General features: G+C 37.2%; 43 protein-coding genes, 1 tRNA gene and 3 riboswitches. Of the genes, 15 read left to right on the top strand and 29 right to left on the bottom strand.

The window, feature by feature from the left end:
- Positions 1–368: 368 nt before the first annotated feature.
- Complete coding sequence (locus OM074_RS16225; protein WP_301201343.1) at positions 369–509, bottom strand: hypothetical protein; 141 nt, start codon at positions 507–509, stop codon at positions 369–371.
- A gap of 653 nt (positions 510–1,162) precedes the next feature.
- Here OM074_RS16225 and OM074_RS16220 point away from each other — a divergent pair.
- Genes OM074_RS16220 through OM074_RS16210 form a run of 3 tightly spaced genes read left to right on the top strand, consistent with a single transcriptional unit; the run spans position 1,163 to position 4,912 of the window.
- Positions 1,163–1,879, top strand: a complete 717-nt coding sequence (locus tag OM074_RS16220; protein WP_301201341.1) for a hypothetical protein — start codon at positions 1,163–1,165, stop codon at positions 1,877–1,879.
- The gene (locus tag OM074_RS16215) at positions 1,879–3,870 is read left to right on the top strand and encodes a glycoside hydrolase family 19 protein (RefSeq protein WP_301201339.1); all 1,992 of its coding nucleotides are present in this window, start codon (positions 1,879–1,881) and stop codon (positions 3,868–3,870) included. Before OM074_RS16220 ends, OM074_RS16215 begins: the two co-directional genes overlap by 1 nt.
- The gene (locus OM074_RS16210; protein ID WP_301201337.1) at positions 3,860–4,912 is read left to right on the top strand and encodes a tetratricopeptide repeat protein; all 1,053 of its coding nucleotides are present in this window, start codon (positions 3,860–3,862) and stop codon (positions 4,910–4,912) included. The genes OM074_RS16215 and OM074_RS16210 overlap by 11 nt, the downstream gene beginning before the upstream one ends.
- A gap of 242 nt (positions 4,913–5,154) precedes the next feature.
- On the opposite strand, the gene cobK is transcribed toward OM074_RS16210, so the two are convergent.
- The 17 genes from cobK to OM074_RS16125 all read right to left on the bottom strand — a co-directional run bounded on the left by cobK (position 5,155) and on the right by OM074_RS16125 (position 25,014).
- Positions 5,155–5,883 carry a precorrin-6A reductase gene (cobK, locus tag OM074_RS16205; protein WP_301201335.1) on the bottom strand — a complete coding sequence of 243 codons (729 nt, stop codon included), beginning with the start codon at positions 5,881–5,883 and terminating at the stop codon, positions 5,155–5,157.
- Positions 5,884–6,031: 148 nt separating this feature from the next.
- Complete coding sequence (gene cobJ / locus OM074_RS16200) at positions 6,032–6,766, bottom strand: precorrin-3B C(17)-methyltransferase (RefSeq protein ID WP_301201333.1); 735 nt, start codon at positions 6,764–6,766, stop codon at positions 6,032–6,034.
- Positions 6,767–6,977: 211 nt separating this feature from the next.
- Complete coding sequence (gene cbiG / locus OM074_RS16195) at positions 6,978–7,991, bottom strand: cobalt-precorrin 5A hydrolase (RefSeq protein ID WP_301201331.1); 1,014 nt, start codon at positions 7,989–7,991, stop codon at positions 6,978–6,980.
- Positions 7,992–8,097: 106 nt separating this feature from the next.
- On the bottom strand, positions 8,098–8,847 hold the full coding sequence (gene cobM, locus OM074_RS16190; RefSeq protein WP_301201329.1) for a precorrin-4 C(11)-methyltransferase: 750 nt from the start codon (positions 8,845–8,847) through the stop codon (positions 8,098–8,100).
- Between the two features lie 142 nt (positions 8,848–8,989).
- On the bottom strand, positions 8,990–9,688 hold the full coding sequence (gene cobI, locus OM074_RS16185) for a precorrin-2 C(20)-methyltransferase (RefSeq protein WP_301201327.1): 699 nt from the start codon (positions 9,686–9,688) through the stop codon (positions 8,990–8,992).
- 91 nt (positions 9,689–9,779) lie between these two features.
- Positions 9,780–10,337 (bottom strand): precorrin-6Y C5,15-methyltransferase (decarboxylating) subunit CbiT, encoded by a 558-nt coding sequence (gene cbiT / locus OM074_RS16180; RefSeq protein WP_301201325.1) that lies wholly within the window; start codon positions 10,335–10,337, stop codon positions 9,780–9,782.
- Between the two features lie 41 nt (positions 10,338–10,378).
- Positions 10,379–11,020, bottom strand: a complete 642-nt coding sequence (cbiE, locus tag OM074_RS16175; RefSeq protein WP_301201323.1) for a precorrin-6y C5,15-methyltransferase (decarboxylating) subunit CbiE — start codon at positions 11,018–11,020, stop codon at positions 10,379–10,381.
- The gene (gene cbiD, locus OM074_RS16170) at positions 11,007–12,113 is read right to left on the bottom strand and encodes a cobalt-precorrin-5B (C(1))-methyltransferase CbiD (protein ID WP_301201322.1); all 1,107 of its coding nucleotides are present in this window, start codon (positions 12,111–12,113) and stop codon (positions 11,007–11,009) included. Before cbiD ends, cbiE begins: the two co-directional genes overlap by 14 nt.
- A 102-nt stretch (positions 12,114–12,215) precedes the next feature.
- Entirely contained in the window at positions 12,216–12,854 is a 639-nt protein-coding gene (locus tag OM074_RS16165) for a precorrin-8X methylmutase (RefSeq protein WP_301201321.1), read from the bottom strand.
- Positions 12,833–14,179, bottom strand: a complete 1,347-nt coding sequence (locus tag OM074_RS16160) for a cobyrinic acid a,c-diamide synthase CobB (RefSeq protein ID WP_301201319.1) — start codon at positions 14,177–14,179, stop codon at positions 12,833–12,835. The genes OM074_RS16165 and OM074_RS16160 overlap by 22 nt, the downstream gene beginning before the upstream one ends.
- A gap of 95 nt (positions 14,180–14,274) precedes the next feature.
- The gene (locus tag OM074_RS16155; RefSeq protein WP_301201317.1) at positions 14,275–15,291 is read right to left on the bottom strand and encodes an ABC transporter ATP-binding protein; all 1,017 of its coding nucleotides are present in this window, start codon (positions 15,289–15,291) and stop codon (positions 14,275–14,277) included.
- A 47-nt stretch (positions 15,292–15,338) separates the two neighbouring features.
- Positions 15,339–16,376, bottom strand: a complete 1,038-nt coding sequence (locus OM074_RS16150) for a FecCD family ABC transporter permease (RefSeq protein ID WP_301201315.1) — start codon at positions 16,374–16,376, stop codon at positions 15,339–15,341.
- Positions 16,377–16,427: 51 nt separating this feature from the next.
- Positions 16,428–17,549 (bottom strand): ABC transporter substrate-binding protein, encoded by a 1,122-nt coding sequence (locus tag OM074_RS16145; RefSeq protein ID WP_301201313.1) that lies wholly within the window; start codon positions 17,547–17,549, stop codon positions 16,428–16,430.
- Positions 17,533–18,405 (bottom strand): sirohydrochlorin cobaltochelatase, encoded by an 873-nt coding sequence (locus tag OM074_RS16140; RefSeq protein ID WP_301201311.1) that lies wholly within the window; start codon positions 18,403–18,405, stop codon positions 17,533–17,535. Before OM074_RS16140 ends, OM074_RS16145 begins: the two co-directional genes overlap by 17 nt.
- Positions 18,406–18,481: 76 nt before the next feature.
- A complete protein-coding gene (locus OM074_RS16135; RefSeq protein ID WP_301201309.1) occupies positions 18,482–20,665 on the bottom strand; it encodes a TonB-dependent receptor in 2,184 nt (727 codons plus the stop codon).
- A 140-nt stretch (positions 20,666–20,805) separates the two neighbouring features.
- Positions 20,806–21,093, bottom strand: a riboswitch (cobalamin riboswitch).
- A gap of 953 nt (positions 21,094–22,046) precedes the next feature.
- The gene (locus OM074_RS16130; RefSeq protein ID WP_301201307.1) at positions 22,047–22,724 is read right to left on the bottom strand and encodes an anaerobic ribonucleoside-triphosphate reductase activating protein; all 678 of its coding nucleotides are present in this window, start codon (positions 22,722–22,724) and stop codon (positions 22,047–22,049) included.
- A 139-nt stretch (positions 22,725–22,863) separates the two neighbouring features.
- Positions 22,864–25,014: a ribonucleoside triphosphate reductase gene (locus OM074_RS16125; protein WP_301201305.1), complete on the bottom strand. Its 2,151-nt coding sequence runs from the start codon at positions 25,012–25,014 to the stop codon at positions 22,864–22,866.
- Between the two features lie 147 nt (positions 25,015–25,161).
- A riboswitch (cobalamin riboswitch) is annotated at positions 25,162–25,352 on the bottom strand.
- 326 nt (positions 25,353–25,678) lie between these two features.
- On the opposite strand from OM074_RS16125, the gene OM074_RS16120 reads away from it, so the two are divergent.
- A complete protein-coding gene (locus OM074_RS16120) occupies positions 25,679–25,888 on the top strand; it encodes an addiction module protein (protein ID WP_301201303.1) in 210 nt (69 codons plus the stop codon).
- Between the two features lie 4 nt (positions 25,889–25,892).
- The gene (locus tag OM074_RS16115; protein WP_301201301.1) at positions 25,893–26,183 is read left to right on the top strand and encodes a type II toxin-antitoxin system RelE/ParE family toxin; all 291 of its coding nucleotides are present in this window, start codon (positions 25,893–25,895) and stop codon (positions 26,181–26,183) included.
- A gap of 663 nt (positions 26,184–26,846) precedes the next feature.
- Here the strand turns inward: OM074_RS16115 and OM074_RS16110 are convergent.
- The 3 genes from OM074_RS16110 to OM074_RS16100 form a co-directional block, all read right to left on the bottom strand.
- Positions 26,847–27,770, bottom strand: a complete 924-nt coding sequence (locus tag OM074_RS16110; protein ID WP_301201299.1) for a sirohydrochlorin cobaltochelatase — start codon at positions 27,768–27,770, stop codon at positions 26,847–26,849.
- Positions 27,771–27,829: 59 nt separating this feature from the next.
- Positions 27,830–30,112 (bottom strand): TonB-dependent receptor, encoded by a 2,283-nt coding sequence (locus tag OM074_RS16105; protein ID WP_301201297.1) that lies wholly within the window; start codon positions 30,110–30,112, stop codon positions 27,830–27,832.
- Positions 30,113–30,178: 66 nt separating this feature from the next.
- Positions 30,179–30,467: riboswitch (cobalamin riboswitch) on the bottom strand.
- 102 nt (positions 30,468–30,569) lie between these two features.
- Positions 30,570–31,334: a sulfite exporter TauE/SafE family protein gene (locus OM074_RS16100; RefSeq protein WP_301201295.1), complete on the bottom strand. Its 765-nt coding sequence runs from the start codon at positions 31,332–31,334 to the stop codon at positions 30,570–30,572.
- 754 nt (positions 31,335–32,088) lie between these two features.
- Between OM074_RS16100 and OM074_RS16095 the strand changes: the two genes are divergently transcribed.
- Both OM074_RS16095 and OM074_RS16090 read left to right on the top strand, forming a co-directional pair.
- Positions 32,089–32,748, top strand: coding sequence for a DUF6266 family protein (locus OM074_RS16095; protein ID WP_301201293.1), 660 nt, complete (start codon positions 32,089–32,091; stop codon positions 32,746–32,748).
- Between the two features lie 284 nt (positions 32,749–33,032).
- Positions 33,033–33,104 (top strand) — tRNA-Arg (locus tag OM074_RS16090).
- Between the two features lie 115 nt (positions 33,105–33,219).
- Here OM074_RS16090 and OM074_RS16085 read toward each other — a convergent pair.
- Positions 33,220–33,411 carry a cold-shock protein gene (locus OM074_RS16085; RefSeq protein WP_301201291.1) on the bottom strand — a complete coding sequence of 64 codons (192 nt, stop codon included), beginning with the start codon at positions 33,409–33,411 and terminating at the stop codon, positions 33,220–33,222.
- A gap of 441 nt (positions 33,412–33,852) precedes the next feature.
- On the opposite strand from OM074_RS16085, the gene OM074_RS16080 reads away from it, so the two are divergent.
- Positions 33,853–34,095, top strand: a complete 243-nt coding sequence (locus OM074_RS16080; protein ID WP_301201289.1) for a Nif11-like leader peptide family natural product precursor — start codon at positions 33,853–33,855, stop codon at positions 34,093–34,095.
- A 26-nt stretch (positions 34,096–34,121) separates the two neighbouring features.
- Complete coding sequence (locus OM074_RS16075) at positions 34,122–34,436, top strand: hypothetical protein (protein WP_301201287.1); 315 nt, start codon at positions 34,122–34,124, stop codon at positions 34,434–34,436.
- A gap of 746 nt (positions 34,437–35,182) precedes the next feature.
- Here the strand turns inward: OM074_RS16075 and dgt are convergent.
- The gene (gene dgt / locus OM074_RS16070) at positions 35,183–36,517 is read right to left on the bottom strand and encodes a dGTP triphosphohydrolase (RefSeq protein ID WP_301201285.1); all 1,335 of its coding nucleotides are present in this window, start codon (positions 36,515–36,517) and stop codon (positions 35,183–35,185) included.
- A gap of 2 nt (positions 36,518–36,519) precedes the next feature.
- On the bottom strand, positions 36,520–37,236 hold the full coding sequence (locus OM074_RS16065; protein WP_301201283.1) for a M48 family metallopeptidase: 717 nt from the start codon (positions 37,234–37,236) through the stop codon (positions 36,520–36,522).
- A gap of 156 nt (positions 37,237–37,392) precedes the next feature.
- On the opposite strand from OM074_RS16065, the gene OM074_RS16060 reads away from it, so the two are divergent.
- Complete coding sequence (locus OM074_RS16060; protein WP_301201281.1) at positions 37,393–39,846, top strand: FAD-dependent oxidoreductase; 2,454 nt, start codon at positions 37,393–37,395, stop codon at positions 39,844–39,846.
- Positions 39,847–40,261: 415 nt separating this feature from the next.
- On the opposite strand, the gene OM074_RS16055 is transcribed toward OM074_RS16060, so the two are convergent.
- The 3 genes from OM074_RS16055 to OM074_RS16045 form a co-directional block, all read right to left on the bottom strand.
- Complete coding sequence (locus OM074_RS16055) at positions 40,262–41,143, bottom strand: NAD kinase (protein WP_301201279.1); 882 nt, start codon at positions 41,141–41,143, stop codon at positions 40,262–40,264.
- 164 nt (positions 41,144–41,307) lie between these two features.
- A complete protein-coding gene (locus OM074_RS16050) occupies positions 41,308–42,708 on the bottom strand; it encodes a POTRA domain-containing protein (RefSeq protein WP_301201277.1) in 1,401 nt (466 codons plus the stop codon).
- A 157-nt stretch (positions 42,709–42,865) separates the two neighbouring features.
- A complete protein-coding gene (locus OM074_RS16045) occupies positions 42,866–43,531 on the bottom strand; it encodes a CBS domain-containing protein (RefSeq protein WP_301201275.1) in 666 nt (221 codons plus the stop codon).
- Positions 43,532–43,708: 177 nt separating this feature from the next.
- Between OM074_RS16045 and OM074_RS16040 the strand changes: the two genes are divergently transcribed.
- Together OM074_RS16040 and OM074_RS16035 are read left to right on the top strand one after the other, a co-directional pair.
- The gene (locus OM074_RS16040; RefSeq protein WP_301201273.1) at positions 43,709–44,425 is read left to right on the top strand and encodes a pyridoxine 5'-phosphate synthase; all 717 of its coding nucleotides are present in this window, start codon (positions 43,709–43,711) and stop codon (positions 44,423–44,425) included.
- Positions 44,426–44,490: 65 nt separating this feature from the next.
- A complete protein-coding gene (locus tag OM074_RS16035) occupies positions 44,491–45,291 on the top strand; it encodes an alpha/beta fold hydrolase (protein WP_301201271.1) in 801 nt (266 codons plus the stop codon).
- A gap of 27 nt (positions 45,292–45,318) precedes the next feature.
- Here the strand turns inward: OM074_RS16035 and OM074_RS16030 are convergent, their stop codons facing one another.
- Together OM074_RS16030 and udk are read right to left on the bottom strand one after the other, a co-directional pair.
- Complete coding sequence (locus tag OM074_RS16030) at positions 45,319–46,044, bottom strand: 3'-5' exonuclease (RefSeq protein WP_301201269.1); 726 nt, start codon at positions 46,042–46,044, stop codon at positions 45,319–45,321.
- 4 nt (positions 46,045–46,048) lie between these two features.
- The gene (udk, locus tag OM074_RS16025; protein WP_301201267.1) at positions 46,049–46,672 is read right to left on the bottom strand and encodes a uridine kinase; all 624 of its coding nucleotides are present in this window, start codon (positions 46,670–46,672) and stop codon (positions 46,049–46,051) included.
- A gap of 68 nt (positions 46,673–46,740) precedes the next feature.
- Here udk and OM074_RS16020 point away from each other — a divergent pair, with 68 nt between their 5' ends.
- The 3 genes from OM074_RS16020 to OM074_RS16010 all read left to right on the top strand — a co-directional run bounded on the left by OM074_RS16020 (position 46,741) and on the right by OM074_RS16010 (position 49,696).
- Positions 46,741–47,040, top strand: coding sequence for a Dabb family protein (locus OM074_RS16020; protein WP_301201265.1), 300 nt, complete (start codon positions 46,741–46,743; stop codon positions 47,038–47,040).
- 272 nt (positions 47,041–47,312) lie between these two features.
- The gene (locus OM074_RS16015) at positions 47,313–49,334 is read left to right on the top strand and encodes a glycoside hydrolase family 97 protein (RefSeq protein ID WP_301201263.1); all 2,022 of its coding nucleotides are present in this window, start codon (positions 47,313–47,315) and stop codon (positions 49,332–49,334) included.
- A gap of 209 nt (positions 49,335–49,543) precedes the next feature.
- Positions 49,544–49,696: a hypothetical protein gene (locus OM074_RS16010; RefSeq protein ID WP_301201261.1), complete on the top strand. Its 153-nt coding sequence runs from the start codon at positions 49,544–49,546 to the stop codon at positions 49,694–49,696.
- The last annotated feature ends 142 nt before the right edge of the window (positions 49,697–49,838 follow it).

Here is a 49,838-nt window from a genome sequence, read left to right as displayed (position 1 = left end):
TGCTGAAAGCACAGCTTATCCTAGCCCCATGCAACGCATGGGGTTATGTAAGGAGGTAATCAACGTCCTGTAGGGACAGCTCATTCATTTTTGAAAACTTGAGGATTTCACACTAAGATTATGATAGTTCTCATCTCGCTTTGGTGCAACATGTATTGAGCTTATTTCTCTACAATAGGCATTATACGTTCTTAGCCTGACGGCTATGTTCTTATATCTTACTATCCTTCCGGTTTATCGGTATCCATAAAAAAGGCTCCTGAAGGAGCCTTAAAGAAAAAGATAGATACCCGTCAAGCGTATCTAAAAAAAACTATGATAGAGAAATTAATTTGTTTCTGTGCCTTTGCTGTTATTCAACCTTGATTTTACCCTTTGGTTGTTTTGCTTAATAATTTCGTTAAATAGATATCGCTGCTGAAATCGTGATTTTTTGCTGTTTGAAGAATTGAGGCTATGGTTCCGTTGATTTCTTCGTTTTTACTTTTGTATGAAATTGTGTTTCCCATGTTTGATTATTTTGATTTTTTGTGAACACAAATATAGAAACATATTTTAAAAAACAAAATTTCTAATTAACAAAATATGTCGGCAGTGTATGATATGTTTGTTGCGGTTATAAATAAAATGCCGAAAACGTTTTTAATGAAATTTTTTAGCTTTCGGCGATGCCGAAAAGGTCTCAAGTTCGTAAAATTGTCTTTCGGCAGTTGCAGATTCTCAATTTGTATAGAAAAATTACACAATTTGCCTATTGAAAAGAAAAATATGTCCAGGGACATGTTTTTTTGCTGTTTTGGATTTATTTCTACCGTATTTATTAGAGTTTCGATATGTTTTGATTTAAAAATCTTAAAGTATATTGTTCTTATATGTATTAGTAAAAAAAATATATGGTTAAATAGAGAGTTTGTGAAAATATTTTTTTAGGATTCTGTCCTTACTTTTTTTGAAGTAAGATTATTTTTTGGTCTTTTTTTTCGATGTAAGAAACTATAATAAAGTATTGGAAATACCGATAAACATTGATGTTTAACAATAAATCAAGTTGCAGATCAAAAAAATATTGAAATAAAACTTGACATTTAAAATTTTCCCTTTTAAATTCGCTAGCCGAAACAACACAACAGATTAATCAAAAAATTAGTCAAACTTAACTCAGATGATCAAAGGAAAACTTATTGACGATTGCTACGAGTACCGCATTTTGCGCATGAACATTGAGGTGAACCAAAAATTGGGCATGAACAACATCCCGGTTTGCGAACCCGACCACATTAAATATCACCTTGAGGTAGAGAGCGACCGGCATCCCCATTTTTTATACTGCATATCACAAACTGTTCGCCGCGATTTAATCCAGCTTAAATTTGAATCGCCGCGCCTGGGTGAAAAAGGCCGGGTATTTAACCTGTACGATTGCATAGTGCCCAAGTTTGAAGAAGAATATAGTCACAACACCGGTGAGCCCCTTAAAATGAAGCTCACCCTGGTGGCCGGCATGAGCTACCTCAACGGCGAGTTTATGGAACGCCTGATCTGGTGCCGTTTCAACAGGGATTTGATAGATAAGAACCCTATGGTTTTTACCCGCGAAAGGGCCCTGGAGGTAATGGGAGAGGGGGAAGGAAAAATTAGGGATTGCTATTTTGAAGATGAAGAAGGGAAACGTATAAACAAACCGAAGAAAAACCAGTTGGTAAATTTGGTTATACACACAACAAATATGGCAGGAAAGCTTCTTTCTGTTGACTTATCGGATGATAAAACAGACTACGAATACGATGGCACATATCTTGAAAATGATTTGCTTGAGAACATTAAGGTTGTCACCGATACCATGAGAATTGAACTAAAAACCCTTAAACAAAGAAAATAATGCCACGAGTATTTGAACCCGGAAACGAAGACAATAGTTTTTATATAGAACCATTAACCATGGCCGATGAGTTTTTGCCCTTTATTGCTTTAAATACAGATAAGCTACAAGAGGACAATCCAGATTTGGACATGCCCGAATTTACAGAAGGTACAGAGCTTTCGCCAATACTTGATAATATCCCCGTACAAGAAAATGGTATTTTTACTATTACTAACTATCAAGAAGAAATTACCCTCACCTTCAACGTAAAAAGAGGTACAAACGAAGTCATCATGGACGATGATGGGATAATTGAACTTTGTGTTGACAAAGAGATAGAAGGCATTACCTTTTCGCAAACTCAGTTTGAAACAGAATTTGGTCAGGAAATTTCAGTAACCATTACCAAACAAGATTTGTTATTGGAAGGTGAACTGGAACTTAGGTTTGTAGCCAGCGATAATGTTAAAGCCTTTGTTTTTGATGGTGAGTTTGATAGTGTTTTTTGTGGTGTGGTGCGGATTGCGTTCCAAAAAACAATAGCCTACGAAACCTTAAAAATTAAAATAAACAACCAGGCCAACAACGAACCACTAGCCCATGCTATGATTGATTGCTTTGAAATAGAAGGCGCATTTAATTATAAGCAGATATTTAAACACGGGCAAAAACTCCCATCCACCCAAAACGAGATAATGATAAAGCAATCCTGCTTAAAAAGTTTGGGGTATTATAATGGTAGAAATAGCGAAATTGACGGAAAAGAAGGTAAAGGTACTACTAATGGCTATAATAACTTCTGGAAATTCAGGGGTTTTGATAATATCAGCCACAGTCACAAACCTCCTGAAAACGCCTTGCAAATAGAACAAAGTAACCGCTTTACCGATAAAGATGGTGTTGTAGAACTTAAAATTTTAAAAACAGCTTTGATTAATGCCGATGTTAAAATAAAAATAGGCTTAAAAGGCATTAAAATCTCCTTATCTACTTCTGTTTACAATAAAACAGTAGAGTTAAATATTAAAAAAAGTACAGCTACATTTGAATCCTTTGATGGGGATAATATTAATGAAGATGGCGAGGTAAAGCTATACGTAGATGCGAAGTGCTGCTGCAATCGGGGCATGACAAAAACTGACTTACAAAATTTAGCACCAAATGCTACGGCTGCCAACCGGGATAAATATAGAGATGGTATAAATATAACTTGTAACGAATTTGGTATACATACCTGTTTGGAAAAGGCTCATTTTCTAGCGCAAATGTTAGTGGAATCAGCTAATCTATCCGCCGTTGAAGAAGGAAATGTAAACAGTACTGATTATGGAGGATTTCCGGGTAGAGGCTTAATGCAACTAACATACAAAAATACTTACGAAGAATATGGTGAATTTGTGGATGAAGATTTTACATCATCGCAAACAGCCAAACAAAAAATTGAAAAAGAGCCTCATGCATCTGCTTCAGGAGGATGGTTTTTTACTCTTTTTAAAGCTAATGGACCAGTTAATGCCTCAAAACAAGATGACTTTTTAGAAGTTTCTGCCATTGTAAACGGAGGTTTTAATGGGTTAAATTTGAGAAAATCCAATTTAGATACTTGTAAATCTTACTTAAAAACATTATGCTCTGAAGTTAAATTAAACAATAACATCTATAATTTTAGCGACAGTAATATTAGCTCCAATAGCACATATAGTTTTGGATGGGCAATCTGGCACGACTCCAAATTCCCATCAAAAGAAGGTGTTGAAAAATCAGATACAGAAGCTTTAGCAGGTTATAATAAGGTGATTGATTTAAATTCCAACAGAAAAAACACCTATGGTTTATTAAGCCTATCTACTTTTAACGAATATAGAACCAAAGAAACCATTAATGGCAAAGAAGTAGAAAACGTTTATTTTACTACAGTTGCAAACAAACGAAAAGCAGACTTTGAAGAAGAGGAAGAAAATGAAAATACTGATGAATCAAATCCAACAACAACTCCAAATGAAAGATAAAATAATGATTACAAGGATATCTGTAATAATGTTACTCTTTTGTATTGTGGGCAAAAGTAATGCACAAGAGGGTATTGACTGGTCAAAAGTTTATGCAGATAAATATTACTTCTCGTATAAATATTTAGATAAGTTAGTTATCTTGAAAGCTCGCAAAGATTCAATGATAAGTTTTTGGATAAATGGGGTTAAGGATACTATGAAATTTGATAGGTATCATATCAATTCATTTGAATGTGGAGATAGCTATGTTGGGATATATATTGATTGCGACGAAAACTATGAATTATATATAGATACAAGAACTGGAATATATGATGGTAATGATTTTCAAAATGAACCCAATGTAGAACCTAATACATTTGGTGGCTCACCATTTTATGATTGTACCAATTTTAAAAAAAATATCTATTGGGATGAGTTGGAAGAATTGCAAGTCCTTAAACTCAACAATTCAGCTTATTACTTGGATAAAATAGGTTGTAGTGATTGCGCCATTGAAATACTTGAAGAACTTTTGAAAGTACGACCCAACAGAACCGTAGCCTACCTAAACCTGGGCGATGCGTACTGGAACAAAGGGGAAAAGGAAAAAGCCAAAGAATCTTATAAGCAGTATATATTGTTGTTAAAAAAGGATGGCAAACAAAATAAAATACCGGACACTCTAAATGAAAAGTTGGGAACTGATACCGTAAATGCCATTTTAAGTAGCCCAACAGAATCAACTTTGGAGCAAAGTACCGAGAGTACCAAGCCAAAGGTAATGAAGGGAAGGATCTTAAACTGCTATTATACCAACCTAAAAGGTGATAAAATTGAGAAAGTGTATGCAGGTCAAAGTGTTTATTTTATCGTTACTTCAGTTGGTATGATAGGAAAAACCATAAACCTTGATTTTTCAGATGAAGATATAGTCTACGAGTTTGCAGGAAAGGAACTCGAAAACCAGATGATAAAAAACTTTCCTGTTGTTGCTGATAAAATGACTTTAAAGCTAAAGGCATTGAGAAAGGTATCAAAAGATATCAATAATGAATAGAGAAAGAATAATACCAGAAAAGGTTAAATAAGAATCTTTTTTCTTTCTGTAAAACCTACTGACATACTGTTGTCACTACCCTCTGTTTTCTTTGTGTTAAAATAATGCCAATGGCATTTCTAATTCCAAAGGATCAGATCTCTATATGCTTATTGTAAATGAGATCTGTTCCATAGAAAAATACTCCTTTTAATTCACCATAGGTACGTATTATTGCATTCTGCTTTGGGGAGATGTTTGGATCAGATCTGAGCCAGAATATCCGGGTAACAATGAAATACATTGGGATATGTAACCGATGGTCTTTTTAAAAGGTGTACCTGAATTCCCAGCCTTTGTGCTGCCTCAACTTTTTCCTTTAATCCACCGGCTTCTCCTGAATCCTTAGAAACAAGATGCTGGATATTGTACTCTTTAAATAATGCCATATTTGTATCCATATTCACGAGCCCTTTCATGGCTAAAACCTGATGGGCCTTTAATCCGGCTTGCTCACACTGTTCAATGCTTTTAATTACAGGCAAAACCCGGGCAACAATTCTTTGAGATAATTCATTGAAAAGAGGTACGTTTTTAGAGCCAATAGTAAGCATGATGTTTCCGTGGGTCTCTTTTAATGATTGAATCACTTCATTATAGGTATGGTAATAATTTACATGATCAAATTTTAAAGGTGCTCTTTCGTACCGAAGGTATAAGGTGCCCTCTTCGTTACTGGCTTTAATGGCATTTTCAGAAACTTCTGCCGCAAAGGGGTGACTGGCATCGATAACTGTTTTAATTCGATAATTGCTGATTAGCTTTTGCATATCATCACAATTTAATTGTTGCTGTATGATATGAATATTTTCTTTTTGAGCCAGATGGGTGCCATAACTTGTTGTTGTACTCAAAAGTAATTGGTGCCCTTTGTTCAGTAGTAAATCAGCAATTTTATTGGCATCACTAGTGCCACCTATAATCCAGATCATATAGTGTTTTTATGTGTGTTTTATCTCAGAGGTTGTTAGGCTATTAGTAATATTTTAAACCTGACAGGTTTTAAAGACCTGTTAGGTTTATATCTTGTTAACGTAGCTCATTCTATGTGATTTACGTCTCGTGCCCCGTAGTAAAATATTAAATTTTATACCCTCTGATGGTTACCATTTTACCACCCACCATTTCAGTTCTTGAGTTTCCAATAATAACTGTTGTAAACATATCAATATCGCAGTTTTTAAGTTCCCCCAAAGTGGTGTAATGAACTTCCTGTTTTTCGCGCATGGCATGTTTTACAAATCCAACGGGAGTCTCGGGTTTTTGATATTGCAACAGGGTTTCTATGGCAACATCCAGGTTTTTGATGCGTGTTTTACTGCGGGGGTTATAAAGGGCTATCACAAAGTCGCCACTCCCTGCAGCATGAAGCCTTTTTACAATCAGTTCCCAGGGTGTGAGCAAGTCGCTCAGACTTAATGTTACAAAGTCGTTCATCAAAGGGGCTCCCAGTAATGATGCAGCCGATGTGGCAGCGCTAATCCCGGGGATTACCTCCACATCAATGTTTGAGTTGTGGGCATTAACAACTTCAATCATAATGCCGGCCATTCCATAAATACCAGCATCTCCACTGCTAATTAGGCTAACGGTTTTACCTTCTTTAGCAAGCTGCATCACTTCCTCACATCGTTCTACCTCTTTTTTCATACCTGATGAGGCATATTCTTTTTCGGGAAGGATCGGTTTTATTAAATCGATATAGGTTTTGTACCCGGCTATGATGTCGCTGGTTTGCATCACTTCCATAGCTTTAGGACTAATATGTTCCTGCCCGCCCGGGCCCATTCCAACTACAAATATTTTTCCAGTCATTAATTGCTCTTTTATTTTACTTACGATATTCTAAGTTTTTCTTAGTATTTAGTCTCTGCAAGAAAACCCCTGTTTTATAGTGAATCCCACCGCTCAACCCAGGTTCTCCCGAATACAATTTCGGGACAGGCTCTAAAGGGGAAGCCTCTCGCACTGTGCGGGTAGGGATAAAATCGATTTTCTTGCAAACATATCTTCGTGCCGCTGTGGTTTAATTTATCGTTGTTTCAAAAATTGATAGGGTCATCCCATCTTTTTTAGCTTTCCTGATTAAGAATTTACCTTTTTCATTTCCTGCCAGATATGCCGATGTAGTACTAACAGAAGCTACACCCACTGTAGATTTCACAAAATCAGATCCTTCAAAAAGATGATCAACCTCCTGGAGTTGTTTTTGGTTGTAAAAACAATTTGTGCATTGTAAATATTCAGCTGCATCAATAATGGCTTTTTCTTCGGCCTTTATATCAATGGATGCAATGGTTTTAACGCTTCTTAAATCAAGGTTGAGGGCATAAAGGTTTTCTTTTATGAATTCCCAAAGCTGGTGAGAACCGGTGTTTTTTTTGCACCCGACTCCAAGAACAATGTTTTCGGGAATTAAACGGACAAATGGTACCGGTTCATCAAACCCAAATTTGTTAGAAACAATCAGTCTGCCACATATTTCCCCATCTGTGTCTGGAAGAATATCTTTTTCAAAAACCCCATGTTCATCAACCAATTCAACCTTCTGATTATTGATAATCATTGATGTAATGATTTTTGCATCGTTCATTGAATCAATTATTAAATCTTTTTCCTGAGCAAGCGTGTCTACAGCAGGAAGATTATTAACATCGGAAGATGTTGTAATGACAGGTTGTGCATTAATAAGCATCGCTACTTCCTCAGTTAGGTTGTTTGCACCGCCAATATGACCACTTAAAAGGCTGATAACATGTTGTCCTTTGTCATCGATAACAACTACAGCAGGATCAGAAGTCTTATCCTTTATCCATGGTGCAATGCTACGAACCACAATGCCAGTAGCCATTATAAAAATCAAGGCCTCGTATTCCTGAAAAAGAAACTTACAGAAATGTCTGATTCTTCCTTTAATAGGTTGAAAACCTTCTAAATCGTATTTAGCTAAAGTGTAGCAGATGGCTTCTTCATTTATCTTTTCCGATAACAGGGAAGCCAATGCGTTACCTTGCTTGCTAACAGATATGATTGCTATCATAATCCAATTTTTTAATCAACAAACTCTCCTGAACTCCTGGGCAGTACATGCATAAATTACCACTTGCCTTTTCATCATTGAGATTTTGTTTATTCGTGGTTAAAGACTATTTTCCCTTTCTGTATTCATGAGTAAAATGAGAGGCATATAATAGAGAATTTTCAAAATTATCTCCCAAAAAATCACCCACTAAAATCATGGCCGTTTTGGTAATATCAGCCTCCTTAATTTTGGCTGCTATATCATTTAAACATCCGGTTACAATCTTTTGGTCGGGCCAGCTGGCTCTTTGTACTACTGCAATAGGAGTAGTAACCGGATAATGGATAGTTAGTTTTTCAACGAGTTTATCAATCATCCCAATGGTTAAGAATATGGCCATTGATGTTTTGTGCGAAGCCAATAGTTCAATCTTCTCTAGTTCAGGGACCGGCGTTCTGCCTTCCATTCGGGTACAAATAACTGTTTGCGAAATCCCGGGGACTGTGAATTCGCGTTGTAAAGCTGCTGCAGAAGCTACAAATGAACTTACACCAGGGATTACCGTGTGAGGGATTTTCAATTTGTCGAGTTCCTCAATTTGCTCACGGATAGAGCCATATATAGATGGATCGCCCGTATGCACACGGGCAACGTTTTTTCCTTGCTCATGGGCCGTTTTCATTACTGAGATGATTTCTTCCAGATCCATTGTGGCACTGTTATATACTTCAGCCCCTGGTTTGCGGTCTTCAATTACCGCTACGGGCACCAATGAGCCGGCGTAAATTATGACATCTGCATTACGGACAGCTTTTTGTCCTTTTACCGTAATTAATTCCGGATCTCCCGGACCCGCTCCAATAAATGTTATCATATTTTAATTAGATGATTAGATTATAGATAATAGACAAAAGACTGATTTGTAAATATCCTAAATCCACTATGTTTATAACTAATAATGTTTTGCCATTTTATTATTCATCAATCCTTAGCACTAAGCCCTATGCTCTTAGCACTTAGTACTTCACCCTCTTCAAAATTGCCGTTGAAAAGTAGGAGATATCACCTTTAAGCACCTCAATGTTTGTGAATACTTGTTGTCCTTCTTTCCCGGCTTCCGAAATCATATAGAAATCAAATCCTTCATTAGCTTTTAGAAAATCATATAATTCGTTTTTATACCTGCATATTTTCATGCAAACAATGCTTTCTGAAAGAGGCAACATATTTTTTGCACTTTCATCGAATGAACAGATTACAGATAACTTATCATGATCCTTGACTAATGGTACAGATAACAGACTGCTAATGGCCGAAAATGAGTATATCCCGGGAATGGTTTCTATCTCAACACTTTTATCTAAATATTCAAGAATATAGCCGTATGTACTATAAAGCATGGGATCGCCAAGTGTTAAAAAAGCAACCGTTTTGTTATTTCTGAGATGCTTTTGAATAATTTCAGCATTCTTCTTTCGGGCTTCAATCCTGACATTCCTGTCTTTCGACATGGGGAATTCCATGTGTTCAATAGTTACATCATCATCCAAATACCCGGAAACAATAGAAAGAGCTGTACTGGCTTGTTCTTTTGATTTAGGTACACATATGATGTCGGCTTTACCCAGTGCCTTTACTGCTTTTATCGTTAGCAATTCTGCATCACCGGGGCCTATGCCAATTCCGTATAGTTTGTTTTTGTTGTATGTTGTCATTATATGTTTATTCAATAAGCTGTAAATCAATTCTCCTCCTTATGAAGGAGGAGAGCTGATTCCCGAGGTGTATAGTTTAAAGATCATCATACTACTTAACCTTTCCGGTTAAAATAAATATTGGGTTTTGGGCAGTGAGCATAGCCACTTTTTTTGTTGTATCTATCTTGTTTACCCCAACCTGTATCAACTCAAAATCGTAATTGTTATCCTTAAAAAAATGATACACTTCAATCATGGTATCTAAAACAATAGCAGTTACCACAACAATACTTTTTTGAGGAGCCTTGTTTTTTATTAATTCCAGAATATCATTGAGGTTTCCTCCACTTCCGCCAATAAAAAACTTATTGTATTCAGCAATGTTCTCCATTCCATCAGGGGCTTTGGCCATAACCACTTCAAGGTTGTTTGTGTGGTGTTTTTCCTTGTTTTCAAGGATGAGGTCTACTGCTTCTTTTTTGTGTTCTATGGCCAAAACATTTCCTTTGGTAAGTTGCAAGGCAGCTTCAATGGAAACAGAGCCTGTGCCTGCACCGATATCCATTAGTGAATCATGTGTGCTGAGCTCCAGTTTACTCAAAGCAATGGTGCGTATTTCTTCTTTGGTCATGGGAACATCGCCCCGTATAAATTCTGAGTCTTTCATTTTTTTAGTATCAAGATTAAGATGTAAGTATCAAGATTTATTTACATCATACACTTTTCAAAAATCACTGAGCATAGCTCAAAATCATGGTTCATCTTGCTTGCATCAAGTGCCGTAGTACTAATAATCTTTTCGTTAGGGTAGGAGAGGTTATTGCCTATGTGAAACTTCGATTTCCCCATCCCGTTTTTAACCAGGTTCAGAGCTATTACTTTCCAGGTATTTTTTTTATCTGTTAACAGAAATACAGAATCATAGGATTGGATCTGTTTAATGTAATCCACCTCTTTTCCATGTAAAGAGCCTTTAAATGCATTTTCGTATCCTAAACCAAGTTTTGCATATAAATATTGAAAAGAACTAATGCCAGGAATAACTTCAATGTGAAATTCGGGAAATGAATTGACAATGAATTTCCGAAGCGAATAAAAACCGGTATCGCCCGAAACAACAATGGTAATATTTTTTGATTTATTGTTTTCTATAGCTTGCTTTAGGTCATCAAGCTTTCCATTAAACAGGATGTTTTTTTTATTCTCAATGTCAAAAATATCCAGATGCCTTTTCCCTCCAATCACAATATCAGCCAGTTTTACCTTTTTAAAAACAATAGGACAGATGTAATCGGGATTACCGGGGCCAATTCCACAGATGTTTATTTGGGGTTGATTATTTTTCATCATTCATACTTTTAATCAGGTTAAATGCTCCTGTTGTAGCTGAAAGTATTCCTGCTTTTTGAGATAGTAATATCACTTCAATGCCAAGCTCTTGATGAATATATTTTTCTGCACGCGTTTTTATCCGGGTAGCAAAATAATCCCAAAAGGCTTTATCTCTAATAAAATCAATGGCTTCTTCGGTGGTGTTTGAATGCATAATTTTCTTAAAAGCGCTAATGTCTTCGCTATACATCATATAGTGTGAAGCCAATATTTCGTTTCGTGCATCGGCAACCCTGCTGTGCGTTTGAAAAACTCCACCTGCTATTTTTACAAGTTTACCTAAATGGCCGATCAAGACTATCTTTTTTATATGGCATTTTACGGCCTCTTCGAGCATAAAACCAATGTAATTGGAGGTTAGAACAACTTTGTTTTCGTTTATATTCAGGTTTTCTTTTGAAAAGGAAGTACTGTAATTTCCGGGAGTAAAAATGATTTGCTGGTTTCCTCCCGAAGCCCGATGTTTGAGCTCCACCACCATGGAGGCTTTTAAAGCCTCTTCCGACATGGGTTTAACAATGCCAGTAGTACCCAATACTGATAGTCCACCTTCAATGCCCAATCTCGGATTAAAAGTTTTTTTTGCGAGCTCTTGTCCTTCAGGGATGCTGATCACAACTTCCACACCTTTGTTTTTGGGAAGAACTGCGGCAATACTATCCTTGATCATTTTTAAAGGTACCGGGTTAATGGCGGGTTTTCCAACCTTAACAGCCAAACCTGGTTTGGTGACTGTCCCTATGCCTTTGCCCCCAATAATTGTTGCTTTGTTTGTTTCATTAAATGTAGCATGGGCAACTATTTCCGCCCCATTGGTAATATCCGGATCATCACCCGCATCTTTGATGGTGCTGCATTGGGCTTTGTTTTGGGTTAGTTTACAATTTTCCAATTCTAAAATCACTTCTTTACCAGCAGGAAGCGTTACTGAAACATGCTCAATAATTTCCTGAGAAATGAGCATATAAACAGAAGCCTTGGCAACTGCAGCTGCACAAGTTCCGGTTGTTAAGCCGTTACGAAGTTCTTTATGTTTTGAATTCTTATACATATCTTAAACCACAAAGGTCACAAAGGATTTTCACAAAGAAACACGAAGAAAACTTTTGTGAACTTTGTGAAAATTCCTTAGTGTTCTTTGTGGTTAATTTTTTTATCGTTTTACAATATCATAAAGTATCGCATTCAAAATAGCCACACCAACCGTGCTTCCTCCTTTTCGTCCACGTATGATCATATATGGCAGGCCGGATTCTTTAAGCATTTGTTTTGACTCGGAAGCACCAACAAAACCAACCGGAACACCAATTACCAAATCCGGATTGATTTTTCCTTCTTTATATAGCTCGCAGATGCGCACCAGGGCAGTAGGAGCATTTCCAATTACAAATATTTGATAACTGGCATCTTTTGCGGCTTTGTTGATTCCACAAATTGAGCGTGTAATGCCTTGTGCTTTTGCTTCTTCAATAACATCAGGTTTATGAACAAAGCAATTCAATTCGTTCCCTAGCTTTGCCATAGATGGTTTGCTTACCCCGGCAGTAATCATGGTTGTGTCTGCATAAATTTTACAACCCGCCAGCAATGCCTTTTTAGCATTTTGTACTGCATCAGGATGTGCTTCGAACAAATGGGCATATTCAAAATCTGCGGTTGTATGGATCACGCGTTTTACAATGGCATCCAGTTCTTCCGGGATATTTAAATGCGACAGTTCGTCAGAGATGATCTGCATACTGTCGTTCTCTATTCCCATGGGGTTGAGGTTTATATAGTTGCTCTTTTCCATAAGTCTATTATGTTTTCAAAAAAATTAAAACCGGCATAAAAATGTACATGTGCATATGCTGCTAAACAGTTCTTATAGCTTAGCCCGCATTGCCAATGTTTTTGTTTTTGGGGTTTTGTAAGATGATATGTAAGTGTATAATTTGTATTGTCGTGTTCTATTATTTCAGATCGATGGAACTCATGGCATCGGGTTTCTGCATTATTGTATTCGGCAGTAGCATAGCCAAAACGCTGTAACCTTTGAGTCATTTGTACCGATGCATTATAAATTCCGCACATAGGATATCTTTTTCCTTCCAGGTCAATAATGTTTTCAGCTAAATACATTAATCCTCCACATTCTGCATAAACAGGAAACCCTTCTTCAACTTTGCTGTTAATCTGCTTTCGGAGCAAAATATTTTCAGATAATTCTGAGGCAAACAGCTCCGGGTATCCTCCACCAAGGTATAAGCAGTTGATTCCCTTTGGTAATGATGTGTCTTTAAGTGGACTAAAATAATGGAGTGTTGCGCCTAATTCTTCCAGTAATTCCAAATTATCTTTATAATAAAACCGAAAGGCCTTATCGTAAGATACACCAATATGCATACCCGACAAGTCAAGGTCTGGAAGATTGAAGTTGTCTTCTGTAAGCGGTTTATGCTTGCTTATGTCAAGGAGCTTTGCAATGTCGATTGTGTGCTCTAAGGTATCCTTTAAAATACCAACCTTATCATTTAGCTGGTCTACTTCCTCAGCCTGTATCAATCCTAAATGGCGACTCTCGAGTGATATATCCTTGTTTGTAGGGACATATCCAAGGCAGGAAATATTGCTTTCCCTTTCGATTACTGATTTAACAAACTGGTAATATTCGTTATTGGGTACATGGTTTAGGATGACCCCTTTGACATTGGAGTTTTGTTTTAAAGAACAGAAACCTTTAACAATGGCTGCAACAGATTGATACAAGCCCTTGCAACTTACCACCAAAACAACAGGAAGTCCCAGAATTTTGCTTAACTCATAGGTACTTCCTGTTGATTGATGTCCCATGCCATCGTACATTCCCATAACACCTTCAATAATTGACAGGTCGTTGGATCTTGAATGCTTTTTGTACAGATATTTTATGGCAGATTCTGAAAGCATAAAGCTATCGAGATTATACGATGGTTTACCAAGTACTTTGCTATGGAATAATGGGTCTATATAATCGGGCCCGGTTTTAAATGGGGCCACCTTAATTTCCAAAGATTTCAGCAAGGCCATTAAACCTATGGTTATTGTTGTTTTACCGCAACCGCTATTTGTTCCCGCTATGATGAATCCTTTTTGCATTATTCTTTAGATAAGAGATAATAGAAGAAATCTTTATTCAAAATTTGATTTATATATTAAGATTCTATTTTTCTACTTTTCACTTTCAACTTATTTCAGTTTATATGGTTTAATGTATGTTCAACAATTCTCTCTACTGATTCTTCTGAGGCGATCATTTCTCCTTTTTTATGAAGAAGGAAGTTCTTATTGCCTCCATTGGAAATTTCTAACCACATCTCATTTTTTTCTTCGTGCTGTTTGAGTTTGATGCCTTTTCGGGCAAATGCTCTTCGTAAAAGAACATATTCAAATCCATGTCCTTTAATGGCCAGCTCTTTATTGTGGTTGTATTTTACTTTGAACAACCCCGTTTTATTGTCAAACTCCACACCTCGGTCAACAAAAAGCCTTTTAAAAGAATCTTGTAATAACAAATCTTCCGGACTTCCTGTAATTAAAGGCCCTCCTTTAGGAAGTAGCCATAGTTTATCGGCCATTTGAATGGCCAGATCCAGATCATGTGTCGACATCAGGATGGATTTTGATGAAGTTATGGCAATGTTTCTCAACAACTGAATAATTTCAACCCGGGCAGGCAAATCCAGAAAAGCTGTTGGTTCGTCTAAAATGATGAGGGGGGTGTCCTGGGCCAAAGCTTTGGCTATGGATACTTTTTGCTTTTCTCCATCACTCAAGTTACTCAACTGTTCTTTTGCTTTATGTTGTATACCGCATTTATTAATGGATTCAGCAATAATATGTTTATCTTCTTTTGTCAGTTTCCCCATCATGTTAGTGTATGGGCTTCTTCCCAAACTTACCATTTCCTCTACGGTTGCGTTGGGCACATCTATCCGGTCGGTTAATACAACAGCTGCCAGTAAGGCTATTTCTCTTTCTTTTAAAGAGAAAAGGTTTTTACCCATAATTGATCCCGATCCGTCCAATGCTGGTTGAAACCCACTGATGGTTCTGATAAGCGTACTTTTTCCGGAACCATTTTCGCCCAAAAGGCAAACCATCTCTCCTGGATTTATCTGCGCATTGAGCTTGTCGCAAACCACCAGGTTTCCTTGTTTTCGTTTATAACCTATGGTGAGGTTTCTGATATATAGTGTTTGTTTTTGCATTTACATATTTGATAAAAGACTATAGACAACAGATTTCCTTACAAGCATTATCCATTTTGTTTTCTTCGTTTCCATATAACCCAAATTACTACAGGAGCACCAATAAATGCGGTGACAGAGTTTATGGGCAGTTCGTTTTCTACTCCGGGCATACGTGCCATGAGGTTGCATAATAAAGTTGTAGCCCCTCCGATAAGGCATGTATTTATAATTAGTACCAAATGGTTAGAGGTGCGTGATATCAGTTTGGCCAGATGAGGTACTGCCACTCCAATAAATATGATGGGGCCGCAGAATGAGGTAACAATAGCTGTTAACATTCCCGACCAGCCTATAATTACAAAGCGGGCCAGTTTTATTCTTAATCCCAGGTTTGCTGCATACCTGTCGCCCAAAGCCAGCATATTTAAAGGTTTGTTTAAAAATATGGCTGCAAATGATAATATTGTGGTTGCCAGGCCAAATGTATATGCCCCGGTTGGAGCCAAACGACTAAAACTACCCAGCCCCCATATCACATAATTATGCACGTCTTCTTCGGGACTGTAATATTTGAGCAGGCTAACCAAAGAACTGGATAAGTAACCAATCATTACTCCAATAATCAATACGCTTAAAGTGCCCCCAATATGATGCGATATAAAAAGGATAAGGAACATAACAGCCGCAGCTCCCAGTAAAGAAGCTATCACAGCACCAAAATCGCCCCATACTCCAAGGCTCGACAATGAAAATCCAAATATTTTTCCTGAGAATAGCATTACCATGGCTACACCCAGGCTGGAACCGGATGAGATCCCTAAAACAGATGGGCCTGCCAAAGGATTTCGAAATAAAGTTTGCATTAACAAACCTGCCATTCCCAATGCCATACCTGCCCCCAAAGAAACAATGGTTTGAGGTAAACGTGTTTTAAATACTATGTTTGAGTAAACCTTGTTAACGGTTTCCGAACCCAGAAAAATAGCCTTTAGATCATTGATGGGTATGTTGATAGAACCCAAGGTAAGATTGAGAACTACAAACAAAACCAATAGTGATATGGTGATTATGAGTGTTAATGATATGCGTTTATTGTCGGTCATTTTTTAAGTTATTAGCTATAAGCTTCATCTCTGTTCCTTTCTCCCTTTTCTCTATTCAATTTTTTCATAAAAACAGGGTGTATGTTCGGGTAATAATTCAGGATGAAAGAAATGAATATAGTCAGCCAAAATCACATCTGGTTTTACAGCAGCTTGTTCGTAGTAGGGTTTTTGCCGGATATTACATAAAAGCACATTTTTGTTTGTAAAAGCTTTAAAATCCTGATACCTGCTATCCTGTTCTGCTAAATCTTTAAGAGTTAATCCTTTTTTTTCAGGGTGCACTATGCGCCAGAAGTCGCACTCACTGGCTTTTTTGTACATAGTTTCAAAATCTACCGGGTAAGCACCCTGATGGTTATCCTTGATAATATAATCGGCACCGGCATCTTTAAAATAGTGCGAGTAAAAGCTTTTCCCTCCGGGTACATACCAACTTCCTGAACGCATCTTCCCGGAAAAAACCGTGGGGCGTTTTTTAATATTTGAAGTAAGTTCTTTCAGGTGGGTATATTTTGAATCAATAGCATTGAATAAGGAATCGGCCTTGTGCTCATTGTTGCAGAACAGGGCAATCATTTTAATCCATTCTGCTCTTCCCAAAGGCGTTTTTTCATTATAGGCAGCCATTGGCACCAAAGGAATGCCCAGGTTGCGCAAGGCATCAAAACCGCCACGTTTAAATGGAGAAACAAATATAACATCCGGGTTTATGGCCGCAATAACCTCAAGGTTAAAATTACCTTCTTTGCCAATCTGTTTTACTTCTCCGGTTTCAACTTTTGTTCTCATTTCTTCATGATACAGAAACCTGCTGTTATTAATAGCCGAGATGTTTTCTATATTGTCCAGGGCAAAAAAGTATGCCAGTTGTGTTGATGAGAGGCAAATGATTTTTTTGCAGGGTACTTTAATGCAGTTCTCCAAATGAGTAGTTGCTCCGTAAGTAGAAACAAGGTTGAAAGATTCTTTTTGAGAACGGTCTTTGCTGCTCGTGTTTATGGTAAGGCGGGTAAGGGATGAGTCTTTTTGTATTTTAAACTCTTTAGCATATTTAAGTTTTACTTCGGCTAATTCAAGTGTGTTTTGTGCTTTGTTTTTGGGCGCACGACCACATGATGCTAAACTATGCAATAACGCAATAATGGCAAATGTTCTAGTTATCCAGCTCATCCCAGGCTTCTTTTAAATGGTTTATCCATATTTTTACAACATCGTCATATTCGGCAATTCCTTTTAGTATAATGCGGACTTTAAAACCGTGGCTTTCTAATATTGATTTCCAGCTTTCCGGTTTATCGCCTGCCATGTCGTTTTGCACATGATCGCCGCATACTGTCATAAAAGGACTTAATAACAGTTTATTGATATGGTTCTTCTTTAATTTTAAAATAACATCGTTCAACTCAGGGTATCCTTCAACCGTTCCCATATAGCAATGGTTGTTATGCTGTTGCAGGTAATATTCAAAGCCCGGGTAATAAATATTGGCAATATGTGATGTACCGTGCCCCATGTATACCAATGCCTCGTTTTTTTGAGGTGTAAGCTCTTTGTTAAAAGCAAGTGCCTGTGCCAGTTGTACGTTGTCGTTGTGTTTATGCAATAGTGGTCCGCCAAGCGATATTTTACTTGCCCCTTCCGGGATGTTGGCAAAGGCTTCGACTGTTTTCTTCAGGTCGTCATATTCCTTGCCCGGGATTACGTGCAGCGACTGAACCGCAATATGGGTATATCCTTCTGCACTCATATGTGCCAGAGCTTGCGAAGGAGAATAAACAGTTTTGCCGTTTTTGGCCAGTTTCCTTCTGATAAACTTTGAAGTATAGGCCCAGTAAACAGGGGTATTTGGAAATGTTTCGTGGGTTAGCTTTTCAATATTGTCGAAAGCGGCTTGTGCTTCCGGGTATGAGCTTCCGAATGTGACTAACAGAATTCCTTTTTTCTCCATCTTTTCAGCATTTAAATCATTGTCTATAGCTATAGGCAACAACAAGAGTAAAAATGTAATCGTATAAATGAATTTCATTAGTTTAAGTATTTTAACCGATAAATTGTTTAAACCATTTTTTAGGGTTAGGCTGGCAATGATTATAACAAACAGTTTATTTAGAAAAATTAATTAGCAATCCGGCAAAATAGGTTCGTCCCGGGGATAGTGTTGCATAATGCGATCCGTAAGGACTATCATCTACATAATCAAAAATATTGTCGATGCCGGCAGTAAGCTCAAAAACAAAATTCTTTACCCAGGTAAACTTGTGTTTCGTTGTAAAATTGACCAACTCATAGGCTTTGGCGTTTCCTCGGCTGTCGTTGTAGTATTTCTCATCCTGGAATCGACCTGTTAACGAAGCTACCAGGTTGTATTTACTCCAAGAGTGGTTGTAATCCAGATGGATGTTTCCATAGTTTTCTGCAACTCCGGGCAATCGGTCATCATTTGTTAAATCTTTAGCGTTTACGTAGCTGTATCCACCGCCCAAATTAAAACCTGCACCCAGGCGTGTATTAAACAGCAGGTCGATACCTTGCGAACGTGTTTCTTCAAAATTAAAGTGTTGTTTCTTTATGCTTATACCGTTGGCAATATCTTCATCGGTTAATTCAACTTCTTTGTAGTCAATTAAGTCATCAACATTGTTTCGGTATGCTGTTAAACTAATTGATGTTCGTTGTGTGTTATATTCAATCCCAAGCGAAAGGTACTCCGATTTTTGAGGATCAAGATCTGTATTTCCTAAGTATAGCTTACTTCCTTTTTCGTACGTGTAATAAAGCTCCTTTAGCGTTGGGGCTTTATACCCCAAACCATAAGTACCACGTAAATTAATGTTGCTGATACGGTATAAGGCCGATACTTTAGGTGTAAATGTAGATCCAAATTCCTCGTGTTTTACCATCCGGGCTCCGGCAACAATATCCAGCTTATCAAAGAATTTTAGTTCTTCCTGGGCGTAAAGAGCATAAGTGGTCACATCAGCCTTGCCATTTAATACCCTGTCCGAAATGTACTCCTCGTTTATATAGTCTGCGCCAAGTGTCAGTTGATTGTTTTTAGAGATGTGATTTACATACTTCAGATTGATATTGCTCAGGCGTTGATCATTGTTAATAGATTTGTCACCGGGCAAATAGTCTTTGTACTCCTGGTTGTATCTATAATAATATTTGTAGCGGTCGTTATGGAAATCAATCGAAATAAAATCTTTATTATTCAACAAATATTTAGCTCCACTGCCATAGGTTTTATCTTCAAAATAGTATCCGTATTTACCAACAGATTGGGGGCGGTACATATCTTTTTCGTAATAGGACCCTTCGGCATAAACAGATAATTTTTTAGTGATGTTATACCCGAACCGTTGGTTTAAGGTATAATCTTCGTATTCTATCTGAGCCTGCGCTTCGGTTTCAACCAGCTGATCACCGTCTAGCTCATATTTGCTTAATTGCCAACCATCTGTTTTCTTTTTTGAAAAGCTGGTGTTGGAAGAAAATTTGCCAAAATTAAGATCTAGTGAATTGTTTTGTTGCCAGGTTCCATACTTACGAATACGGGATGAATTGTTGATATTCAGTTTCTGATTGGATTTTTTGGTAATGATGTTAACAACCCCGGCAATGGCATCTGTTCCGTACAGCAGCGATGAAGCTCCTTTTACAATTTCGATGCGTTCGATGTTATCCGGGTTGATGCGGTTTAAATCGGTATTGCCACCCATGTCGCCATATAACCTTTTACCATTAATAAGAACCAGAATAAAATCATTGCTCAAACCATTCAGTGTCATCATGGCACCCATGGTTCCCGGATTGAAATCAAAAGAGGGGCTTAAGCTCATCATCAGGGTATTAAAATCTGTTGCCCCAACACTCTCAATGGTTTTTTTTGAAATGATTTCAGTGGGTACCGGTGCTTTTTTTAGGTGATGAGGAGTTCCTGTACCTGTAATGACCACTTCACCCAAGGTATTTTCCGACTCTTCCATTTCAAAATGGAATGTATTTTCTCCTTCATGGATTGAAACGGTTTCCCTAATTCGTTTGTATCCCGAATAGGAAACAATCAGATCGTAGGTTCCGGTATTTTTTGTGGAAAATTTGAATTCCCCATTATTATTGCTGGCCGATCCGATGGTAGTGCCGGCAAAATATACGTTTACACCAGGGAGATTCTCCTGGTCATTTTTTCGAATGATTTTCCCTTTAATAACAGTATTCTGACCTTCAGCCATTATGCTTAAACATAGCAGAATAAAGGATAAGGCAAAGCCTATCTTTTGCATGATATTCAATTTAAATAATAAATAATTGCACAGATGAAACCACATCAGTGCTTTAAAAACAAAAAGATAGAGGAGTGATGTTTTGAACTTGCGCGCCTTAGTCCGTATCGATCCACTTCTATCCCCGGAAGCTTTAGTTTTATAACTAAATCAATCTGGCAGGTCTTCTGGCTCGTCCTGTTTTGAGGCCTTCCCATTTTGTCCGCCGTAGCTTTAACCGAGGCAGATTGTTCTTCTATATAAATAGAATCAAACACCTGCCGTTGCTGAAGCTATGGCAGGTAACAGTGGCATTAGTATTCTCAAAACTTGTTGCAGGACTTACAGCTGCGGGTACAGCTCCGGAATTTTCAGTTGCCTGAAGCACCGGATTCCCATTTTAAGGAACCTCTTGAAAAGAGATTTCCACCAAATCGCTGCAAAAGTAAGAAAATATTTGAATCATAAAGGGACTTATTAGGGGAATGTTTTAAGGCATTCTGTTTTGTTTAAACAATACATAGCAAAGAGCTAAAATATTTAAACAGAACAAAGGATCAGATCTCTATAGGCGAACTGCAAATGAGATCTGTTCCTTAAATTTGGAATAATATTTTTGAGTTATGGAACAGATCTGATGGGCAACTTTGTTATACAGATCTGATCCAAATGAATTAATTTAGAAATGATAGTGGATCTGCACGGATCAGATCTCTATAGGCAAACTGCAAATGAGATCTGTTCCTTAAATCTTGGAATAACATTATTGAGTTATGGAATAGATCTGATGGGCAGCTTTGTTATACAGATCTGATCCAAATGAATTAATTTATAAATGATAGTGGATCTGTACGGATCAGATCTCTATAGGCGAACTGCGAATGAGATCTGTTCCTTAAATCTTGGAATAACATTATTGAGTTATGGAACAGATCTGATGGGCAGCTTTGTTATACAGATCTGATCCAAATGAATTAATTTAGAAATGATAGTGGATCTGTACGGATCAGATCTCTATAGGCGAATTGTAAATGAGATCTGTTCCTTAAATCTTGGATAACATTAATAAGTTATGGAACAGATCTGATGGGCAGCTTTGTTATACAGATCTGATCCAAATGAATTCAAAAGTTTTATCAAGGATTTTATTTAGAAATGATAGTGGATCTGCCCGGATCAGATCTCTATGGGCGAACTGCAAATGAGATCTGTTCCTTAAATTTGGAATAACAATATTGAGTTATGGAACAGATCTGATGGGCAACTTTGTTATACAGATCTGATCCAAATGAATTGATAAGTTTTATCAAGGATTTTATTTAGAAATGATAGTGGATCTGCCCGGATCAGATCTCTATAGTCGAACTGCAAATGAGATCTGTTCCTTAAATCTTGGATAACATTAATAAGTTATAGAGCAGATCTGATCCATCAGCTTTAACTCTTCATCGGGAAACGAAGCAAATAGGGATTGGGGGTTTAAAGTTTTTCCAGGCTTGTAATTCTGAATCTTATAGTTTGGACTGAATTGCAGTTTCAGGCTTCTTATTTCATCTATGGTATGCAATCCTTTAACAATGGTTGTTCTGAACTCGTGTTCCAATCCCGATTGCTTAATCATTGCAATAGAGTAAATTACTTTCTGAAAAATTTCTTTTGTCAGGATATTCCCTACCGATTTGTTGTATTGTTTTAAACTAAGTATGTGCTTGATGTCCATTGCAACAAAATCTATCAATTTGGCATCTATCAACTTTCTTAGCACATGGGGATGGGTTCCGTTGGTATCTAGTTTTACCTTTAAACCCAGCTCCTTTAATTTGGTTATAAATTCAGGTAAATCACGGTGGATAGTTGGCTCGCCGCCGGTAATTACCACAGCGTTTAATAGGTTCTGGTACTTTTTAATGTAGGTAAGTATTTCGTTAGGATTAATGTTTGCCTCAAAGTACTCAGGTAAAACCAAAGTAGGGTTATGGCAATATCCGCAACGGAAGTTACAGCCCTGTGTAAATATAACAGAGCTGATATTTCCTGGGTAATCAATTAAACTTTGTTTTTGAAAGCCGGCAATGTGCATGTTTTTTAGATAAGAGATTTTAGATAATAGATAAGAGACCTTTGGCAGACCATAAAATTAGCCTCTTATCTATTGGTCTTGTAATTAGTGTTGGCAAGAAAAGTTTTAATTATTTCAGGAGTTTTCTTGCTGATACTAATTAACAATCAACAACTTCTGGTTCCTGATTAACCTTTATCTTCTTGTCAAACAATTTACGGTCGCTGTATTCTGCCCGTTTGCCATTATTCCACTGGTCCACTGGTCGTAAGTAACCTACAATCCTGGAATATACCTCGCAAACATTTTCTTTGCCTTGGGTTTCACATTTGGGGCATTTGTGGTGCTCGCCGTAAATGTACCCATGCTCCGGACAAATACTAAAAGTTGGCGACAGGGAGAAGTATGGAAGCCTGAAATTTTCGCAAATGGTTTTAGCTAATATCTTTACCGAAGCCGGCGGTAACTGGCTCTCACCAACAAAGGTGTGGAATACCGTTCCCCCGGTATACTTGGTTTGTAAATCATCCTGCAGTTCAAGTGCTTCAAAAATATCATCGGTATGACCTACGGGTAATTGGCTGGAGTTGGTATAATATGGGGCTGCGTTGTTTTCTCTGACTTGCTTATCATTGGCAACAATGATGTCGGGGAATTCTGCTTTATCTAATTTCGCTAAACGGTAGGTGGTACCTTCGGCAGGGGTGGCTTCCAGGTTGTAAATATGGCCTGTTTCTTCCTGAAACTCCTGAAGTTTCTGGCGCATAAAAATCATAATATTTTGAGCCTGTTTGTTTCCTTCCGGGGTGGTTATGTCGTAGCCGTAAAAGTTTAGCAGCATTTCGTTCATCCCAACCAATCCAATGGTTGAAAAGTGGTTGTCCCAATATGCACCGTTTTTTGCCCTTATATGTCGTAAGTAAAATTTTGAGTAAGGATATAAACCGTTTTCTGTTAATTGCTCAATAACCTTGCGCTTAATCTCCAAACTATCTTTCGCTAGTGTCATAAGTTTGGCAATGCGCTGAAACAACTCTTCTTCAGATCGTGATTCGTATGCTATACGTGGCATATTTAAAGTAACCACACCAACAGAACCCGTTAAGGGATTGGCTCCAAATAAGCCGCCACCCCTTGATTTTAGCTCACTTGTATCAATCCGTAAACGGCAACACATGGATCGTACATCGTCGGGCGACATATCTGAATTTACAAAATTTGAGAAATATGGGATACCGTATTTTGCAGTCATTTCCCAAATTGGTTGACGGTATTCGTTGTCCCAGTCAAAATCTTTTGTAATGTTGTAGGTTGGGATAGGGAAGGAGAAGATTCTTCCATTTGAATCTCCTTCGGTCATTACTTCAGCAAAAGCTTTATTGAAGATATCCATTTCGTGCCGATAATCTCCGTAAGTAGAATCTTTAATTTCCCCTCCAATGATTACTGCTGTATCTTTCATATTAGAAGGAACTTCCAAATCCAGGGTGATATTAGTAAATGGGGTTTGAAATCCAACTCGGGTAGGGATATTCATGTTAAACATAAATTCCTGAAGGGACTGTTTTACTTCCTTATAGCTCAGGTTATCGTGCCGGATAAAGGGAGCCAGGTAAGTATCAAAATTTGAAAAAGCCTGGGCTCCTGCTGCTTCACCTTGCATGGTGTAAAAGAAGTTCACGATCTGCCCCAGTAAAGTACGGAAATGATTAGCTGGTTTACTTTCCACTTTTCCCGGAACACCCTTAAACCCTGTCATAATCAGTTCGTATAAATCCCAGCCTACACAGTATACACTAACAAAGCCAAGGTCGTGGATATGAAGTTTTCCTTGCTTGTGTGCATTGCCAATTTCAGAAGGGTAGATTTTGTTTAACCAGTATTGCGAACTGATGATAGTTGATACATGTTGGTTCATCCCTTGGAGCGAGTAGGTTGAATTGGCACTTTCTTTTATACGCCAATCGTTGTTGTTGATGTAATCATCAATGATATCCACATTTGAAAACAGTTCCTTTACATTTCGGATACCATCATGTTGCTTGCGGTATATAATATAGGCCTTGGCTGCTTTAAACTGGTTCTGTTTAAAAAGCTCCATCTCAACCATATCCTGAATATCTTCAACACATGCAGTTTTAGTTTGAATCTGGGCTATAACATTATTAGTTATCTGCTGTGCCAAATCCCGGTTTGGTTCACCAACAGCTCTTAAAGCCTTAAATATGGCAAAGGTAATTTTTGCCGATTCAAAGGGTACTACGCGCCCATCACGCTTTTGTACTGTTTTAATAGCACCATCAATTTTCATAATACTTTTGTTTTAAATTATAAATTAATGGTAGCTGCTGGGTTAAATAATAAGAAAAGCAAAGGGCGTAAAAATTCTCAGATGTTTAGGAAATGAATCACTTTTATTGCCTTGATTTCCTTAGCCTTTTTTCCCGAAAGCTACGAAATTATAGTACTAAAAATGATAGGTCTTCCGGCTCGTTGCACTTTAGATTGCCTTCCCATTTTATCCGCTGTAATTTTAACTGAGACGGATTAATAGTGGCATTGAGGTTCTAAAGCTGTTTGCAACATACGGCTGCGGGTACAGCTACTGATTTTCACAGTATTCCCTTAAATCATTTCAGCAGCACAAAAATATAAATAATAGAAACGCCAATAGGTAAGGGGTGGGAATAGTTATTAAAAAGAAATGAACAATTGAACAAATAGGGGTATTAGGATCAGATCTTTATAGGCGGCTATTGTGTAAGATCTGTTCTTGATATTGTTGTCTAAGGTATTTGGTGTTATCTTTATTATCTTTGTAGAAACAAACTGTTAAAGATATGGGAACTACAGCTCATAGTAAAATGCAGAAGGAATTATTGAAACTTTATTCTACTAATATTCCTGATGAGCATAAAAAAGGCTAATGTTGTTGTTTATAGAGTTAAAACTGTAAAGAAAAAATTATGACAAGAATGATGCAGGATATATTGAAGTTGAGTGTTTCTGAGAGAATTTTGATGGTTGAAGCGATATGGGATAGTATTGCCGATAACAGTAAAAATATTGAAGTTTCAGAGGAAACTAAGCAATTGTTAGATGATAGATTAAAGGAGCATAATGAATCGAAAGAAGAGGGGGCAAGTTGGATTGATGTAAAAAAACGAATTAAAAAACAGTTATAGGAAGTTGGATTTGTTAATCAAACCTTTAGCGGAGAAAGATGCTACAGAAGCGACATTGTGGTACAATACTGCTCGGGAGGGCTTAGGGGATGAATTTTTATTAGCTCTGGAAGCCAAGATTAATGCAATTCAAAGGAATCCAGAACAATTTCAGATAGTCTATAAAAATATTAGAAGAGCATTTACAGATAGATTTCCTTATGGAATATTCTTTATTGTGGAAGATGAAGTTATTTATGTTCTTTCAATTCTTCATACAAGCAGAAACCCTAAAGCCTGGATGAAAAGAAAATAATTGTCTTGAAGTTTTATTAGGATCAGATCTTTATAGGCTGTTATTGTTTAAGATCTGTTCCGTATTATGTGGAGAATATGATTTTGTGCAAGCTACGGAACAGATCTGATTTGCAGCTTAGGTATACAGATCTGATCCTGAGGTGCTGCTTACTATGTATTTTTTTCGTTTTAGATGAGCATAGCAGAGAAATTCAGTGTTTTTGGTGTGAGATTTTATTAGGATCAGATCTTTATAGGCTGTTATTGTTTAAGATCTGTTCCGTATTATGTGGAGCAGATGTTTTTGTGCAGGCTACGGAACAGATCTGATTTGCAGCCAGGTAATACAGATCTGATCCAGAGGTGTTGATTACTGCGTATTTTTTCGTTTTAAATGAACATAGTAAAGAAATTCAGTGCTTTTGGGTGTGAGATAGTATTAGGATCAGATCTTTATAGGCTGTTATTGTTTAAGATCTGTTCCGTATTATGTGGAGAATATGTTTTTTTTCAAGCTACGGAACAGATCTGATTTGCAGCTTGGTAATACAGATCTGATCCTGAGATGTAATGATTGAGGATTGGTTATTATATAACAATACCCACCTGGGTAACCCAGTTAACCAGGTGGGCATCACAAACAAAATATATCCGTAGCAGAGATATAAAATTATCTTATAGGTTATTTATTCATTGCAGTATTTAAGTGATCCATCCAAATAGCGTTGATCTCAGCATAATCACCTAAACCCTTCATAACAATGTTTACTATATACCCGGCAGCTTCTAATCTTTCCTTCCACGATTGCTCGGCAGGATCTGTTTCACCTGTTACTCCAGCCATATCATTGTTGGCATGGTCACCTGCAATTGACATAAGTGGAGAAATGGTAATATTTGTTGTTCCGGCTGGGATTTTATTTAAAATACCGCCAATTGAAGTTTCATCAGCGTCAAATCCAATGCCCTCCACTGTGCCAACAAAAAAGTTGGTATTTAATGCTTTAAGCTTTGTTTCAAGTTTTGTATACTGTCCATCAGCTTCGTGTGGAGTTCCGTGTCCCATGAATATTACAGGACCAGCAGATAATTCTGTTGCAAATTTCGCATTTAATACTTCAGCAACTGCTTGTAAATCTTCGTCTGAATCCAACAGTGGTTTACCAAAACTAATTTCAATATCTGGGTATTCTTTTTTAACAGTATTTGCTTTTTCAATCATTTCCTCGTACTCCTCACCTGGAATAACGTGTAAAGATTGAACTGTGAATTTTGAATATCCTTCTTTTATCATATTTGTTATGGCTTCTTGTGGAGTGTCATTGTCTTTTTGAATACCATTTTCTCCATTTCCCTGGCGAAGGATGTTTAAAATAAGGTCAGAAGTGTATCCCCAGCGGATTTCTTCATTTGGAAATTTCGCTTTTGCAGCTGCACCCATAGTTGCAAATGTTTGCTGTGGCGCTTCGTACGAGGAACCGAAAGTTACCAATACTGTTCCTTCTTTATCTCCTAACTTGAAATCGTCATCATCATTGTCATTGCAAGCAGTAAAAACTAAACCTGCTAATCCAAATGCAAAAAGTGCTTTTTTAAAAATGTTCATGTTTAAATAATTTAGTTTGTAATTGTATAATTTGTAAACTAATGGGATATAATCATTAGCTATTGTCTGTTTTCGTCTTTATTAAAAATGATGTTTAAGGCTGTAAAAAGTGTTCTACCCGGATTCAAAGTTCCATAATGGCCTCCATATGGTCTGTTATCCACGTAATTAAAAATGTTATCGATTCCTGCAGTGAGGATAATATCCACGTTTTTGTACTTTTTAAAAGTGTGGGAAGTGGTTAGTTTCCATAATTGATATTTATCTGCATATTGTTTGTAATCATCTTCTTCCAAATAAAATTTGTCGGATCTATAGGTGCCGGAAATGTTCAGGTTTAAAGAATAGTGGTTCCATTTTTGAGTCCATGATGTTTTAAAAGTGGCGCTGTGCTCCGAAGTCCCATTTAAGCGGGTACTTAAAGTTTGGTTTTGTGCATCAACGTAACTGTAGCTTCCGTTTACAGATAAGTCTGAAATAGGTTTTATGGTAAAAGACCAATCAGCACCAGTCAATTGTGCCTCGTTAATGTTATATCTCATTTTTGTTTCTTCAACCCCCCTGCGCTCATGGTCATATTCTGTAGGTAATATTTTATAATCAATCATATTTTTTATCTGATTGATAAATAGGCATATGTCAGTTTTAAATGCTTTTTTCCTGAACTGTGTTGATATGCTGTAGTAATTTGATTTTTGTGGTTTTAAATCGGAGTTTCCTTTGTATAAAGTATAAGTTCCCATTCGGTTACTCTCATAATAGTAGTACAGTTCTTTTAATGTGGGACTTCTAAAACCATTGGCATAAGTGGCTCGGTGTGTAAATTTGCCGGTTTTATACATGATGGATATTTTGGGTGTGGCAATAGTTCCAAATTTTTCATGATAAATAAACCTTATTCCTCCTACAAAGCTCAAATGCCCTTTTAATTTAAATTCATCCTGTAAGTATAAAGCGTAGGTATAAGCATTTACATTGTCTTTCACCAACCTGTATTTTGCTTCCAGATAGTCTCCCAATATTTCGGTTCCAATGCTTAAGGTGTTCTTGTTATTAAGATAAAACACCCCTTTTGCATTAAATGTGATGTTAGTTTGCTCAGAGTTTTTAAAACGGTCGCCAGGATAATAAGTTACCTGCAAAACACCATCGGGTGTGATATATTGTTCGTTGTATTTGTAAGGGAACGTTTTGTAATACAGAAAGTTACCATATTCTAAACTGAAATTTATATAATTCTTATTTTTAAGACGGTATTTTCCACCTGTAGACGCACTTCTATTATTATAATAGTAATTGTGCATATTCCCTTTAAAAGGGAAAAACAATGTTTTTTCGTACCACGATAACTCCGCATCCATGTTTAGCTTTGGGTTAAAATTGTACGAAAGTGATTGAGTTAAAGTATAAGAACGTTTTTTGTTTACCGGTTTGTCGTAAGTCCTTTTTAGGTATGGAAGTTCGTGGTTGCTTTCCCATTTTCGGTTGTACTCCATTGTATTTAGTTGCCATCCATCAGTTTGACTTCTGGAAAATGAAGTTTTGGTTGATAACTTATCCTTTTTGTAAGATAGGGTATTTAGTTGTTTCCATTCATTGTGTGCCCCAACCCGTGTGCTGTTTTTAATGCTGATATTTTGTTTAGGCTTTTTCGTAATAATGTTAATAACCCCGGCAATTGCATCGGAACCATAAAGCGTTGAAGAAGCTCCTTTTACAATTTCAATTTGCTTTATGTCATTGGGATCTATCCTGCTCAAATCAAAACGGTTTCCTATATTTCCGGTTAGTCGTTTACCATTTACTAAAATTAGAATACAGTCGTCTCCTAAACCGTTAATCTTTATGGTAGAGCCCATTGAGCTTGTATTAAAATCTAGTGAGGCAGAAAGATTTGAGATTATTTCTTCGGTGCCTCTTCCTGAAACCTGACGAATTGTTTCGCCCGAAATAATCTCGGTCTGCACAGGGGCATTTTCTAATCGGTATTTTGTTCCGGTGCCAGTAACAACAATGGGGGAGAGGTTTTCTACCGACGGCTTTAGCTCTATATTATAAATTTTATTGTTGGAATCCAGATTGACTTGAGTTTTATAAGTGTGGTATCCAATGCACGATGCGCATAACACATAATTGCCGGGTTTTACTCCTTTAAAAATGTAAGAGCCATCGTGATTACTGTATACAATGTTCGACGTGTTTTCCAAATACACGTTGACAAATTCAATAGGTTTATGGTTGGTGATATCAACCACAATGCCACGAAAAATAATGTTTTGCGCATGGGATATACCAAAATTAAAGCATAGCCCAATGAGCGCAATTACATAAATGCGTTTCATTATAAATAAATAACAAAAATGATAAATTTTGTATGCAGCAAAATCTTAACCCGAAATTGATTACTGCATAAAGCTTTTAATTAAGCAGGTCTTCTGGCTTGTTTCTGTTTTGATGCCTTCCCAAGTTATCCACTGTAGTTTAATGGTAGCGGATTGTTCTTCTACTTAAATAGAATTAAACACCTGCCTTTGTTGAAACTATAGTGGTAATAGTGGCCTTGTAGTTCAAAACATATTGTCTTTTTACACAAAAGAATGAAACTTACAGCTGCGGGTACAGCCCCGGATTTAAACCGGGTTCCCTTTCGTTTATTACCAAAGAGGTAAATAAATTACTTAATTGCGTGCAAATGTAATAAATTTAGTATACCAACAATCAGTAAAATGAAAAATGTTTTAAATAACTTGATCCTGTTTAAACAAATATGTGAGTTGTGTTATATTTGTTCGACAAAATCTATTTAAAAAACAGCAGAATGGCGGAAAGTGTAATTACGCTTAATACAAAATAGCGATATGCTTTTTCCGGAATCAATTTTACAATTCGTTTTCCAATAAAAGCACCAATTATTAATATGGGCAGGCATATCAAATTCAGCTGGAATGTTTGCCAGGTAATCGATTCCCAGTAAAATACGTGAATGGGTACCTTTATTAGATTGAGGATGAGATAAAAAAAGGCGCCGGTACCTATAAAGGCTTCTTTAGGCAGTCTCATGCTCATCAGGTATAGATTAAAAATGGGGCCGGCCGCATTTCCAATCATGGTGGCAAATCCTCCCGAAATTCCCAAAGAAGTCGAAAACCATTTTTTATCGGTAATATTTATTTTTCCTCCAAAAACATCGCGGTATATAATAAGCGACAAGCATACCAAAATGGCAATGGCAATGGCATTTCTAAACTGGTCATCGTTAACATATTTGCCAACAAATACTGCTAATATCAGTCCCATCATTGCCCACGGAAACAGCTTTTTAATATATTTCCATTCGGCACTCCGGCGGTAATAAATAACAGCAAATATATCTCCAAAGATTAAAAAAGGAAGCAGGATGCCTGTAGAGGCCATTCCTCCGTAAAAAATGGCCAGTATCGGGATGTTGATCATCGCAAAACCTTTTAAGCCGCTTTTGCTTAATCCGGCCACAAAGGCGCAAAAAACAGTGATGCCCCAAATTTTCCAGTCGGTATGTAATGGATTTAGTATTGTTTCAATCATAGAATAACAAAGGAAGGGCTTATTTATGGAAATGACTAAGGATTAGTAAACTTTATTGAATACTCTGCAAAATAACTCCAACACTGCTGCATACCAACTACATATTATTTGTTACCATTTTCTTATGATGTTCTACTGTTTCTCCACTAGTACTGTGTATATAACGATAATAAAAGCATAACACAATGGTAAGAAAAGAGTAGAGTTGCCTGGTAGCCATTATAGAGTGGGTATGGAGCAGGTGTGGAGAATAAGTGGAGCGCCATAGGAGAAGCGTGGAGAAGTAGTGGAGACGCAGTAGAAGATAGTGGAGAAATAATCCTTTTTGGTGGAGAAGCTGTGGAGAAAGAATCCAAAAAGTGCTAAAAGCATCAAAAATGGAATCCAAAACAGCCTTTTTTGAGCAAAATCGGAATCCAAAATGGTCATTTTTGGCAAAAAATGGAATTCTGGGCTGTTTTGGGGGTAAAACTTATTCAAATTTAAAATGTCTTTAAATTGTATGTGCCAGATATACTGCAATATATAAAGAAAAAAAGTAACAGTAAAATTACTGTTATTTTTTAATATCCCTTTTCAATATACTTTAGCATTAAACAATAAACAATGAACAATGATCAATGAATTAACAAAAATTGATGACTGAAAATTGCTTATTGATAACTGTTAACTGATTACCGGTAACTGAAAATGTTTAACCCAATCCATCTTTTTTTCCTGATCAGTAAAAGGATGGATTACAAAAATTAAAGTCATGGGAACGTATAATAAAGGAATAAACGGAAGTTTCAAAGGTAAAATTGGAAACACAGTAGGTAGCAGTTGGAAAGGTGTAAAATATATGAAATCGATGCCTGATAAGCCTACCAAATGGAGCAAGAAACAAATTATGCAAAGAGCTAAGTTCCAGTTTGCATCAAATTTCATCCAGCCATTACAATCAATTATTAAAATTGGGTTCAGGATGCAAGAGCATAATAAATCGGCGCGTAACGCAGCCATGAGTGAATTGTTGAACTATGCTATTGAAGGAGATTATCCTTCGTATAATGTAATTTATCCACGATTGCAACTCGCAAAAGGTTCATTACATATTCCAGAGGAATACTCGGTAGAGTTGATAGAAAGGAAAGCTGTTTTTACATGGGAACCCGGTGATGGTTGCGAAGATGAAACGGATTCGTACAACAGCTTTTTAAATGCTAACAATGCCATTTTAGTAACCCTTGCCGATGGCTATCAGCCCAAGTATTCGTTGCGAAAATTTAAAAGAGGGGACGGCACGGGTTCTGTAGGGATTCCGGTTGCCCCGGCAGGAACCGAGGTTCATTGTTATTTGGCTTTTGCCGCCACTGACGACAACCTGCAAGTAAGCAATAGTTTGTATGTGGGTTCTGTAGTTGTTCCAGAATAAGTTAGTTTATATTTAGTCTACCAAAGGTCGGTTCTTTTTTAGAATCGGCCTTTTTTGTGGGATGTGTTTCTGGAAAAGGTTATCGCCAGGTCTCGAAGATACAAAGTTTTGTTATGTGGTTTATAGTGTTTGAATTATAGGGAAATAGCTTGTAGTTCTGGTGCGGCTACAAAATGAACTTTATTTATATTATGAGCAAGGGTAGTAGCTTCAGATAAAATAAGCTTACTAGATAACTTTACTATTTCACATTTTTATTTATATTTGCACCCACATTAACGGATGGCTGCATAGTTCAAGGGATAGAATAGTTGTTTCCTAAACAATAGATCCAGGTTCGAGTCCTGGTGCGGCTACAAAAAAAGCGTTTCAGAAATTTTCCTGAAACGCTTTTTTTTTGTGTCTAAGCACCAAAAAACCCCGCTAACTTAGCGGGGTTTGGACTCTTGCGTAATATATATTGATATATTGTTATGCTAATTTCACATTAACCGCATTTAATCCTTTTCTACCTTCTTTTAATTCGAAGGTAACATCGTCGTCTTCTTTGATTTCATCAATAAGACCAGTTACATGTACAAAATACTCGTTGTTTGAGTCATTGTCTTTAATAAACCCAAAACCTTTAGATTCGTTAAAGAATTTTACTTTTCCTTCTTTCATAATAAATTAAATAAATACTAGTAGGACAAATGTATCATTTAAAGTTGGATATCAAAGCTAAAAAATAAAAAACATTGACATTTTTTCAATTAAATTTTTGTGAACGTTAGGTTCTTAAATTCGGCTACTGAACAAAGTACTTGTTTTTTGTTGTTTTTGTTAGGTTTATTAGGTTGATATTCTGTTATGTATAACGAGTTTTGCTTTGCTCTTTAGCGTTTTTATTTTGTCCTGATGTTTGCCTTACTCCTTGCGCGTTTTGTTTGTTGCAAATGGTTATAATCATAGTGGTATAAAACTTGTTTTTATCTATGGTGTGAAGGCAATATTTTGGGATCTTCTTTAAATGTTGGGGTTTTGAGGAAGATGTGCTTGCTACAAATAAGTAAGTCGCCCATTTAAATATTACATAAATGTAGGATTTTTAAAAAAGGAGGTTTTATGTCTATTCAAAATGCAAAAAAATTTATTGAGCGGGTAAAGCACGATGATTTGTTTAGAAAAGAGTTGTACAAAGTGAATGGGGTTGATGGGTTTAATCAGTTTATTAAAAAGAAAGAGCTAACATTTGACGAGATGGAGTTTGAGGAAGCCCACAGCATGATGATGTTTAAATGCCAGTTTGCAGAAGAACACGATGAACTGGAAAATACGGTCAATTTAATTAAACTTGTTTTAATGTAGTAGTAATCAATATAAAATATATAGTTATGAGCTTAAATTATAGACCCCTTGGTCATGTTATGGAGATTTTGGAATCGGTAGGTTTACCTGTTTCATACAGTTATGATGATTTGGTTTTTGTTGAAAACAATAGTTTGCTGGTAAAATTCAATGATGACGATGAAAAAGAGCTGATGCTCTATTTTAATAAGGATCTTGATCCTAAAGTTGCTGTTGAGTTAGAGAGTACTTTAATGGAAGCAGCTCTCGATAAAGGTTTCCAGTTTGTTAACTCAGGTACATATAAGGTTAGAGAGAAAGACAAGGCAAAGGAAGAACTGGAACTTGTTTTTTTGAATTAGAGGGTAGCTGATAGCGCATAGCTGATAGCTTATGGCTGATAGCTGATAGCTTATAGCTGATAGCTTATGGCTTGTAGCTTATAGCTTATGGCTGATAGCGCATAGCAGGTAGCTTATTGTGAATAGCTGAAAGTGCGGTGGCTATAATACTGTTTTTCTATTGTATAAAATAACGAACTGCTCTTGCTAACTGTAGTAGTAAACAAGAGCAGTTCCTTTTATGGTAAAAAACTATATCTTCAAAAAAAACATGGTTCTAAGGCAAAATCAGCTTCTCATGTTTTAGAACGTCTAAATACACACTAAAGAATGATTATAATCCATCTTGAATTCGTCTGAATTTCTGTTGGGCAGGCTATCTGACAAATGAAAAATGTTGTAGCAAATGTATGTCAAGTACTAAATTAATCATTTTTTAGGCGTATATATTAACAGATCGTTAGATTTTAGATAAGAGATAAGAGACTTATTTTCAAGATGCTTAAAATAAGATTGTTACCTAACTTAAGTTGGTTTTATTAAATATCTAATAATCTTACACTTATAAAAAACTAACGAACTATTGTATATGTAATACCAATCAAGCTAGCACAGCACCCATTAGGCTATTTGTCAATCCACCATTAGCTATAAGCTACCCGCTACCCGCTATCAGCTATCAGCTATCCGCTATAAGCTACATGCTATCCGCTATAAGCTACCCGCTATCCGCTACTTGCTACCCGCTATCAGCTATCCGCTATCCGCTAAAACCCACTTATCCCAATCCCGTTTATCTTTCTGAACAAATCCAGGGCATAAACATCTGTCATGCCGCTAATAAAATCCAATACCGATTGCAGTTTTTCGCAGGCCGAAGCCTCTTGCTTTACAATATATTGTTCAGGAATAAAAGGGATGAGCATTTTTGAATAAATATCATCAGGGTTTAAAACAGCCTTTGAAAACTCATGAATCAAAGAGCCCAGTATCTTAAAGCCGGATATTTCAATCTCTACTACAGATGGGTGCCTGTAAATTTTTTTATACGATAGGGAAGCGCAGTTTTTAATGGCTTCTTTAGTGGTGCCAACCAGGTGTTTGATCAGGCTGCCTTCAAAATGGCCATTCATAATAAGGTCGTAATTATCTTTAAATACCTGGGTGCATTTTCCAACCAGTTTTCCAATAACCGAGGCCCTGATAAATGCGATTTGCTCGTTAAGGTCGGTTACTTCTATGCTAACGTTTTCAATCCTTTTGCGGGTATCCGAATCTTCATCATCCATTAAAAACGACAACAATATATCTTTTGTTTGTTCGGTGCTTAGTATTTTTAGTTTATGGGCATCTTCCACATCCATAATCTGGTAGCAGATATCGTCAGCAGCTTCAACCAGGTAAACCAATGGGTGACGGCAGAATACTCCGTCTTCTTTTTCTATTAAGCCCAAATCATTTACAATCCGGTGAAACATGTTTTTCTCGGATTGAAAATAGCCATACTTCTTTTTATCAGAAAACCCTGAGGCGTAAGGGTATTTTAATATGGATGCTACCGATGAATATGTTAAACCAAATCCTCCCTGGCGCCGTCCTTCAAATTGGTGTGTAAGCAACCTGAAAGCATTGGCATTTCCTTCAAACTCAACCAGGTCGTTCCATTCTGCATCAGGTATGTTGTATTGTTTTTTGAGTTTCTTTCCTTCTCCGGTTGTAAAATAATGCGAAAGGGCAGATTCTCCGGAATGCCCAAAGGGTGGGTTGCCCAGGTCGTGGGCCAGACAAGCAGTTGCTACAATAGATCCTATTTCGGGGATTAATGGATTATCCAAACCTTTTTCATCCAACAAAAACTCAGCGATGTTATGCCCTAGTGATCGCCCTACACTGGCAACTTCCAGGCTATGAGTCAATCGGTTGTGAACAAAAACACTACCCGGCAATGGAAATACCTGTGTTTTGTCCTGTAAGCGCCGGAAAGGTGACGAAAATATCAACCTGTCGTAATCTCTCTGAAATTGTGTGCGTTGGTGTTTGATGTTATATATTCTATCCTCCTGACCGGTTCTTTTGGTCGAAAGTAATTTGTCCCAGTTCATGATCAATAAATTACAGTTCTGTAGTTTTTCATTTCTTTATCCCATTGTTTTGCCCTTCCATGGGTCACTTTGTCCATGAGTTTCCAGAAACCGGATCCATGGTTTTTCTCCACGGTATGGCAAAGTTCGTGGAGCAATACGCTGTCGATCAGGTAATCTGGCAGGCGCATCAGATGAAGGTTAAGGTTGATATTGTTTACATTGGAGCAGCTTCCCCAGCGCGATTTCAGGTTTTTGATAAACACCTGTTTGTATGAAAAGCCATGTTGCTGCGCTAATTCATGTAAACGACGGGGGAGATAGTTTTTTGCAGTTACCCGCATGGCTTCCTCAATACCATACCTTATATGTTCCTGAATTACCGTTGATTTTACGTCGTGTTTTTGAGGATAATCGATAGCCAGGATACCATTGTTCAAATGGATGCGGACCTGTGGTAAAGGAGATTTTCTTATTTGCAGTGCAAATGCCCTGGTTTTAAACTGCGTTGATTCGTCAAAAATAGTCAGGTCGTTCTCTTTTTCCTTAACTTTTGCCAGGTTCTCCAAAATCCACTTCTGGTTGGCATGTACAAACGTCAGAGCTTCTTTAGGATGCATGGTGACAGGAACCACAACCTTTACGGGTTCAAACGGTTTGAGCTTTATCGAAAGCCTTTGGGCTTTCTTGCTCCTCTGAAATAAAACCGGACCGATTCCTTTTACGTCTACTAGCTCCATGTATGCAAAGAAAGGTAAATATACGGTAATTTAAAATAGGGGATGATGAGAAACAACATGCCCAAGAACATAAATATGCAAATACATAGATATAAAAATATACCTATATTTGTAGCTTCAAAATATTAGATAAAAAACAAATAAAATATATTCAAGATGAAGTACTTAATAGTTGGTGGGGTTGCCGGAGGTGCAACAACTGCTGCGCGATTGAGAAGAGTTGATGAGAAGGCCGAAATCATCATGTTTGAAAAAGGTCCCCATATTTCATATGCAAACTGTGGTCTCCCTTATTATATTGGTGGCGTAATTAAGGAACGTGAAAAGTTATTAGTTCAAACCCCTGAATCATTTGGATCGCGCTTCAATATCGATATCCGGGTATTTTCGATGGTTACGTCTATCAACCCCGATAAGAAAGAGGTTACGGTTCAATCTATGAAGAACGGGGAAACTTATACCGAAACGTACGACAAATTAGTACTTTCTCCGGGTGCTTCGCCGGTAAAGCCTCCAATTCCGGGTATTGATCTGCCCAATATATTTACCCTTCGAAATGTAGAAGATACCGATAAAATAAAATCGTTTGTAGATGATACCACTCCGCGTACAGCAGTTGTGGTAGGTGCCGGTTTTATCGGGTTGGAAATGGCTGAGAACCTGCATCACCGGGGCGTAAAAGTTTCTGTTGTAGAGGCTGCACCCCAGGTTATGAACATGATGGATAGCGAAGTTGCCGCTCCATTGCATCATCATTTTAAGGAAAAAGGAGTTGGTTTGTTCTTAAAAGATGCGGTTAAGGAATTTAAAAAGGTAGGTGATGTAATTGAAGTAGTGCTTTCCAGTGGAAAGATTATCCAGGCCGATTTTATTATCCTTTCTATTGGTGTAAAGCCGGATACAACTCTGGCCAGGGAGGCCGGGTTAAAGATTGGTGAAACTGGGGGTGTTTGGGTAGATGAGTATCTTCAAACTTCGGTAAAAGATGTTTATGCAGTAGGCGACAGTATAGAGTTTCCTCATCCAATTTCGGGTAAACCAACCATTGCTTTTTTGGCTGGGCCTGCTAACCGCCAGGGAAGGATTTTGGCCGATAATATGGTATATGGACATAATAGAAAATACAAAGGATCTATAGGGACAGCTATTGCCAAAGTGTTTGATATGACTGCCGGAATTACGGGTATGACACACCGAGGTTTAAAAGCTGAAGGTATTAAGCATGATTGCACCATTGTTCATGCAGGATCTCATGCAGGCTACTATCCCGGAGCTATGCAAATGATGCTTAAAATAAGTTTTGATCCCAAATCGGGTCGCTTATATGGCGGACAGGTTATTGGATACAAGGGGGTTGATAAGCGTCTGGATTTGTTGGCAACGGTAATTAAAAACAACGGAACCATCTACGATTTGCAGGAAATAGAACATGCTTATGCACCGCCGTTTAGTTCAGCAAAAGATCCGGTGAACCAGGCCGGTTATAATGCTGAAAATATTATAAAAGGATTGTTCAAACCATTGTCGCCATTCAAATTTGACAAGCGTATTAAGAAAGATGTTTTTGTTTTGGATGTTCGTACCCCTGAGGAATTTTCAATTGATGCCATTGAAGATGCTGTAAATATTGAGTTGGATAAGATCCGTGAAAATCTGGATCAGATTCCTAAAGACAAGAAAATTATGATTTACTGCGGTGTTGGATTACGTGGTTATGTGGCCGCCAGGATATTAAAACAACATGGTTTTGATGAGGTTTATAACCTGTCGGGAGGTTTAAAGGTGTACAAACAGGCCATGTCGGAGCAGTCCAATATCTTATTTCATACACATATTGAGCAAAAAAATGATGAAAAGCCCTCAATGCCAAAAATAGATGTAAAATCAATGGCAGTAGATGCATGTGGTTTGCAATGCCCCGGACCGATATTAAAGCTAAAAGAAAGCATTGACGCTATTGAGTATGGTGAAAGACTGGAAGTTAAAGCAACTGATCCGGGTTTTTTCAATGATGTAGCTTCGTGGTGTAAGGTAACAGGTCATCGTTTGGTGAGCAGAGAAAACAATGCTGGTGAAATTACTGCGGTTATCGAAAAGTTCAGGAAGGATGAAAATAACAGCACATTGCCAAAATCGGATGCCGACCATAAAACAATGGTGGTTTTTAGCGATGATATGGACAGGGCTTTGGCTTCGTTTGTTATTGCCAACGGAGCAGCAAGTATGGGTAAAAAGGTTACGATGTTTTTTACTTTTTGGGGATTAAACGTGATTAAAGATGTGAATCGCCCAAAGGTGAAGAAAGATATGATGGGCAATATGTTTGATAAAATGATGCCTGGTCATGCCGGAAAACTAAAGCTCTCAAATATGAATATGGGAGGTATGGGGCGCCGCATGATGAAACTGCGCATGAAGGATAAAAATGTGGATGCTTTGGAAACCATGATTCAGCAGGCTAAAGAAAGTGGTATTAACATGATTGCCTGTCAAATGAGCATGGATATCATGGGGGTTCAGAAAGAGGAGTTGATAGAAGGTGTAAATATTGGCGGAGTGGCCAATTACCTTGAAGAAGCTGAGCAGTCGAATTTGAACTTATTCATATAAAAAAATACCCCTTCCGCTAGCGGAAGGGGTATTTTTTGCGTTTTTGCTAACGCAAAAATATATCGGAATTGTCAAATGGAAACAAACAGATCGTTAGATAAGAGATAAGAGATAAGAGATAAGAGATAAGAGATAAGAGACTCATTTACAAGGTGCTTAAAATGAGATTTTTACCCAATCTAAGTTGATTTTATTAAATATCTCATAATCTTACACTTATAAAAAGCTAACGAACTATTGATGAAGAGAATTTATGGAGATTAATTTTAACCTGTCCTTACAGGACGCTGATTGACATATCCAATACACCCGGTGATACCTGGGGCTAGGTTGAACTGTGCTTTCAGCACGCAATAACCAATAACCAATGGCCAATAACCAATGACCAATGACCAATAACTAATAACCCAAAATTTTAATAATTCCTCTTGTCTGCTCCCCACATCAATTTATTTCTTAAAGTAGCATAGTAGTTAATGCCAGGTAAATCGATCATCTTTATTGAAAAAGGTGCTTTTTGAATGTTGAGTTCAAGAGAATTGTCAAATATTTCACTTCTGGAATCCAGTGAGGCCAGATAAGTATCAGCTCTCCCTTCAACCTTTAATGTAATGTTTAAATGGTTAGGAACAACCATCGGACGAACAGTAAGGTTATGGGGTGCTATCGGCGTAATAACGTGACTTTGCGATTTTGGATGTATAATAGGGCCTCCAACGCTTAAAGAGTACCCGGTTGAGCCTACTGATGTGGAAACAATCAGCCCGTCAGCCCAATAAGAGTTCAGGAATTGGCCATCTAAAAATGTATGCACCGTAATCATTGAAGCAGTATCCCTTTTATGAACAGCTAGTTCATTGAGCGCAAAATTCAAATCCCCAAATAAATTATTATCAGTATTTAATTGAAGCAGTTCAACTTCATTGATCCGGTAATTGCCATTAAAAATATGATCAACAGCGTTGTTTATGTCATCTTCTGCAATATCTGCCAAAAAGCCCAGTCGTCCGCTGTTGATCCCCACAATAGGAATATTTGAGTCTCTCACCAGGGTAATGGCCTGTAATATGGTGCCATCTCCTCCAATGCTTAAAACAAAGTCAGTTCCTTTCAGTTCTTTTCTGGTTTCAAAAATTTTGAAATCAAAGGCAGCGATGTCGAATTTCTGAAACAGAAAATCATAGAACGGTTTGTAGATAATGATTTCAGCCTGCCGGGCACGTAGCTTCTTAAACAAACTGAAACAGCTATCCTTAAAAAGGTCAGAAAATTGTTTTCCAAATATGGCAATACGCATGATAATTCCTTTATTGATAATGAGAGTAGATTACTGTAATGCAATATTCAGCCCTCATTAATTACAAAACTCAACAAAAGTAAGCAGCTATTTTATTGTGTCAAAATAAACTTCCCAATAATACCAAATGCATTATTAATCATTTGATGGTGTTTTTGTTATGATTACATAGCAAGGTTTAAGTGCACATAAAAGCCTTGATATCCGAATTTGTTTATGGCATAATTAAACGATAACACTTTATCGTAATAAGTTACAAGGTCAATACCAATGCCGTAGCTGTATAAATATGAATTGCTTAAAGTGTTGCTTGGATTTGGATTTTCTTTATGAACATAGCCCACGTCAATAAATGGTTTTAAATATATGGCATAATGTAATTTAGAGAATTGATTCAGGTTGATAAAGTTGATGTTTGCTGTTTTTGTAGGAACCAACTCAAATAAAATCTTGCTTTTCAGATACGCGTAGTTGTTACTCTCAATAACATTGTATTCATAGCCATTTAAAAACTCTTTATATCCTAAGCCATTGCTGATTACAAAAGGGTTGTTGTTGTTGCTGTTTGTTATAACTCCCAGATTTGTTCCGTAAAATAAACGATTAGCCATTCTGCCGTATTGCTGAAAAAATAATTTTACAGAGATGTTGTTGATATTGTTTTCTATAAGTCCTAAACCATCTCTGGTGATGCTTCCCTCAAACATATGGCCTTTAAGAGGGTATGTTTTTGAGTCCCTCAGGTCGCGGTTGTATTTGTATTGTAACGAAAGGTAATTCAATGATGTATTGCCGTTCAAAAGATATTGTGGATTAAGTAATGCCAGGGTGTCTTTAATGTTAAAAGAATTGTATTTCAACATGAGTTTATGGCGGTTGACAAACCGGTGACGATATCTTAAAAATATTTCAGAACCTAGATTTTGTTCAATAAATGTATTGCTTGTTTTTATATAGATGGCTTCGTTGCCGGTAATGTTATATGAAACCTGGTTTAAGGCCACATAGTTAAGGTGCGTGCCCCAGCTAAGCTTATTATTCCTTTGTGCAGAGTTAAAAAGAACCTCAATTTCATTTAAATACCCTACCCTGAATTTTATTTTGAGGGTTTCGTTCATTCCCCTAAAGTTCTCTTGTTTAAGATAAACACCATAATTCATTCTCGACCAATCTCCGTTCTCAAGAAAGGAACTGAAGTTTCTGTCGGCATGTTCCAGCAAAGGAAGCAGCCAGGTGTACCATCGTTCATCAACTTTTATATGGAAATGTATTTTTTCGTTTTCAATAAATTTATAATCAATATATACAAAGTTAAAGAGGGAGGTGTTTAAAAGGTTATTTCTGCTTTTGGTAACCAGTTCAAAAAAATCTGTTTTAGCAACCTTGCCATTTCGTTTAAACAGAAGTTCGTTGTAGATGATCCTCTTTTTTGTTTTCTGGTTTCCGGAAATGGTAATTGATTGAACTGTAAGCGTATCTTTAAGTTCTGATGGGATGTTAACAGGTTGTGTTTTGGATTTTGCATGGGCTATAGCACCATAGCCAAAGAGCAATATACTTCCCAATATGATATGTTTAACAAACCCCTTCAATTCAAACCTATTTCGCAATAAAACATAAAACCATTGTCCTTGTAAAATGGCAATAGTTTTACTGTATATTCCGGTTATAATTTCATTGCCGGAAGCGAAAAACTTGAATTGAACAGTCTACAACAACAATCTAAACATTCAGGTATCTGATTAAGGCATCGTAGTTCTTTTTCACAATTTCGTCAACAGTATTGTGTTCAGAATACGAGGCAATTACCGTGTAATCGTATCGATCAAAAGCTCTTAAAACAGGCGAGATGTCTTCCCTGTTTAATTTGATTGTAATTTTTAGCGGTGCGTCTTCATCTGTTTGGTTCACATAAAAACTAAGCACCTTTGTGTCGGCATCTTCAATAATTTGTGCAATTTTAGAAATAGAGTACTCATACGCAGGTATTTCAATTTCAATAATCCCTCCGGGAGTATGGGCTGCAATTAAATCTGCGTAGTTTTTAAGCAAATCCGTTTGGGTAATCATACCCAGGTATTCTTTTCTGGCAGATAAAACAGGGATTACAGTAAGTTGTAACCGCGAAGCAATTTCAATAACAGTATATATATGCTGGTTATAATATACATATGGGGATGAAAGGGAAAGTTGGTGATTACCAAGAGGTTCTTCCGGTTTATTTAAATCAAAGATATCGGTATCGGTAATCAATCCCAAAAATTCCTTGTTATTAACAATAGGCAAGTGCGACACTCTAAATACCTCCATCCAGTTGAGGGCATCAAGCCCTGAATCTGAGGTTTTAAGTGCAGGAACCAAATCTGATATTAAATCTTGTGCTAACATTATAATGTGTTTCAAGAAATACTCTTAACTTTGCTGCGGGAGAATCTTAATGGTCTCCCTTACTTTTGTACGTTTTAGCATAAATTTAGTTGCATATAGATTAACAATCAAGTTTTAGATATGTTTATTTAATCTTTTTGGACTAATTAGCTGAGATTTTTGATTAAAATTTGTTTAATGACAAAACTGAGTGTTAATATTAATAAAGTTGCTACCCTAAGAAACTCAAGAGGTGGCAATATGCCAAATGTTGTAAAAGCAGCAGTTGATGTTCAATTATTTGGGGCTGAGGGTGTCACTGTTCATCCCCGTCCTGATGAAAGACATATCAGGTATCAGGATGTGTTGGATATCAGGCCAATTATTAAAACGGAATTTAATATTGAAGGCTATCCTTCCCGCAGTTTTATTGATTTAGTAAAAAAAGTGAAGCCGCATCAGGTTACCCTGGTACCTGATCCGCCGGAAGCTTTAACTTCTAATGCCGGATGGGATACCATTAAAAACAAATCCTTTCTTCAGGATGTAATTGCGGAATTTAGTGAAGCGGGTATCAGAACATCTATTTTTATTGATACCAATTTGGATCAGATTGCCAATGCTGCTGCAACAAATACTGATAGGGTTGAGTTATATACAGAGCCGTATGCAACCATGTTCCCTAAGGACAGGGACAAAGCTGTTGCTCCTTTTGTAAAAGCTGCAGAGATAGCCAAAAAGGCAGGTTTAAAAATCAACGCAGGGCATGATTTGAGTTTGGAGAATTTAAAGTTTTTTTCTGAGCATATTCCTTATTTGGCCGAAGTGTCGATTGGTCATGCGCTTATTTGCGATGCTCTATATCTGGGACTGGAAAAAACTGTAAAGATGTATAAAGAACAACTGGTAAAATAGTTTGTTACATTAAATAAAGTAAATGAGCCCTGTAATGTTATTGCAGGGCTTTTTTTAAATTGGTTATGGGGTTATTTTACAGGAAACTTGGAAAAGGGGATAAAAACCTGGTTATTGTTCATGGATTGTACGGATCATCGGATAATTGGCTTACGGTGGCCAGGCAATTGATGGATTTGTATCAGGTTTATATTGTAGACCAAAGAAATCACGGGCAGTCTCCACATAGCAACATGATGGATTATGATGTTATGGCCGAGGATTTAAAGGAATTTATGAGTGAAGCTCAAATTAAATCGGCATACCTCATGGGGCATTCAATGGGCGGTAAAACAGCCATGTGTTTTGCCTTAAAATACCCGGATATGGTGGATAAATTGATAGTGGTTGATATTGCTCCAAAACCCTATGGGAGTAATGGAAATTATGCTCATATTACCAATGACCACAAAAATATTGTAAAGGCTTTATTGTCTGTAAATCTCAAAGAACACACTTCTAGAAGTAGTATAGATAAGTTTCTTAAAGATAAGATAACCAATGATATGGTTAGGTCATTTCTTTTGAAGAATATTAGCAGGGGCAAGGATGGTTTGTTGCAGTGGAAATTGAATATCAGTGCAATTGCCGAAAATCTGGACTCCATTATGGATGGATTCTCTGGAAGAGATGAGCTGTATGGCGAAGAGAAGGAGGTGTTTTTTATCAGAGGAGCCAATTCTGCATATATCCTGGAGGAGGATATGCAGAATGTAAGGAAATTTTTCCCTTCGGCCCAATTAACCACCATACCCAATGCAGGGCATTGGCTACATGCTGAGCAAACAGAGTTGTTTATAAAAACAATTAAGTATTTTTTGGATTAATAAGTCTGGGCTGTGCCAAGCATATTTTTATATCAAAACCCTTTCAAAATATTCTGGTTCAATTAATGGTCTTCCCATCATCCTAAGGAGTAGTTGTGCCGTGGCAAACACATCTTTTTCGCAATAAATAGCTATCCGGTCAATGTCTTTTTCTTTGTAATACACATCGGCAACCTGGCTGCCATCAATATCATCTTTGGGTGATGGTATATTGAAAATAGTAGTTAGCAGGTTTAAGGATGTGTAATGTTTATAATCACCAAACTTCCATAAGTCCAGGGTGTCAACAAACTTTACTTCCCATGGTTTTTTTCCTGCTATGTTCAGGCATTGCGGTAATTTTAACCCGTTTAAAAGCATCCGTCGGGCGATGTATGGAAAATCAAACTCTTTGGCGTTATGTCCGCATAGGTTTCTGTCGGGGCTTTTACTCATAAAATGATTGAGCATATCCGAAAATTCCATTAACAGTTTTTTCTCATCATCTCCGGCAAAGCTTTTTACTTTAAAGTGCATCTCACCTTTAACAAAGTGGATGATGCCAGCCGAAATACAAACAATTTTTCCAAATTCGGCATATATTCCGGCTCGTTGATAAATATCTTCAGGGGTTTCTTCGTCTTTTAAAAAGTAGCCAGCTTTTTTGTCCCAAAGTTCTTGCATGGTTTCGCTTTGGTCGGTGTAATTCTCGTGTTGGGGAACAGTTTCTATGTCAATGAATAGGATGTTTTCCGGAGCAAGTTTGTCAAGCATAATTTTAATAGTTTGATGGTATATTCAGATCTTTTTCAATATAATGTTTTAGCAGGTTTATGGCAACATCATTATTTCCTCCTTGCGGAACAACCAAATCAGCATAACGTTTTGTTGGTTCTATAAATTGTAAGTGACTGGGCTTTACTGTGCTGTCGTATCGAGTAAGGGTTTGCTTTACATCCCGGCCGCGCTCAATGGTGTCGCGCAGAATAACCCGGGCTAGCCTGTCGTCTGCATCGGCGTCAACAAAAACCTTCAGGTCCATAAGTTCTCTTAGTTTATCGATTCCCAAAACCAGGATGCCTTCAACGATAACCACGTCTCTGGGGTGTATTGTGGTTGTTTCTTTGCTACGGGTACATGTCAGGTATGAATAGGAGGGCATTTCGATAGTTTGCCCAATTATTAGCTTTTTGATATGCTCAATAAGAAGTTCCCATTCGATGCTTTCTGGATGGTCAAAATTCAATTTTTTCCTTTCATCCAGGCTGATATGGCTGCTGTCTTTGTAGTATGCATCCTGTGGTAGCACCGTAACTTCTCCTTCAGGGAGTTGTTCAATTATTTTCCGGACAACAGTAGTTTTCCCGGATCCGGTTCCGCCAGCAATTCCAATTATTAACATGTATGAGTTTGTTTTATCTTTGTAAAGATAGAAATAGATTGTTTGATATAAAACCTAAATTTATTAAGATGATTAAGCATGTTGTTTTATGGCAATTGAAAGAATTTGCCACTGAGATGGAGAAAAAACAAAAGATTGGTGAAATTAAGGAAGCCCTGGAAGCCTTGCCCGAAAAAATTGTCGAGATTAAGGGATTGGAAGTGTTTGTAAATGCAAATGCGGCAGAAAAATTTGATATCATGTTGGAGAGTAGTTTTGAAAACCTTGAAGAGTTGGCTTTGTATGCAAAACATCCAGACCATGTGGCTGTTGGAGCTATCATTAAACAAGCTGTAGTAAGCCGTGCTTGTGTAGATTATGAGATATAAGGATCCAGGGAAATAAACCCATGGTGGATTGTCATGATATGGTTTAAAGCAAGGGGGCTGGATTCAATGCGCTTGTTAAAACAGGCAGAATCCGGCCCTGCTTTTTTTGTTTTCTATCTAAAGGGTAAATATTTGTCTTGATGTGTGTTTTGTTAAGGGTCACAATATCAGTGTGTAGGATATCTAATTTCTATATATTTTAAAGTTTTGCTGTCAACGAAATAGATTTGTATACAAAATCATCTATTGAATAATAAATAATTATTAAAACCATGAAAAATTCTGTTGGCGTTATGCTTGTTCCCTTTTTGTTTTTTTGTTTAATGTCGTGTCTGAACCAAACAACGGATGATATTTCAGTCTCGTCTCCTGATTCTGCCCTTAAACTCAAATTTCACCTAAAAGAAGGGCGGCCATATTACGAATTAATGTATAAATCGGATACGCTGATTAACCTTTCAGCATTGGGTTTTGAACTAAAGGAACAACCTGCGATGAAGGGTGGGTTTAAAATTTTGGATACAGAAATTTCTTCGCATAATGAAAACTGGCAGATGCCTTGGGGACAGAATAAAAGGATTGTTGACAATCATAATTTATTGAAAGTAGAACTACAGGAGACATCTGAAAATCCCAGATTACTAACCTTATATTTTAAAATATTTAATGATGGTGCTGCTTTCCGCTACGAATTTCCTGAGCAGAAAAATCTGAAGGAGTTCGTGATTATGGATGAGATAACGGAATTTAATATAAACGGAAACCCTGATACATGGTGGATTCAGGCTGATTATGATACCTACGAAAAGCTTTATCAAAAAACAACATTGCATGATGCTCTATGGGTTGCTACTCCTGTAACCATGAAAACAGTTAACAATACTCATGTTAGTATTCATGAAGCTGCATTAACTGATTATGCAGGGATGACACTGAAGCAGACCAGGCCTGGTGTTTATAAGTCAGAACTGGTACCATGGGCTAATGGCGATAAGGTAAGATGCTCGGCCCCGATGAAAACCCCGTGGAGAACCATCCAGGTGAGTCCCAATGCTGCAGAATTGGTAGAAAGTAATATGATTTTAAACCTGAATGAGCCTTCAAAAATTGAAGATCCTTCATGGATACAACCCATGAAATATATAGGAATCTGGTGGGGAATGCATTTGGGTACAGAAATATGGCACGCAGGTTCAAGACATGGGGCTACTACCCAAAATACAATGGACCATATAGATTTTGCAGCAGCTCATAATGTGCAGGCAGTGGTTGTTGAGGGGTGGAATGCCGGATGGGAAAATTGGGGTGGTAAAGATGCATTTGACCATGTTACTCCTGCCAGGGACTATGATTTGGAAAAAGTAGCAGCATATGCCAAAGAAAAAGGAGTTATGATTATTGGCCATCATGAAACCGGTGGCGACATACCTGCATACGAACATTATGTAGACAGTGCCTTTAAACAATGTGATAAATTGGGAATACATGCTGTAAAAACTGGTTATGCTGGTGGTATCTACCCCAGGGGAGAACATCATCACGGACAATTTATGGTTCGCCATTATCGTAAAATTGTTGAACTGGCAGCAAAATACCATATTGTTTTGGATGCCCATGAACCTATAAAGCCAACAGGCATCAGAAGAACCTGGCCAAATATGATGACCAGGGAAGGCGTGCGTGGTATGGAATGGAACGCCTGGAGTGAAGGAAATCCTCCTTCACATACTGTAACAATACCTTTTACAAGAGGATTGGGGGGACCTACTGACTATACACCGGGAACATTTGATTTGTTATTTAAAGACTGTGGTAAAAGAGTGCCCTGGAATACCGACAGGTTAGAAATTACCCGTACACATTCAACTTTGGCTAAACAGCTGGCAAACTTTGTAATTTTGTACAGCCCTTTGCAAATGGCAAGTGATTTACCCAAAAACTATGAAGGCCATCCTGCATTTCAGTTTTTTGTTGATTTTAATGCTGATGTAGATGAATCAAAAATTCTGAATGGAGAGGTTGGAGAATATATTACTACAGTGCGCAGGGCTGGGGATAATTGGTATTTGGGCTCGGCAACCAATGAAAAAGAAAGAGATTTTAAAGTTGATTTGTCCTTTTTAAATCCCGGCTCAAAATATAAGGCTGTTGTATATAAAGATGCTCCGGATTCAGATTGGAAAACAAATCCATACGCTTATGAGATTGACGAAATTGAGGTGGATGCTGCTGCTTCTATAGAAATAAAACTAGCTCCAGGTGGAGGTCAGGCTATCTATTTCGTGAAATTGTAAGAAGAAAGCCAACTTCATGACTGGATCAAAGTTGTAATCGGAGTGAGTTAGAACATGGTGTATTATGTCTTCTTGTGTATTGCTGTCAAATTCCTGTTTTCAATTGTTGACAAGAGCATCCTTCTTATGTAAATTGTATAATGTTATTTGAGATGGTTATTGTTATGTTGTTAATATCATCATTGATTAATTATTAAAATATAGGGTTTATGTCACACGAAAAGAAGCTACTTGATGGTAAAAAGAAAAAGGATGCTGTAAAAGGCATTAGGGAAAAAAGAGCTGAAAAGAAAGCCAAACACGAAGAAATTCACCATGTTCGTAAGCCGCGTTCAAAAAAAACCTTGTTGGAGAATATTTAAGAATGCATAAAAAGAGGCGCGTTTATTCGCGCCTCTTACTATACAATAGATCGTTAGATTTTAGATAATAGACATTAGACTGATTTACAATTCGCTTAAAATCAATAAGATAATAATTTTGCCATAAATTATTCAATGTATT

This window comes from Plebeiibacterium marinum, assembly GCF_026013615.1.
GTDB classification, from domain to species: domain Bacteria; phylum Bacteroidota; class Bacteroidia; order Bacteroidales; family Marinilabiliaceae; genus Saccharicrinis; species Saccharicrinis marinus_A.
This window is presented reverse-complemented; position numbering and strand designations above follow the sequence as displayed.

Excerpts from the sequence above, each read along its gene's own strand:
- OM074_RS16225 (WP_301201343.1), bottom strand. The coding sequence starts at position 509 with ATGGGAAACACAATTTCATACAAAAGTAAAAACGAAGAAATCAACGGA.
- OM074_RS16220 (WP_301201341.1), top strand. The coding sequence starts at position 1,163 with ATGATCAAAGGAAAACTTATTGACGATTGCTACGAGTACCGCATTTTG.
- OM074_RS16215 (WP_301201339.1), top strand. The coding sequence starts at position 1,879 with ATGCCACGAGTATTTGAACCCGGAAACGAAGACAATAGTTTTTATATA.
- OM074_RS16210 (WP_301201337.1), top strand. The coding sequence starts at position 3,860 with ATGAAAGATAAAATAATGATTACAAGGATATCTGTAATAATGTTACTC.
- cobK (WP_301201335.1), bottom strand. The coding sequence starts at position 5,883 with ATGATCTGGATTATAGGTGGCACTAGTGATGCCAATAAAATTGCTGAT.
- cobJ (WP_301201333.1), bottom strand. The coding sequence starts at position 6,766 with ATGACTGGAAAAATATTTGTAGTTGGAATGGGCCCGGGCGGGCAGGAA.
- cbiG (WP_301201331.1), bottom strand. The coding sequence starts at position 7,991 with ATGATAGCAATCATATCTGTTAGCAAGCAAGGTAACGCATTGGCTTCC.
- cobM (WP_301201329.1), bottom strand. The coding sequence starts at position 8,847 with ATGATAACATTTATTGGAGCGGGTCCGGGAGATCCGGAATTAATTACG.
- cobI (WP_301201327.1), bottom strand. The coding sequence starts at position 9,688 with ATGACAACATACAACAAAAACAAACTATACGGAATTGGCATAGGCCCC.
- cbiT (WP_301201325.1), bottom strand. The coding sequence starts at position 10,337 with ATGAAAGACTCAGAATTTATACGGGGCGATGTTCCCATGACCAAAGAA.
- cbiE (WP_301201323.1), bottom strand. The coding sequence starts at position 11,020 with ATGATGAAAAATAATCAACCCCAAATAAACATCTGTGGAATTGGCCCC.
- cbiD (WP_301201322.1), bottom strand. The coding sequence starts at position 12,113 with ATGTATAAGAATTCAAAACATAAAGAACTTCGTAACGGCTTAACAACC.
- OM074_RS16165 (WP_301201321.1), bottom strand. The coding sequence starts at position 12,854 with ATGGAAAAGAGCAACTATATAAACCTCAACCCCATGGGAATAGAGAAC.
- OM074_RS16160 (WP_301201319.1), bottom strand. The coding sequence starts at position 14,179 with ATGCAAAAAGGATTCATCATAGCGGGAACAAATAGCGGTTGCGGTAAA.
- OM074_RS16155 (WP_301201317.1), bottom strand. The coding sequence starts at position 15,291 with ATGCAAAAACAAACACTATATATCAGAAACCTCACCATAGGTTATAAA.
- OM074_RS16150 (WP_301201315.1), bottom strand. The coding sequence starts at position 16,376 with ATGACCGACAATAAACGCATATCATTAACACTCATAATCACCATATCA.
- OM074_RS16145 (WP_301201313.1), bottom strand. The coding sequence starts at position 17,549 with ATGAGCTGGATAACTAGAACATTTGCCATTATTGCGTTATTGCATAGT.
- OM074_RS16140 (WP_301201311.1), bottom strand. The coding sequence starts at position 18,405 with ATGAAATTCATTTATACGATTACATTTTTACTCTTGTTGTTGCCTATA.
- OM074_RS16135 (WP_301201309.1), bottom strand. The coding sequence starts at position 20,665 with ATGCAAAAGATAGGCTTTGCCTTATCCTTTATTCTGCTATGTTTAAGC.
- OM074_RS16130 (WP_301201307.1), bottom strand. The coding sequence starts at position 22,724 with ATGCACATTGCCGGCTTTCAAAAACAAAGTTTAATTGATTACCCAGGA.
- OM074_RS16125 (WP_301201305.1), bottom strand. The coding sequence starts at position 25,014 with ATGAAAATTGATGGTGCTATTAAAACAGTACAAAAGCGTGATGGGCGC.
- OM074_RS16120 (WP_301201303.1), top strand. The coding sequence starts at position 25,679 with ATGATGCAGGATATATTGAAGTTGAGTGTTTCTGAGAGAATTTTGATG.
- OM074_RS16110 (WP_301201299.1), bottom strand. The coding sequence starts at position 27,770 with ATGAACATTTTTAAAAAAGCACTTTTTGCATTTGGATTAGCAGGTTTA.
- OM074_RS16105 (WP_301201297.1), bottom strand. The coding sequence starts at position 30,112 with ATGAAACGCATTTATGTAATTGCGCTCATTGGGCTATGCTTTAATTTT.
- OM074_RS16100 (WP_301201295.1), bottom strand. The coding sequence starts at position 31,334 with ATGATTGAAACAATACTAAATCCATTACATACCGACTGGAAAATTTGG.
- OM074_RS16095 (WP_301201293.1), top strand. The coding sequence starts at position 32,089 with ATGGGAACGTATAATAAAGGAATAAACGGAAGTTTCAAAGGTAAAATT.
- OM074_RS16085 (WP_301201291.1), bottom strand. The coding sequence starts at position 33,411 with ATGAAAGAAGGAAAAGTAAAATTCTTTAACGAATCTAAAGGTTTTGGG.
- OM074_RS16080 (WP_301201289.1), top strand. The coding sequence starts at position 33,853 with ATGTCTATTCAAAATGCAAAAAAATTTATTGAGCGGGTAAAGCACGAT.
- OM074_RS16075 (WP_301201287.1), top strand. The coding sequence starts at position 34,122 with ATGAGCTTAAATTATAGACCCCTTGGTCATGTTATGGAGATTTTGGAA.
- dgt (WP_301201285.1), bottom strand. The coding sequence starts at position 36,517 with ATGAACTGGGACAAATTACTTTCGACCAAAAGAACCGGTCAGGAGGAT.
- OM074_RS16065 (WP_301201283.1), bottom strand. The coding sequence starts at position 37,236 with ATGGAGCTAGTAGACGTAAAAGGAATCGGTCCGGTTTTATTTCAGAGG.
- OM074_RS16060 (WP_301201281.1), top strand. The coding sequence starts at position 37,393 with ATGAAGTACTTAATAGTTGGTGGGGTTGCCGGAGGTGCAACAACTGCT.
- OM074_RS16055 (WP_301201279.1), bottom strand. The coding sequence starts at position 41,143 with ATGCGTATTGCCATATTTGGAAAACAATTTTCTGACCTTTTTAAGGAT.
- OM074_RS16045 (WP_301201275.1), bottom strand. The coding sequence starts at position 43,531 with ATGTTAGCACAAGATTTAATATCAGATTTGGTTCCTGCACTTAAAACC.
- OM074_RS16040 (WP_301201273.1), top strand. The coding sequence starts at position 43,709 with ATGACAAAACTGAGTGTTAATATTAATAAAGTTGCTACCCTAAGAAAC.
- OM074_RS16035 (WP_301201271.1), top strand. The coding sequence starts at position 44,491 with ATGGGGTTATTTTACAGGAAACTTGGAAAAGGGGATAAAAACCTGGTT.
- OM074_RS16030 (WP_301201269.1), bottom strand. The coding sequence starts at position 46,044 with ATGCTTGACAAACTTGCTCCGGAAAACATCCTATTCATTGACATAGAA.
- udk (WP_301201267.1), bottom strand. The coding sequence starts at position 46,672 with ATGTTAATAATTGGAATTGCTGGCGGAACCGGATCCGGGAAAACTACT.
- OM074_RS16020 (WP_301201265.1), top strand. The coding sequence starts at position 46,741 with ATGATTAAGCATGTTGTTTTATGGCAATTGAAAGAATTTGCCACTGAG.
- OM074_RS16015 (WP_301201263.1), top strand. The coding sequence starts at position 47,313 with ATGAAAAATTCTGTTGGCGTTATGCTTGTTCCCTTTTTGTTTTTTTGT.
- OM074_RS16010 (WP_301201261.1), top strand. The coding sequence starts at position 49,544 with ATGTCACACGAAAAGAAGCTACTTGATGGTAAAAAGAAAAAGGATGCT.